The sequence below is a fragment of the Streptococcus sp. 2021WUSS126 genome (assembly GCF_044427255.1).
Lineage (GTDB): Bacteria > Bacillota > Bacilli > Lactobacillales > Streptococcaceae > Streptococcus > Streptococcus hashimotonensis.
This window is the reverse complement of the sequence record NZ_JAOTGI010000003.1, coordinates 1-57,671: the sequence shown is the minus strand read 5'-3', so window position 1 is coordinate 57,671 and position 57,671 is coordinate 1. Positions and strand designations below refer to the sequence as shown.

Sequence of the window (57,671 nt, the reverse complement as noted above, 5' to 3'; positions counted from 1 at the left end):
TTGAAATACCCTTGTGTGCTACGTGTTCAAAATCAACTGTCATCCCGAAAGCAAATTGACTGAGGATAACAGCCTTGTAAGCCGCATCAATCCCCTCAACGTCATTTGTTGGGTCAGATTCTGCATAGCCAAGTTCCTGTGCTGTTTGAAGAGCTTTTTCGTAAGTCCAGCCTTCATCAACCATCTTAGTCAACATGAAATTTGAAGTACCATTCAATACACCGAGGATACGAGTTACCTTATCAGCAGCCAAAGAGTTGACCAAGGTACGCAAGATTGGAATACCACCTGCAACTGCAGCTTCATAATAAAGCGCAAGACCTTTCTCTTCAGCCAGGGCATGCAATTCGCTACCATGAACAGCAAGTAAATCCTTATTGGCTGTTACAATATGCTTGCCTGCTTCCAAGGCATGTGTAATAAATGTTTTTGCTGGCTCAATACGTCCCATCAACTCAACTACAATGGCGATGTCTTCGTCAGCCAAAATGTCATCAATATTTGTTACAAAATGATAGTCATGACCTGCAGCCAAGAGACGGTCTTTTTCTGCTTCATCCTTGACCAAAACCTTAGCAACTTCAATACTATCATGCGCGGCTTTCTCTATTTTTTCCTGGTTTTCTTCTAATAAAAATGGCACACCACTCGCAACGGTTCCAAATCCTAATAATCCTATCTTAACTACCATGTGCTCTCCTTTAAAATGTATTTCTCCCATTATAACAAATATTCTGACTATTTGGCAAAAAATTTGATATAATTGTTTTAATATATGATTATGGAGATAAGATAATGAAACATTCAAGAAGAGCCCGTCGAGGTCGCACACAAAAGAAACAACTTGTGCCAATGCTACTTGGTATCGCATTGTTAGTAGTGACTCTACTATCTATTTTTCTAATCTTTCTAAAACAGCCATCTAAGCAGCAAAGTGATTCCAAAGCTTCAACGGTAGAGACAACAGCCAGTTCGAGTGTTATGACTTCAGAAAGTAGTGAAGTAAAAACAGAAATCACTTGGGAAGTACAGGCTGAACCTGTCAAACTACCTATCCTCATGTACCATGCCATTCATGTCATGGCGCCAGAGGAAGCTGCAAATGCAAATTTGATTGTTGACCCTGCGACCTTTGAAAGTCATTTGAAAGCCTTACAGGACGCGGGCTATTACACGCTTTCACCTGAAGAGGCCTATAAGGTGCTCACTGAAAACGTCCTACCAGTTGGGAAAAAGGTAATCTGGCTAACCTTTGATGATAGCCTCTGGGATTTCTACAGCCACGCCTACCCCCTGCTCAAGCAGTATCAGATGAAGGCCACCAACAATGTCATCACAGGTTTTACAGAATATGAACAAGCTGGTCATCTGACCATCGAGCAAATCAAGGAAATGCAGGCTGCAGGGCTCTCCTTTCAAGGTCATACTGTCAACCATCCAGACTTGGAATACAGTACCATTGAAACACAAACCGAAGAACTGACTACATCTAAGGCCTATCTAGATAGTCAGCTACAACAAGACACCATCGCCATTGCCTATCCAGGCGGTCGCTATTCAGCTGACACAGTTGCCTTGACTGAACAAGCAGGCTATAAATTGGGTGTCACAACCAACAACGGCTTGGCTTCTGCTAGTGACGGCCTGCTCACTCTCAACCGAGTTCGCATCCTCCCAACCACTACAGCTGAAAATCTACTAGCAGAAATTGCCTACTAAATGTTACAAACATGTATATGAGAAAACTCCCTGTCTTCACAGACAAGGGAGTTCGTTTTTTATTTGGATTCACTAAACTGACTTTGATACAGATTATAATAGAAACCTTTGTCTGCCAAAAGACTTTCGTGGTTACCTTGTTCGATAATCTGTCCATCTTTCAAGACCAAAATCTTATCAGCTTCCTGGATGGTAGATAAGCGATGAGCGATGACGAAACTTGTCCGCCCTTTCATCAACCGTTTCATGGCCTTTTGAATCAAGAGTTCCAAACGAGTATCAACTGAAGAAGTTGCTTCGTCAAGAATCAGAATGGCAGGATCCGCCAACAAGGCACGTGCAATGGTCAAAAGCTGTTTCTGACCTTGGGAAATATTGCTGGATTCCTGGTTCATTTCCATATTATAACCGCCAGGCAGGGTACGGATAAAGTGGTCAACGTTAGCTGCTTTGGCAGCCTCCACAATTTCCTCATCCGTCGCATCCAGACGTCCAAAACGCAGGTTTTCCTTGATGGTCCCTTCGTAGAGCCAGGCATCCTGCAAGACCATACCAAATTGACTACGGTAGGATTGACGAGAAATATTCCGAATATCCTGACCATCCACCTTGATAGCACCGGATGTGACATCATAGAAACGCATGAGAAGGTTGATGAGGGTTGTCTTACCAGCCCCTGTTGGTCCAACGATAGCCACCATTTCACCTGGCTTAACATCAAGATTAAAGTTACGGATAAGCGGCTTGTCTTCTGAATAGCCGAATTCAACCTGTTCAAAGCTGACTTGTCCGGTCAGACTAGCTGTCAACTCTAGCGCATTGGCGTCTTCTTCGTCAAGCTCATCTAAGACTGAAAAGATGCGTTCAAGGGAAGATTTAGCAGACTGCAACTGGGGTGCCAACTGTGTCAAGGTTTGGACTGGCTGAGAAATCTGCCAGACGTATTGGACGAAGGCCTGCATATTACCGACCGTCAATGTACCTGCAAGAACTTTCAGACCAGCAAGTAAGGCCACGACTACATAGGCAATGTTCGATAAGCCGTGTACCAGGGGCATGAGCAAACCAGACATAAAACTAGCCTTGAAACCAACTTCCTGCAAATCTGCGGTAATCTGGCGAAATTCTTCTGTAGAAATTTCTTCACGGCCGTAGAGTTTGAGAACGTTAAAACCTGTCAGATTTTCTTGGACAAAGCCGTTCAATCGACCTAGGGCATCAGCCTGTTGCTTGAAATAAGGCTGGGATTTGCCCATGACAAACTTGGAACCAAAATAGGTCACTGGAACCAAGGTTACGACTACGAGTGCTAGGGATACATCCAACCAGAAACACATGAAAATGGCTAGAGAGAGAGTCAGAACGGCATTGACTAGCTGGAGGAAACTTTGTTGTAGGGCGTTTGAAACAGTCTCCACATCGCTTGTAAAACGCCCGAGTAAATCACCATATTGGTGCTTGTCAAAATAAGATACTGGAATCTTGTTAATTTTGTGGCTCAGGTCCTGACGTAGTTCCTTGGTTGCTCCCTGCACTGCCTTGGTCATAAAATAGTTAGAACCATAGGCACCGATTTCATACAGGAGAGCACGAAGGGCATAGATGGCAAGCATGATGGCAATGTAGGAATAGTTAATCTGCGCTCCTTCTACTCCATTTGCCATGTCTAACAGATTCTTGGTCAATTCTGTGATGATAAGCCCCAGTACAAAGGGCTCCAAGGCATTCATAACTGCACTGATGGTCTTTAGAAAAACAGCTAAAAATACAGAAGATTTGTAACGACGCAAATAGTCCCAGACACGGGTAAATACTGATCTATTCTTCATAATTCCTCCTATTCTTCTGTTAGCGATTGACGGTTAAGTTGAGAGTTGGCAATTTCTCGGTAAATCTCATTGCTTTCCATCAATTCATTGTGGGTGCCACGACCGACAATTTCACCTTCGTTCAGCACGATAATCTGGTCAGCATCCATAATGGTTCCGACACGTTGGGCAACTATCAAGACGGTCGCATTTTCCGTCACTTCCTTCAGACGACTCCTCAAAATCGCATCCGTCTTATAATCCAAGGCTGAGAAAGAATCATCAAAGATATAAATATCAGGCTGTTTGACAATGGCACGCGCAATGGACAAACGTTGCTTTTGCCCGCCTGACAGGTTGCTTCCGCCTTCTGCTAGATGGGTGTCGAATTTTTCTTCCTTACTCTCGATAAACTCCTTAGCCTGAGCCACATCCGTCGCATCATGAAGTTCAGCAAGACTAGCATCCATCTTACCGTACTTTAAGTTTTCCGCGATAGTTCCGGTAAATAGCAGAGCTTTCTGCGGAATAAAGCCAATCTTGCTGCGGAGTGCCTTTAGATTGTAGCGTCTGACATCCACACCGTCCACCAAGATACGACCAAGTGTCACATCATAGAAGCGTGGAATCAAATGTACCAAAGATGACTTACCAGAACCTGTTGAACCAATAAAGGCAATGGTTTCCCCAGGCTTGGCCTTAAATGAAATATTGTGGAGAACAGGTGATTCCGTTTCACCAGGATAGGCAAAGGTTACATTTTCAAATTCCAAATAACCACGAGTATCTGTTTCAGTAATCCCATCTTCATTCTTAGAAATGGAAATGGGCATGTCCAAGACTTCCTGAATCCGTTGGCTCGATACGGACATACGTGGATACATGTTAAACAAGTTAGCAAAGAGCAAGAATGAGAAAAGCGCGTGGAAACTATATTCGATAAAGGCTACCAAATCACCGATTTGCAGACTGCCCGTTTTCAAGGGTTCCAAAGCAAACCAGACAATGGCCACAATCATGGCAATGATAATCTGCACAAAAAGAGGCTCTGTCAGACCAGTCAGGTTAAAAAGTTTTTTAGATGTTTCAGTATATTCTTCATTGACTGTCGCAAAACGCTCTTCTTGAAATTCTTCCCGCGTAAATGCCCGAATGACACGTAAGCCCATGAGATTTTCACGAACATACTGGTTGATGGTATCCAAACGTTTCTGTTGTTTTTCTGATAAGGGACGAGTTTTGGTTGCCACATAGAAAATAACAAAAATCAGAAAAGGCATGGCTACTGCAACTGTCCAAGCTAGACTCGGACTGGTTACCAAGGTCATAATGACAGAGGCAATCATCATCAAGGGTGTAATAATACCTAGTTTTAACACCATTTCAGAGAATTGCATAAGAACAAAAGCATCATTTGTCATACGAGCAACTAGAGAAGAAACACCAATCTGCTCATATTCATGGTGTGAATAGTCCTGAATTTTCTCATACAGATCATTTCGAATATCTTTGACAATATTGGTAGTTAATTTTCCAGCTGCATAGGCAAGTGTCACTCGGCCAACAATACCGAGCAGGACAATCAGTCCCATCATCCCCGCCCAGAAATAGAGCTGACTAACATCGTTCTTTGTAATTCCTTGGTCAATCATCCTAGCCAAAAAAGTCGGCAAGCCCAAGTTTACCACTACAAATAAGAAGGCCCCTAACAAGTCTAAGGTAATCCACTTAGGATATTTTTTTAAGTAGGTCCAAATCAGATTCATCTTATCTTCCTTTCTATATGTTAAAAAGGGGCATAACCCCTTCTGTAAAGTTAAAAGCCACCAAACGGTGACTTTCTATTCTTTCTCGTCGATCACTAAACGAACTTTTTTATCACTTGTTGGAACAGAATAGACAATCGTTCTGATTGCAGAAATTGTGCGTCCTTTTCTACCAATGATACGTCCAATATCAGATTGATCCAAATCCAAATGATATTCCAAGAATTCAGGTGTATCAACAATTTTTATTGTCAAGCTATCAGGCTGTGAAATCAAAGGTTTCACAATCGCAATAATGAGATTTTCAATCATGTCCATAAGTGTTCTCGCTTACTGTTCTTACTTAGAGAATTTTTGTTCGTGGAATTTCTTCAATACGCCAGCGTTTGAAAGAAGGCTACGAACTGTATCAGATGGTTGTGCACCTTTTGCCAACCACTCAAGTACACGCTCTTCTTTAAGAGTTACTGAGTTTTCAGCCAAAAGTGGGTTGTAAGTACCAACAGTTTCGATGAAACGACCATCACGTGGTGCACGTGAGTCTGCAACGTTGATACGGTAGAAAGGTTTCTTTTTAGAACCCATACGAGTCAAACGGATTTTTACTGCCATTTTTAAATGTTCTCTTTTCTTTGTATTTTTATTCGGTGAAATAGCAGAGCTATTTAGCACATGTTCTATTATACCACACTTTAACAGGGTGTCAAGAAAAAAACTTGACAGGTTTTAAAAAATTTTATTGCTCGAGCATATCTGCTAGTTCTCTCAGTTGACTTGCTAGATTTATACGGTCAAACAGTAAATTATAGACTCCATCTTCACTCAATACTCCGCAAGGAATACCATTGAAATCTCCCTTATTAGATAAATCAAGATCTTCCATATAAATCTGGCTCTGGTAATAATCTAATAACTGTAAATAAGTCGATTGTTCCTGATTGAGTTGGGTCACACTATCGGAAAGGGACTTGTTCAGCTCTAGATGCCTGTTAAATAGTTTTTCCATTTCCTCTACACGTTTTCTTGCTTCCATAATATTTTTCATTAGTGTGTACTACCACCACCCTTTTTTATATCCTCTTTATCCCTATATTCAACGATTGCTCCTATGGCTACTTCAACTCCTCTTACAATATCGTTCAAAGACATGGAAGCCAGTCCTGGCTTGTCGACAACCTGCTCTGGCAAGAAGGGAATATGGAGAAAACCGACCTTAGTCTTTGGAAATTGTTTCTCCGCCAAGTAAAGAGCTTGATACATGAGATGGTTGCAGACAAAGGTCCCAGCAGTATTAGAAACAGAAGCTGGAAGCCCAATCTTATGAATAGCTTCAACCATTGCTTTGATGGGTAAGGTGGAGAAATAAGCAGGCTGACCATCTTCTCGAATCGTTCTATCAATCGGCTGTTGCCCTTCATTGTCTGGAATGCGTGCATCGTCTTGGTTAATGGCTATACGCTCAGGAGTTAAATCAACTCGCCCACCAGCCTGACCAATACATAGTACCGCATCAGGTAAATGTTCTGCCATTTTCTCCTCTAAAACATCCGCAGCCTTGTCAAAAACAGTCGGAATCTCTACAAGAATAATCTCTGCACCAGCAATGGTCTTAGGTAGAGATTTTATCGTTTCCAAGGCTGGGTTAATAGGCTCGCCACCAAAGGGATCAAAGCCTGTTACGATGATTTTCATACTTCCTCCTCCAAAATAATTTCTCCGTAGTGAAATTTTTGATTAGGTCTGACATGACGTTTAAAGCCAAATTCTTCAAAGACCTGATCTCGAAAATGAGCCTTTATAATCAATTTCTTCCTAGCTACTCGTTTAGCCTCAGATACAATTTCCTCCGTTAAACGGCTTCTGTCAGCCAAAGCAGACAAGCCAGAAAGATTTTGTGATTCCTTGATTTCTTCTGAAAACATGGGATCAAAGTAAATGACATCAACAGACTTATCTATTTGCTCTTTCAAATAAGTCAAACTATCTGTCCAAATTGTCTGGATAGATTTCATGGCTCGATTGACCTCTTGCAGCCCACTATCAAAATCCTGTAGCCCCCGACTCACAATAAAGTGCACTGGCTTAGAACTTTCCAAGGCTGTCACCCGATGACCAGCACTTGCTAACACAATGCTATCAGATCCCAAGCCCATAGTACAGTCTATTATTGATTGTTTTTCTTTTCCAAGTAATTCTAAAAGCGGATCTCTTCCAGACTTAATCCGCAACATGGCAGTATCTGGGTGGAAAAAGAGTTTTCTCCCTTCTTTTTGCTCAAAAACCAATCGATCCTTATAAACCACCAAAACCGCATCCGCCTGCTTGAGTAAGACCTTCACGGCTTGCTTACGCCGCGCACAGTAAACAATCCCTAAATCTTCAGCTAGCCGTTTGGCCTTCTGAACCAAGTGCCCATCCATTCCCAAACTTGTTGTTACGATTACTTTCATATTAAATATTATAACAGAAAAAGCGTGACTTCTTAAGAAGTCACACTTAAATCTCTTTGTGAATCAAGACTTAGGATTGTAGAAATTGGCGAATGGCTTCCTGATCAGCTTCACTAACCGGACGCCATCCTTTTGCCAAGGCTTCCTTGATATAGATTCGATTGTAGAGATAGCCCCACAAAATCCCAAAGCCAGTATTAATAAAAGGAATATCAAAGCGACGATCAATTAACAAGGCAAATAAGAATGCTACCAAAATAATCGCAAACCATTTTAAATCACCTCGAATCAGCGGTACAAAAAACTTGAAGAAAAAGGTTGTCCATGAAAAACCAGCCTTCACTTCCTTTACATTCCCAAACTCATCCACTAAATGAACCTTCATTTTTTATCTCCTAAATTGCTCGCGTCGAAAAACTACGACTTTCTAGTACAGCCAACATAGCCGCAGCAGTATCTAAGGCTGTAAAAAGCGGAATCCCTGCTTCGATAGCAGATGCACGAATAACCTCTCCATCCTCGTCTGCCACACGCTTTTTGCCTACTGTATTGACAATGGCTTGCACCTTGCCTTTACGGACCAGCTGAGGAATCGACTCTCTTTGGTCTCCACTGATTTTCCCAACAGGCAGACAGTCTAAGCCCTTAGCTTGGAAGGCAGTTGCCGTACCGCTTGTAGCCGCAATAATAAAGCCAATTTCACGGTATCTTTCCGCTAGACGGAAGGCCTCCTCCTTGTCCTCATCCGCAACTGTAAAGACGATAGTGCCAAAATCTTCCAAATGCAGGTAACTTGCTTCAAAGGCCTTATAGAGAGCCTTCTCCAAGGTCATATCTGACCCCATTACCTCACCGGTTGACTTCATCTCTGGTCCTAACAAACTGTCAACTTTAGCCAATTTTGTGAATGAGAATACTGGTGCTTTAACGTGCACTTGGTTGCTCTCAGGATAAAGACCGTCTTGGTAACCCAGTTCCGAAAGGCTTTGTCCCAAAATCAATTTGGTTGCAACCTGGGCCATTGGAATGTCTGTGACTTTGGACAAGAATGGAACCGTACGACTAGCACGAGGATTGACCTCAATCACATAAACCGTCTCATCCTTGATAACAAACTGGATATTCATCATACCGATACAGTTGAGGCCGATTGCCAAGCGTTTGGTGTAGTCTGCAATAGTCGCCTGCACCTCTTTAGACAGGGTTTGTGGCGGATAAACTGCCATCGAGTCACCTGAGTGAACCCCAGCACGCTCGATATGCTCCATAATACCCGGAATCAAGACATCCTTACCATCTGAGATAGCATCCACTTCACACTCACGACCGACGATGTAAGAATCCACCAAAACTGGGTGCTCTTGCGAAGCCTTGACCGCCGTTCTCATATAAGAACGTAGGTCCTCTTCATTTTCGACAATTTCCATAGCACGACCGCCCAAGACATATGAGGGACGAACAAGTACCGGGAAACCAATTTTGCGGGCCGCTTCTAGAGCTTCCTCTTCGTTGGTTGCGGTTTGACCTGGTGGCTGTGGAATACCAAGGTCTTTCAGGGCTTTTTCAAATAAATCCCTGTCTTCAGCTCTATCCAAATCCGCTACTTGCGTACCCAAGATTGGAATACCTGCTTTTGCCAATGGCTCTGCCAAATTGATAGCAGTCTGGCCACCGAACTGAACGATAACCCCTTTTGGTTGTTCCAAATCAATGACATTCAAGACATCTTCCAAGGTCAATGGTTCGAAGTAAAGCTTGTCTGAAACCGAAAAGTCAGTTGACACTGTTTCAGGGTTCGAGTTCATAATGATAGCTTCGTAGCCAGCCGCCTGAATAGCCTTGACAGAATGCACCGTCGCATAGTCAAACTCCACACCCTGTCCGATACGAATTGGTCCAGAACCCAACACCAAAACAGATTCTTTTTCCGAGCGGTTGGACTCATTTTCCCACTCATAAGTTGAGTAGAAATAAGGTGTAGCACTTTCAAATTCGGCCGCACAAGTGTCCACCATCTTATAAACAGGGACAATTTTGTGCTCTGTCCGCAGTTGACGAATGTAAGATTCTGTCCGTCCCCAGAGTTCCGCAATCTTGCGATCTGCAAAACCGTATTTCTTGGCTTTCTTCAATAATTCGATATTATCGTGATTGATTGCCAATTCCTGCTCGATTTCTAAGATATGAAGCAGCTTATCAAGAAAGAAAAGATCAATCTTCGTCAACTGAGCCAGTTCTTCTACTGTATAGCCCCGTCGAAGAGCTTCTGAGAGATAGAATAAACGATCATCCTGTGCCTTGACAATCTTCTCAACCAGTTGGTCATCTGTCACTTGGCTGAGTTCAGGCATTTCATTGTGATAGACCCCGATTTCCAAAGAACGGCAGGCCTTGAGCAAACTTTCTTCGATATTGCGACCGATAGCCATGACCTCACCAGTTGCTTTCATCTGCGTTCCAAGGCGGCGCTCCCCTTTTTCAAACTTATCAAATGGGAAACGTGGAATTTTTGCCACAACGTAGTCAAGAGCAGGCTCAAACATGGCGTAGGTTGTTCCTGTAACAGGGTTCACCATTTCATCCAAGGTCAAGCCAACCGCAATTTTTGCTGCCAATTTGGCAATAGGATAACCTGTCGCTTTGGATGCCAAGGCAGAGGAACGGGACACACGTGGGTTCACTTCGATGACATAGTATTTGAAACTATGGGGATCCAGTGCCAACTGCACATTACAACCACCTTCGATTTTTAGGGCACGGATGATGCTGAGACTGGCATCACGCAACATCTGGTTTTCAATATCCGAAAGCGTCTGCGTTGGGGCAAATACGATAGAATCTCCTGTATGAATTCCTACAGGGTCAAAGTTTTCCATGTTACATACGACCAAGGCATTGTCAGCCGCATCGCGCATCACTTCGTATTCAATTTCCTTGAAACCAGCAATGGAACGCTCAATCAAACACTGGGTCACCGGTGACAGTTTCAAACCATTTTCTGCAATTTCACGCAATTCTTCTTCATTGGCACACATACCGCCGCCAGTACCACCTAGCGTGAAGGCAGGGCGGACGATAAGAGGATAGCCAATTTCACCAGCGAATTCCAGGGCTTCTTCAACTGTTGTCACAATGGTCGATTCAGGAATAGGCTGATTGAGTTCTTCCATGAGTTGTTTGAAGAGATCGCGGTCCTCTGCCTGATCAATTGCAGATAGTTTAGTTCCCAACAACTCAACTCCAAGCTCATCTAAAATACCAGCCTTAGACAATTCCATGGCCATGTTTAGACCGGTCTGACCACCAAGAGTTGGTAAGAGAGCATCTGGACGCTCCTTCCGTAAAATCCGTGTGACAAATTCAAGCGTAATCGGCTCAATATAGACCTTATCCGCAATTTCCTTGTCTGTCATGATGGTCGCAGGGTTTGAATTGACCAAGACAACACTATAGCCTTCTTCCTTTAAAGCCAAACAAGCCTGAGTCCCAGCATAATCAAACTCTGCAGCCTGACCGATAATAATCGGACCAGACCCAATCACCATAATTTTCTTAATATCCGTACGTTTTGGCATAATTTTAAGATATTAAGGGCGTTAAGCGGACACAGTCAAAATAGGAGTTTGACCAAGAACGCTTGCGTTCGAGGAAAAACTATCTTTTTGACCCAGTCCGTAGCCCGAATTCAATTACAAAATCCGAGCAACAGAACACCCCCTTCTCCTTTCTATTCGTCGCCTCTCTGAGCGACATTAAATAAGATAAGTCCGACGTTTAGAATCTCAATTCGATAATAATTGAGATTCTAAACTAGTGTCAGAGTTAGCAAAGGTCCCATAGGACTTTGTGTAGGAGGACACATGCGTTCGCATGAAGTCCGACTTGCTCTGACCGACGTTTGAAAACTAAAGTCGATATTACTTTAGTTTTCAAACTAGTGCAAGGGATAGCATTAAAGTATATCACCATTTCTAAGAGCAGGTGTCAACATCTCAGCGCAGTGGTTGATTGGTAAATTTGTTCGTATTCTATACTCCAAATTTAACCTAATCAACTGTGCGGAGGTGAGAGTGAATCAGTCTGGGAATAGACTGTTTCAGCTCAACAACTTAAATTAAAGACTTGTTGACGAACTCTTTTTTACTTTTCGAGTTCTTTCCCACTCCCAGGCGTAGGGAAATGAGTTGCCAGCAACCATTGACCTGTCCCTTGCCTTTCTATTTTCTATCTTTCCGGATAGAATTAAATAATAGACCGACGCAGTAAGGTTTAGCTCGATAGTGGTTAAACCTTATTGCCCTTTTTTAAACGAATCCATCAATTCCATAAATTCATCAAACAAATAGCTGGCATCATGTGGACCAGGTGCAGCATCTGGGTGGAATTGAACAGAGAAACCTGGATAGTACTTGTGGCGTACCCCTTCTACTGATTTGTCATTGATTTCTTCATGAGTAATCATTAAACATTCAGGTAAATCTTCACGAGCCACTGCATAACCATGGTTCTGACTGGTAAAGTCCACTCGACCTGTCGCAATTTCACGAACAGCATGGTTGAAACCACGATGACCAAACTTCATTTTATAAGTCGTTGCCCCATTTGCTTTAGCAAAAAGTTGGTGCCCCATACAGATACCAAAAATTGGAATTTTACCAAGAATCCCACGAATCATTTCTAGCGCTTCTGGAACATCATCTGGATTTCCTGGGCCGTTTGATAGCATGACACCATCAGGATGGAGGGCAAGAATTTCTTCAGCAGTCGTATCATAAGGGATAACTGTCACATTGCAATCACGCTTGGCTAACTCTCTAAGAATAGAATGTTTCAATCCAAAATCAACCAGAACGACACTACGTCCAACTCCAGGTGCAGGATAGGCTGTTTTAGTCGATACTTGCTGGATGTTGTTGGTTGGCAAAACAGTCGCTCTCAACTGGTCTGTCAAATGCTCAACAGAATCACCGACATTTGCAAGAGTCGCCTTCATGGTACCGTGCTGACGAATAATTTTAGTTAGGGCGCGTGTGTCAATTCCAGAAATTGCTGGAATTTTCTTAGCCTTTAAAAATTCATCCAAAGTCATCTGGTTACGCCAGTTACTTGCCCGACGAGCCCACTCACTGACAACCACTCCCTTACAAGTCGGCTTGATTGACTCGTAATCATCACGGTTAATCCCGTAATTTCCTACCAAGGGATAGGTAAAGGTTAAAATCTGACCATTATAAGACTGGTCCGTGATAGATTCCTGATAACCTGTCATCCCAGTTGAGAAAACCAACTCACCAGTCACATCAATATCAGCACCGAAGGCCTCCCCTTCAAAAATAGTACCATCTTCTAAAATCAAACGTCTTTTTGACATAATCTATGATACAAAGCCCGTTAAAAGGACAAAGTGAAAATAGGAAATTCGACGCCGACGCTACAAGCGTCAAGACGATATTTAGCTTTTTCACACAGTCCTTAAGGCGTGTTCGAATATAAAAATCAAATCTTACTCGAACCTGTATCTTCTCCTTTCTATTTTCTATCTCTCCGGATAGAATTAAATAATAGTCCGACGTTTGTACTGCCAATTCGATAATAATTGACTGTACAAACTAGTGCAAGGGATAACCTTGAAGTATATCACCATTTCTAAGAGCAGGTGTCAACATCTCAGCGCAGTGGTTGATTGGTAAATTTGTTCGCATTCTATACTCCAAATTTAACCTCTACGACTGATGCGAACTTTGTTCGCTCTATTTCCAACTTCCAACTATCTCCCAGACAGTTGGAACTATGCGGGGGTGGGAGTGAAACAGTCTGGGAATAGACTGTTTCAACTCAACAACTTAAATTAAAGACTTGTTGAAGAACTCTTTTTTACTTTTCGAGTTCTTTCCCACTCCCAGGCGTAGGTCAATGAGTTGCTTGCAACCATTGACCTGTCCCTTGCCTTTCTATTCGTCACCTCTCTGAGCGACATTAAATAAGATAAGTCTAACAAATTTCTAACTGCTTAGTTCTAAGATACCTGAACAGTTTACTTTTAAGCCTTGCCATTGACAATTGCTTCCAAAATCGCCATCCGAACAAAGACACCATTTTGCATTTGACGCACAATACGTGATTTTGGCGCCTCTACCAATTGGTCATCGATTTCTACATCACGGTTAACAGGAGCCGGATGCATAACAATTGCAGTATCTTTCAAGCGTTTGTAGCGCTCCTCTGTTAAACCATGCAAACGGTTATAAGTTTCTTTAGAAAAACCACCATCACCATCATGTCGTTCGTGTTGCACACGGAGCAACATCAGTACATCTACCGTTTCTACAATATCATCAATATTCAAATGCTGACCATAGACATCAAATTCCTCTGCGTACCATTCCTCCGGTCCAGCAAAGAAAATCTCAGCTCCCAGACGTTTCAAAATTTGCATATTGGACTTAGCAACCCGTGAGTGTGTAATATCACCTGCAATGGCAATCTTCAAGCCTTCAAAAGTTCCAAATTCTTCATAAATAGTCATCAAATCAAGTAGAGATTGGCTTGGGTGTTGACCTGAACCATCACCACCATTGACAATTGAAGTCTGGATGGTAGGACTATCAATCAATTGCTTGTAATAATCCACTTCCGAATGACGAATCACGCAAATGTCAACACCAAGTGCCGACATGGTCAAAATAGTATCATACAAGGTTTCACCCTTATTGACTGAGCTGGTACGAGCATCAAAGTCAATCATTCCCATATTCAAACGAAGCTCTGCCATTTCAAAAGACTTATGCGTCCGAGTTGAATCCTCAAAGAAAAGGTTAGAAGCATAGTACTTCCGATCCAACTCTACCTTTTCACCACGTTTAAAAGCAATACCACGTTGAATGAGTCCCAATACTTCTTCATTTGAGAGGGTCTCCATTGTAACCAAGTGTTTGAGTGAAACTTTACCATTTGTAATTGTCATGATGATACCTACCTTTATGATCTAGATGTAGAATGATAATTTGTAAACGAAGCGACTATGCACCTTCAACCAGAAGGACAGCGTCTTGACCATCGATTTCAGCCATGTGCACAATGATTTCTTCAGAACGACTAGTTGGAATATTCTTCCCAACATAATCTGCTCGAATAGGCAACTCCCTGTGTCCACGATCCACAAGTACTGCTAAACTAACACGAGCTGGACGGCCCAAGGACACTATGTTGTCAATAGCAGCACGAATAGTCCGTCCTGTATAAAGCACATCATCTACTAATATAACATCACGATCGTTGACATTGGCAGTCATATTTGTCGTATCATCTTCTACCTTCATGTCATCTCGAAACGGCTTGGTATCCAACTCTCCCAACGGAACGTCGATACCTTCTAATTGCTTAAGTCTCTCCTGAATCCTCTTTGCAATGAAAACACCCCGTGTTTTAATCCCTGCAAGGACAATATTATCCAAATTCTTATTCCGTTCGATAATTTCATAAGTGATACGGGTGATCGCCCGCTTCATAGTCATATCGTCAACGATTTCTTTTGTCTTCATAAAGACCTCCAAAAGTATAGAAAAAGTCTCCTTATACAAGGAGACTATGAAAATATAGGCTAGTTAGAACCAACCTGCTTAACATCCGACTCCTTGTCTGCCTCTCTGGACAGGTTTTAAAGGATTAATTAAGCAGAGTATAGCATAAAATCTCAGCCTTGACAATTTTTTTCTGAAAAAATATAGAAATTATCGGATTTTACTGAGAATTTTTTCCAAAAGACAATGAAGTCTTAAGTTTTATGGATTTAAGTCCCGCCAATAGAAAACCGCAGACTAGATAGGCGACAAAGATGACTCCGGCATAAGTCAAAACATAGGTCCAACCATACTTAGGGACATTGAGAAAGAAATAAGCAAAAGGACTGTCCTTAGCATCTGGGATTGGAATTTTTATGAAAAGACCATTCACTAGACCAAAAATCATGTAGAGAACAGGCAAAAGCGTCCACCAAATCGGGTCAAACCACTTGTACTGTCGTTGTCGGTCCACAAGCAAGGTATCTAGCAGGAAATAAAGGGGAACAATATAATGGCAGAGTAGATTTTCAAGTCGCCAGAAATCGTCTGCCAAAGGGGCCAACATAAAGTGATAGACTACACAAGTAATCATGATAGACATGGTTACTGCTGCCTTGAGCCGTAAAAACTTTGCCGATTGTAAGTCAACCCCCTTCTGCATGGCATAGACCATATAGACAGCAAACAGAGATACTAATAAATTAGATTGCACCGTATAATACATGAGCATCCCGATACCATATTTAATGATTTCTAAAGCGGTACCTGTGATGGCTAAAATGGCTAACAAGCATCTACTGTAAAACAAAATACTTTGATGTTTCATAATATCCTTTCAAATATGACAAAAGACTGGTTAACCAGCCCTTTCTCTTAAATTTTTTTAACAAATTCAGATTTCAGCTTCATCGCACCGAAACCATCGATTTTACAATCAATATTGTGATCGCCTTCAACGATACGAATGCCTTTAACACGTGTACCTTGTTTAAGGTCCTTAGGCGCACCTTTCACTTTCAAATCTTTGATAAGCGTCACAGTATCGCCGTCCGCCAAACGATTACCGTTAGCATCAATTGCAACAGGTCCACTTTCTTCCTCAGCTACATCTGCTGGGTTCCACTCGTAAGCACACTCAGGGCAAACCAAGAGGGCACCGTCTTCATAGACATATTCAGAATTACATTTTGGACAATTTGGTAAAGTTTCCATTCTTACTCTCCTTAACATTTTTCATGTTCTAGTATAGCATTTGTTGAAAAAATGGGCAAGATGATAAGGTTTTCATACTATTATTCAGCCTTGCGCAGTTTTTCAAGTACCTCCTGAAAAATAGCTGGCGCTTCTGCCGTAAATTCAACAACCTCGCCAGTTCTCGGATGGGTAAATCCAAGCGTTCTGGCATGAAGAAATTGGCCATGTCCTTTTAGTGTTTTCCTTGGGCCATAAGCCTCATCCCCCGCAACCGGATGACCAATATAAGCCATGTGGACACGAATTTGGTGAGTTCGTCCTGTTTCCAAGATCAATTCCACCAAAGTGTAGTCACCAAAACGCTCCAGAACCTGAAAACGTGTCACAGCTTCTTTCCCTTTGGCAGTCACCGCTTGTTTCTTGCGGTCTTTTTCAGAACGACCAATCGGCGCCTCAATTACTCCGCGATCGTTTGGTAGATTGCCGTGGACAATGGCCCAATACTTACGAAGGGATTTCTTGTCTTTCAATTCAGCAGCAAGCTTTGTATGGGCATCATCGTTTTTAGCAACCATGAGCAGGCCAGAAGTATCCTTATCAATCCGATGAACAATTCCTGGTCGCAAGACACCATTGATGCCTGACAAATCTTTTACGTGATAAAGGAGAGCATTAACTAGCGTTCCAGATGTGTGACCAGCCGACGGATGAACGACCATCCCTTGAGGTTTATTTACAACAGCAACATCCTCGTCCTGAAAGACAATCTCTAAAGGAATATCCTCAGCAACATAGTCGATTTCTTCTACTTCTGGAATTTGATAGGTTAGGACATCCCCAACCTGTACACTATATTTAGCTTTTTTAGGCTGTCCATTGACCAAAACTTGACCAGCCTTAATCTGCTCATTTGCAACCGAACGAGACAAATCCGTCAAATCCGACAATGCCTTATCCAAACGAATGCCACCAACCTCAACTCTTACTTCCATTACTCTCTTCTTTCATAATACAAATAAATAAAATACCTACACCAACTGTCAGACAAATATCTGCTACATTAAATACAGGGAAACTAATAAAATCCAAGTGAAACATGTCCACCACATATCCCAGTCTAAGACGATCAATAAAATTCCCAAGAGCACCAGCAATCATCAAAGACAGACTGAATAAAGTCCAGATATTGCCCTTGATCTGTTTGATATAGTACCACACTAGGCCTGTCACAGCAACAATTGTCATTATCGTGAAAAACCACTGCTGATTTTGTAAAATCGACCAGGCCGCACCATAATTTCTTAGATAAGCTAAGCTCATCAATCCTGGTATAAATTCCGTTACCCTATCTAATTCAACATTGGCAACTGTCCAAGCTTTTACAAGCTGGTCCAGACCAATTAATACTACCATCAAAAATGGAAATCCAATTTTACGCATTTTCATCCTTCTTCTTATCAAAATATGCCTGCATGGTTTCAATAAAGTCCTTGGCACAAGAACTAAGTTCATCATTGGCTCGTTTAACGTAGACCATGCGATTGTCTACCTTTCCTTTGAGAGGAATTACTGTAATGCCATTGACACTCTCTTCATCAAGATAGCCCGAACCAGTTGCATAGGCATCCGTACGCTCCAAAATTCCATTCAAAGTAGCACGGTCTGTCACATCAAACACAACCGAGGAATCCGACGTATCAATCAAGTTCTCGGAATAATAAAGATAAGCCTCTTTTTCTTGAGTGAACCGTACGGTAGGTAGACCTACCAAATCTGCTGGCTCAATCTCAGCTTTCTTTGTCAAAGGATGATCTTCACGAAGGTAGATATGAGTCTGAAATGCAGACAAATCTACAGCTTGCAAGTGAAGTTTATCCAATTTCTGCATGATTCCTTTTGTATTTCTCTCGTTCAAATAAATAATACCAAGCTCGCTATAACCTTGAGCAACCTCATCTAAAATCTGTACTGTAGTCGATTCAAAAATGCGAAAATGAGGGTACTGCGGGTGGCTACAAGAGAACTCCGTAATCAATGGAGGAAGAAAATCATAATGCTGACTTGAAATTGAAAAAGTCTTCTCACCTTCCTCAGGTTGCAAATAGAGATGCTCAAACTGATCAAATCCCTTAACTAAAGCCTGAGCTTTCTCATAGAATTCCATCCCTTTTTGTGTCAAAAAAGTTCCTGAACTAGTTCGGCTAAAAATTTGAAAACCTAACTCTTTTTCCAAATCACGAATGGAAATAGACAAACTAGGCTGGGAAACGTACATTTTCTCTGCTGCTTCCCGAAAAGTACCACTGTTTGCAATGGCTACAACGTAGCGTAATTGTTGAATATTCATACCTGATACCTCTTAAAACTGCTTCTACCATTATATCAAAAAAAGCAAGAATTTGCTGAACTCTTGCGTTTTCGCAAATAGACTATTCTTCTCTTATATAACTTCCAGGTTCCCAAATCCTCTTCTTCAACTGCAATTTGAAAGGCTTTGGAATTTCTATTCATCAAATCATCGATGACTAATTTTACTAAGTTGGAACCTATATCACTTCCTCTGAACATTTCATCTACTCCTGAACGTAGAACTTATAGGAAGCGCAACAGTGCAGATGGCAAAATATTTTTATCCTATAGAGAAGATATTGCCGTCTCGAATCACTTCTATCGTACACTTTTAAAAATATCAAAATCAAATTACAAAAAAAGACTCTCCGAAAATAACTCGGAAAGCCTATTGTTTGCTATCTCTAGCTCAACTCTCTCTTTTATTTCAAGGAGAGTTGCTAAAAAGGTTCCCCGAACCTTTGCCTTTCATTTAAATCAAAAAGGCAAGAAAAAATGGTCCACTGGACCATTTGCGCTACTTCTATTTCTAGAGCCCAAGAAAAAATGGTCCACTGGACCATTTTTTACTTAGCGATTGGGTAAACAGATACTTGTTTCTTATCGCGACCTTTACGTTCGAAGCGTACAACGCCTTCTACTTTAGCGTAAAGAGTATCATCTCCACCACGACCTACGTTAGCTCCTGGGTAGATTTTTGTACCACGTTGGCGGTAAAGGATTGAACCACCTGATACAGTTTGGCCGTCAGCAGCTTTCGCACCAAGGCGTTTCGCTTGTGAGTCACGACCGTTTGACGTTGAACCTCCACCTTTTTTGTGGGCCATAAATTGCAAGTTAGCAAGATTCAAGTTTAACATATGTTATTCCTCCGAATTTCTGTAATGATTGCTTCAAGCTACGCGATTAAGCGTTGATAGCGTTGATAACAACTTTTGTGTAAGGTTGACGGTGACCTTGTTTGCGGTGGCTACCTTTTTTAGGTTTGTACTTGAAGGTAACAACTTTTTTCTGTTTACCTTGTTTTTCAACAGTACCAACAACAGTAGCGCCTGCTACAAGTGGAGTACCCACAACAGTTTTCTCACCACCAACAAGAACTACTTCTTCGAAAGTAACTTCTTGACCTGCTTCAACGTTCAATTTTTCAACGTAGATAGCTTGACCGACTTCAACTTTAACTTGTTTGCCGCCAGTTTTAATGATTGCATATGTGCTCATTATGCACCTCCTATGATTTTTGGGCCTTGCCCGAATTTGATGTGAAGACTCGCCTAGTACCGTGGGACGAACCACTTACTCTACTCTCATCGAAAGAACGGCATTCGTGCGGTTGCACAGGAAATGTGCATAGTCAACTATTGTAATATACCAAAAAACACTCGCAAAAGCAAGTGTTTTGTATCACTTTTCTTACATTTCGAAAACTTCGCTCTCCTGCTTGTTTGGTAAGAATAGAGAGAGGACGATTCCGACAAGAGCTGGTAATAACCATGCTAATGATTGTCCAGCCAATGGCAGAGCTGAGATGATTTTTGAAACAGCAGTCCAGTTGAATTGTCCTGCTAACACTTCTACCAATGACAAAGCTGTCACTACTCCCACAGTTAATTGCATACCATAAGTGGAAAGCGGTACAAATTTGTTAACAATGGTAATCAAGACAATACAGATAGTAATTGGATAGAGAACCAAAAGAACTGGAACTGAGAAAGTGATGATATTGTTCAAACCGAGGTTAGCAATACCAAAACCAATCAAAGTAAAGATTGTCGCATACACTTTGTAGCTAAAACGTGGGAAACGCTCAGCGAAAAATTCACCTGAAGAAACAATCAAGCCAGCCGTCGTCGTGAAACAAGTCACGATAACCATAGCAGCCAAGAAAATCTGCGCGCTTGGACCAAAGATAGCTTGTGTTGCTTGCGAAAGAATATAAACACCCTTATTGGTATCAGAAGCCAAAACATCAGCAGGAACTGGGAAATGATTACCTAGGAAAGCCAAACCAACATATAGTGCTGAAAAAGCCAAGGCTACAACAAAACCAACAGACCAGATGGTTGAGACATACTCCTTCTTGCTGGAGAAACCAAGTTGTTTTAAGGTATTCACTGCTACAACACTAAAGGCAATAGAGGCAAGGGCATCGAGGGTATTGTATCCTTCAATAAATCCTGTACCAAAAGCCTGACCCGCAGAATAAGCCTCAGAAGCTGGTAGTGGACTGGTTGATCCGTATTTCGCAATACCAAGCACAACCAAAATCACAATCAAAATGGCAAAAACAGGGGTTAAAATACGTCCGATACTGTTTAAGATTTGAGATGGATTGAGGGCAATCAAATAAGCTGCCACAAAGTAAAGAGCTGTAAAGCCAAACAACCAGATACCCAGATTCGCATCGCCCAACAAGGGTGCAATACCAATTTCAAAGGACGTTGTTGCTGTACGCGGAATGGCAAAGAAAGGACCGATAGCCAAATACAAGGCAACAAGATAGACCGTTGCAAAGGCTGGAGAAATCTTACGAGAAATCTCATGTACATAACCTTTTGGATTTAAGGTACCGACAATCAAAGCAATGACAGCAATGCCGACACCCGATACGACAAATCCTAAAATAGCTGGCCAAAAATTCTCACCAGACAAGACACCAAGTGCAGGTGGGAAAATCAAGTTTCCTGCACCAAAAAACATACCAAACAGGAGTAAACCTGTTAGCGCTCCTTTTTTCATAATAACTCCTTTGTATTTTTTCTGAAGTCTTATTATATCATACAAATTCGATTTTTCCGAACGATTCGTATTAAAAAATCCAGCAATAACTGGATTTACATGTATGTCAAAATAATTGTATGCTACAGTAAGTCTTCAATCAAACTATCCACTTCGTCTTTCACTTCCTCTTTCGGTGTGATTTCAGTTACGATAATCCCAGCCACAGCACGTTCTACCAATCCTTCTACATCCATACGAGCTTCGTACTGCTCGACATTTTTAATTTTAGGGTTGGTTTTTGGACGGTCAGGGGCAAAGATGGTACAGCAATCTTCAAATGGCTGGATGGAAATGTCAAATGTATCAATTTCTTGAGCAATATCAATGATTTCCAACTTGTCCATGGTAACGACTGGACGGATAACAGGTGTATTTGTCACCGCATTGATAGCCTGCATTGATTCCAAGGTCTGACTTGCCACTTGTCCTAGACTTTCACCATTGATAATAACCATGGCACCACGCTCTTCACGAACTCGGTCTGTAATCCGCATCATGAAGCGACGTGTCAAGGTCATCAAATAAGCTTCAGGTGCTTTTTCCTTGATTTCTTCCTGAATTTCTGTAAACGGCACTTCGATAAAGGTGATATTACCACCAAAGGCAGTCAATTTACGAGTCAAATCATGGGCCTTTTTAAGCGCACCTGGGCTAGTATAAGGCGGACTTGCAAAGTGCAAGGCTTCGATTTCTACACCACGTTTAAGTGCCAAATAGCCCGCAACAGGCGAATCAATACCACCTGATAGCATCAGCGTACCTTTGCCAGATGTACCAACTGGAAGACCACCTGCCCCCTTGATTTCTTCATGGGAAATATAAGCAGCGTCAGGACGAATCTCCACTCGCAAGGTAATATTTGGTGACTTCATCTGTACCTGTACATTGGGAATAGCTGTAAAAACCGCATCTCCAAGGACTTGGTTGAGGTCACGGCTGTCCAATTCAAAACTGTGGTCGCTACGACGTGCAGCAATCTTGAAGGTCATCCCTTCCTTGTAAATAGACTGCATAATCTCCACAACCGCCTCTTTCAAGGCTGGAACAGACTTTTCAATCTTATAAGACGGTGCAAAATTTTGGATACCAAAAATCTTCTTCAAAGAAGCTGAGACTTCCTGATAATCTGCCCCGTTCAAATAGACATGACCACGGTCACGGTCAAAATAAACTGTCACTTCTGGGTAAACAGAAAGGACATGCTTGATATTATTGCGGAGTTTGTTAACAAACCGCATCTTGTTTTTCCCTTTGGTTGACAATTCACCATAGCGAATCATAATTTCTGAATAGTTCATGCTACCTTACTTTCTGCGTGTTCTGATAAATTTGTTTGAAAATCGTGAGGAATTGTTCAATTTGCCCCATATCGTTGTCATCATCCAAGCTGATACGGACGGCAGTTTGAGCCAACTTCTGCGGAACACCCATAGCAATCAGTGTTCCAGCTGGTTTTCCAGCCTTGGACGAGCAGGCTGAGGTTGTCGAAATGTAAATCTGGTGTTCTTCAAAGGCATGGACAATGACCTCGCCTCGGATGTTCTTAATCCCAAACGTCACAATGCTTGGCACAAAGTCCTCTAGCCCAGAAAAGACTGTCACATCGGCATATTTGCCCAATTCATCCACCAAGATTTGCTTCATAGCTGCCAGTCGCTTCTGGCTATCTGCTGCCTTGTCCAAGGTCAAGCGGAGCGCCTTAGCCGTTGCGGCAATACCAGCCACATTTTCAGTTGTTGAGCGTTTGTCGCTTTCCTGTCCTCCTCCTGTCAATAGCGGAGTGATTTTCTTACCTGCTTTGATATAGACGAACCCTACACCTCTTACAGAATGGAATTTGTGACCTGAAAAACTGGCAAAATCAACTCGGTCTGTCAGATACCGTTCCGTTCGCACCTTGCCGATAGCCTGCACAGCGTCCACATGGAAGGAGATGGTGGGTTTATCAGCTAGAAGTTGTGAAATTTCCTGAATGGGCTGAATGGCACCAATTTCATTGTTGACGGCCATGATAGAAACCAGTGTGGTATCTGGACGAATCAAGCTTTCTAAGGCTGCAACATCCACAAAACCTTGGGCATTGACCGGAGCCAAATCAACCTCAAAACCTTGTGTTTTGAGCCAAAGTGCCGACTCTTTTACCGCTGGATGCTCAATAGCTGACACGATGATGTGCTTGCCCAGGTGTGCCTTTTCAAATGCCACTCCCTTGATGACCCAGTTGTCACCTTCCGTACCACCTGAGGTGAAAAAGATTTCTTTGCTATCCTGGCCAAGCAATTCTGCGATTTGCTTACGAGACGCTTCCAAAATACGGGTTGCTTGACTGCCGAGACTATGGAGGCTAGAGGGATTTCCCCAGATTTTTGTCGCCACTTCCGTATAGGTCTTGAGAACTTCTGGACAGACCTGTGTCGTTGCTGCATTATCAAAATAGATCATTTTTTATATTCCTTTTATTGCAATAGTCCTATTTTATCATGTTTTCATGCCTTTCGGCAATCTTTAAGATAGTTTTAAACTTCCTATCTTAAACTAAAGGTGGAGGTACATCATGAATACACGTAAGAATACAAATAAAAAACCGGCTGCTTTAACTAATTTTCAAAAATATTTAACCTTTATCGGATCTATTTTAGGGATTATCACTGCCTGCATCACTATCTACACCTTTACAGCAAAACCTGCAACATCCTCAACATCTCCAAGTACTACCATTTCATCATCCAGTGCCACTAGCCCCAGCCAATCATCAAACGGCAATCCGTTAACAGAAGAACAAGATTCAACAAGTTCAAGCTCCGAAACAACATCCTCAACCCAAACCGAGACCAGCTCTTCAGTAGAGTCTACTGCCTCTTCCTCGTCTACAGAAACGTCTGCTACCCAAGCTTCGGAGACAACGACAGAAACCAGCACTAATACAGAGGTAACTAGTGGGGCATCCGAAACGACTTCTAATCAATAGCACATAAATATTTGTTTTGCTTTCTTGGATTTGATATACTAATTTCAGGAGGGTACAATATGAAATACGTCATTCTAAAAACGCCGATTTTCGTTTGGCTACTGATTTTTGCGCTTATACAAATCTTCGCCTTATCGTCATTTTTACCAGAACCATTTGATACTCGTTCATTGCTCCCCATGGGAATATTAATCGGCTGTTCACTCAGGGTTTCCAGTGAAGTTAAAGACCAGGATGGCCAGTATGCTCCATTTAAGTACTTATGGTGGGTCATACTAGGATGGACTGTAATCGGTATTCTATTTGGTATCACTATAAAAGCACCACTAGAATTGCACATTGCCCTGATTGTACATGCAATCGCAGGAGGAATAGGCTACCGCCTTATTGAACGTTATGCAGTTTATCGCTATCATTATTTACAGACTAAAAAGAAAGGCTAACCCTTTCTTTTTTGCTTGCTATAATCTATTTCTCAATTCATCAATATCCTCTTGACTAGTTGACCAGCTGGTCGCAAAGCGGATGATACTGTGGCTATCGTCGTATTTTTCCCAGAAGCCATAGGCAATTCCAGCTTCTGTCAATCTAGTCAATTCTTCATTCTTAACAATAACGAATTGCTGATTGGTCGGGGATTTGAGATAGAATTGAAAGCCTTTCTCTTCCAAAATCTGAATCAGTTGCTCTGCCATTGCGATAGCATGACGCCCCAATTCAAGATACAAGTCATCAGTAAATAAGCAATCAAACTGGACACCCGTCACTCTTCCTTTTGCTAACAAGGCACCATGGTGTTTGACGATCGATACGAAATTCTTGGGCTGGTTGTTCTTGGTGAAGACCAGAGCTTCTCCCAACAAGGCACCGAGTTTTGTCCCTCCGATATAAAAAACATCGGTCAGCTCTGCAATTGTCGGCAAATCAAGATCCGTATCACGAGCTGCAAGACCATAACCTAAGCGAGCTCCATCTAAAAAAAGCGGAATATTATGGGTGTGGCAAACTATTGACAAGGCTTCTAACTCTGACTTGCTATAAAGTGTACCATACTCCGTCGGATGCGAAATATAAACCATTCCTGGGTGAACCATATGAGCATGATTGGCATCTGCGTAAAAGTCTTTAATGTAGCTATCCACGTCATTCGCTGTAATTTTTCCATCTTTATGTGGCAAAGTCATTACTTTATGTCCCGTGAATTCTATCGCTCCTGCTTCGTGGGTAGAAATGTGACCCGTATCTGCTGCAATGACACCCTCATAAGAAGCCAACATAGAAGAGATAACAATTTGATTGGTCTGTGTACCACCTGTCAAAAAGGTGATTTGTGCATGAGGGCAGGCAGTTGCCAGTTTAATTTTTTCTATAGCAGATTCAGTATATTTATCAGTGCCATAGCCGGATAATCCCTCTTGGTTGCTTACAACTATGGCTTCTAGCAAGGCAGGATGGGCACCTTTGTTATAATCATTTTCAAAATGTAACATGATTTTCTCCTAAATGATATGAAAAAAGCCTGAATGTACAGGCTTTTTTTTAGTCCACCCTGAGGGAATCGAACCCCCATCTCAAGAACCGGAATCTTACGTGATATCCATTACACTAAGGGTGGAAATGAAAAACTTGCACAAGGCAAGTTTTTATTTGAATTACAATTCAATGTCACCGAAAAGGTCAGCCATTGAGAATCCAGATTGAGTTTCTGGCAATTCGTAATCACGTTTTTCTTCACGTTTTTGACGACGTGGACGTGGAGCACGTTTTTCTGCTTTTTCTTCGCCTTCAGCAGCGGCTGGACGCTCTTCCAAAGCTTTGATAGAAAGTGATACACGCTCATCAGCTGCGTTTACTTCAAGAACTTTTACAGTTACTTCTTGACCTACTGACAAAGCATCTTTTGGATTTTCAACACGTTTGTGTGAAATTTGTGAGATATGTACCAAACCATCGATACCTGGCAATACTTCAACGAAAGCACCGAAGTCAGTCAAGCGTTTTACTTTACCTTCGATGACATCGCCAGCTGCCAATTTTTGCTCAACGCCATCCCATGGACCAGGCTGTGTAGCTTTCAATGACAATGATACGCGACCTTCAACTTCGTCGATTGCAAGAACTTTAACTTCAACTTCTTCACCAACTGTTACAGCTGATTTAGGAGATACGTTACGCTCGTGTGACAATTCAGTCAGGTGTACCAAACCATCTACACCACCAAGGTCGATGAATGCACCAAAGCTTGTGATACGTGCAACTTTACCAGTCACAACTTCACCAACTGCCAATTTACCGAATACTTCAGCACGTGCAGCTGCAGCTTCTGCTTCAACAACGTCACGACGTGACAAGATGAAACGGTTCTCAGCAGGATCAACTTCCTTGATTTTAGCATCAAATTCTTGACCTACAAAACGCTCAGTGTTACGAGTGAAACGGCTGTCGATCATTGAAGCTGGGATGAAACCACGAAGACCTTCAAATTCAACTGCAAGACCACCTTTAACGGCGCGAGTTACTTTAACTGTAACAACTTCTTCTTCACGACCAACAAGCTTGTCCCATGCTTTACGTGCTTCCAAACGTTTTTTAGATACAAGATAAGTAACAGTGTCTGTATCTTTACCAACAACTTGGCGAAGTACTAACAATTCAAGTGTTTCACCAACTTTTACAAGGTCGTTGATATCAGCATCACGGTCGTTAGTCAACTCACGAAGAGTCAATACGCCTTCAACACCAGTACCTGAGATAGCTACGTTTGCTTGACCAGCATCAACTGTCAATACTTCTGCAGTTACCACATCACCAGGTGTAACTTCGCTTACACTGTTCAACAAATCTTCAAATTCGTTCATTATAAAAAAACCTCCGACAATCAGGTCTTTCGACCCAACATAAAATATATTTTATTTAAGGCACACGCAAGGACAACAACAATTAGACATCTTTGACGAACTAGACTATATCTAGTACCTTTACTGGGGTAGCTGGATTCGAACCAACGCATGAGGGAGTCAAAGTCCCTTGCCTTACCGCTTGGCGATACCCCAAAACATTTTCTAAGATAGTATTCTGAAATGAACTCGGGCTAAACGCTGTGTAAAAAAGATAAGTCGCCTAGCAAATCAGGATTTGCAGTCAACTTCCTATTTTTACTATGCGTTTGATGCCCTTAGTATCTTAGACATGGAGAGAGAGGGATTCGAACCCCCGAACCCGAAGGAGCGGATTTACAGTCCGCCGCGTTTAGCCTCTTCGCTATCTCTCCGTGCACTAACAGTCACTATTCTAACATAAAATAGCGACTATTACAAGCCTTTTAGTGACTTAAATTATAATTTTCAATAATATTTCCGACTGCTTTTTCTAATTTTTTGTAAAAGCTTTCGGTATTTCCATTTTTAATAACTGAAAAGTTATTTTCAGCCAATTCTGCAATTTCTCCAATTACTTTTTTACCTATAACAAGGCGGTAACCAGGGAACTCTTCTCTATTGACAAGAACTTTGCTATCTTCAATCTGAATTTCAATTTTTTTATCTTTTTTACTCATTTTCAAACCTCACTTTTACTATTCTACAAAAAAAGAGAAAAGCTTGCAAGTGCAAGCCTTCTGAAATTAATCTACTTCGACAATCCAGCCTTCTGGCGCTTCAATATCACCAAACTGGATACCTGTTAATTCGTCATATAATTTACGAGTGACAGGTCCTACTTCTGTTTCACTATGGAAAACATGGAGTTTGTCTGCAATCTGAATACCACCAATTGGTGAGATGACTGCAGCTGTTCCGCAAGCTCCTGCTTCGACAAACTGGTCTAATTCTTCGACAAGGACTTCTCGTTCCACTGCCTTCATTCCCAGACGATGCTCTGCCAAATACAAGAGAGAATACTTGGTAATGGACGGCAAGATTGATGGCGAAATCGGTGTAACAAACTCGTTATCAGCTGTAATACCAAAGAAATTAGCAGACCCTACTTCTTCAATCTTGGTGTGGGTAGCTGGGTCCAGATAGATGACGTCTGAGAAGCCCTGCTTTTTAGCATATTGGCCCGGCAAGAGCGATGCTGCATAGTTGCCACCAACCTTAGCTGCCCCTGTTCCATTTGGTGCCGCACGGTCGTACTTGTCCTGAATGAGGAAGTTGGTCGGAGCCAAACCACCCTTGAAGTAGTTGCCGACTGGCATAGCAAAAACGGTGAAAATGTACTCTTCTGCTGGTTTTACGCCGATGATGTCGCCGACACCAATCAGGAGCGGACGGAGATAAAGGGTACCACCAGTTCCATAGGGAGGAACATAGTCTGCACTGGCTTTGACCACCTCTTTACAAGCCTTGATGAAAAGGTCAGTCGGTACAGGCTCCATGAGCAAGCGGTCAGCTGTTCGTTGCAGGCGCTTAGCGTTTTGGTCTGGACGAAAGAGCTGGAGTTTTCCCTCCTTGGTGCGATAGGCCTTAAGGCCCTCAAAGGCCTGCTGGCCATAGTGAAGGGCTGGTGAGCTTTCTGAAATGTGCAGTTTCGCATCTTCGGTCAATTGCCCTTCAGACCATTGGCCGTTTTTGAAATGAGCGATGAAGCGATAAGGTAGTTTCATATAAGAAAAACCAAGGTTTTCCCAGTCAATGTTCACGGTCATATAGTTTCTCCAAATTCATTTTTTATTATTTTACTACTTTTGAAAGTGATTTTCAATTAAAAATTCAGAAAATTTTGTGAATATAAGAAAAAGCCTGGTAAACCAGACTTTTACTCTTTAAAAACAAATTCTAGTTGAATTTCAGGTGAGATAGCATTAAATAAATTTTGATAGTAGTTTTTGGCTGACTCTTTTATGTCTTCCTGATAATCTGCTAGAAACGTTTCTCGTTCTGCTGACTGAAATTCATCTGTGATGAGTTGGGCAGTATCGATTTCTTCTGTCGCAAAACTCAATATCTCACCACTCTTATCATATAAGGTATAAGGTTCTTCTGCATCCAATTCCAATCCAATGACTTCAAAGGCTGGAAGGGTAATTTTATACCGATTTTCAGAAAGATGTTCAATGGATACAGGACTTTTGATACCAAATTTTGCCTTGTACTTGATGATCAAGAGGGCTGATTTTTCTGAGAAAGGCATTTCTTGACCAAATAAGACCGTGTAGTTTTTAGCGGTCACAATTTTCTGGACAGCTGTATTTAGAAATACCAATTCATTGACTTGCTCGACAGACTCAATAGCCGTATGGACACTCACTTCCTGTTGACTGCTCTTTTCACCAGAGATGTAGCCGTATCTCCATACGCCGCACAATAACAGAAGGAAGGACAGAACAAGCCATAGATAGACTTTTATACTGAAAAATAATTTGATAATTTTCATAATATTTACCTCCCCTACAGTATAGCAAAAAGACTGCTTTGCGAGCAATCTTTTCATCTTTTTAGTCTATCCAGGTTCTGAAGACTTCTTCATCGGAAATGGTATCCGAAATGAAGCTGCCGTTGCTAGTGCGTTCAGACAGGCTAAGCTGGGTCACATCAACCTCATAGAGTTTGCCCGTTTTAGACTGCACGTGAAGCACTTGACTTGTTGTTTCATCTTCATTCGCTGTACTAAAGAGGTCAAAATCTCCCTGGTCCGTCAAGACTGGACCTGCCGCAAAGACACGGTGAGGTTTAGCCTTGAGTTCGCGAAGCACCTGCAAACCACGCTTGGCACGGCTGGTCACAGGGATTTCCTCCGTCGCCAGCCGCTTCAAACTACCACGCTGGGTCAGGAGATAAACAGAGCTGGTATTGCTGATAAAGGCCGCAGCCACCACATCCCCATCCTTGAGGTTGACCGCCTTGACACCGGCCGCCTTGGCACCGATGATTGGCACTTCTTCAATGTTAAATCGCAGAGCGTAGCCCTTTTCTGTCATGAGCATGATGTCATCCAAGACTACAGGCGATACGGTAATGACCACATCATCCGCATCTTTGAGCTTGGCATACTTGGTTGACTTAGACTTGTAAGTCCGCCAAGGAGCAAACTCCTTCCGCTCCACACGTTTGATTTGACCGTATTTAGTCACCGCGAAATAAGTCCCCTCTTCAAAATTCTCAACCAGTTCAGCAAAGATAATCTCTTCATTGGTATCAAAGTTCATCAGGGTCTGGCTCAGGTGTTCACCAATGTCCTTCCAACGAATATCTGTCAGTTCATGGACAGGTCGATAGATGACATTTCCAAGATTGGTAAAGAGCAAGAGATGCTGGGTTGTCTTGGCATTCTGCAAGAAAATCAGCTGGTCATCCTCTCGTTTGCCCATTTCTTCAAGGGTTGAGGCATTGAAAGAACGTGGACTGGTCCGTTTGATGTAACCTGCCTTGGTCACGCTGATAAAGGTTTCTTCTTCGACAATCAAGCTGGCGGTGTCAATCTCAATCGCTTCTGCCTGATCCTGCAATTCGCTCAAACGAGGATTACCAAACTGCTTCTTGACCTCACGCAGTTCCTTCTTCATAAGATTGAACATGGTCCGTTCATCGCCGATAATAGCAGCCAAGGTCTGAATCTGCTCTCGTAGGGCTGCTTCTTCATTTTCCAAGGTCACAATGTCGGTATTGGTCAAGCGGTAGAGTTGCAAGGTCACGATTGCTTCTGCCTGTTCCTCGCTAAACTCATAGCTGACTTTCAAGTTTTCCTTAGCATCCGCCTTGTTTTCAGAGGCACGAATAAGGGCAATGACTTCATCCAAAATGGAAATAACACGTATTAAGCCTTCTACGATATGGAGGCGTTTTTCAGCCTTTTCCTTGTCAAACTTAGAACGAGCAATGATAATCTCACGGCGGTGGGCGATGTAGCTGGACAGAATCTTCTGCAAGCCAACCTGACGCGGTGTGAAGTTATCAATCGCCACCATGTTGAAATTGTAATTGATTTGTAAGTCGGTGTATTTGTAAAGGTAGTTGAGAATGGTTTGCTCATCGCTGTCTTTTTTCAGCTCAATGGCAATCCGCAGACCTGTACGGTCTGACTCATCACGCACCTCGGCAATACCAGGCACCTTGTTGTTGACACGGACATCATCGATTTTCTTAACCAGAACAGCCTTGTTGACCTCGTAAGGAATCTCAGTAATGACAATCTGTTTCTTACCAGCCTTAAGTTGCTCAATGTCACAACGGCTACGGACAACAACACGCCCCTTACCAGTTTCATAGGCCTTCTTGATTTCGTCAGCCCCTTGGATAATGGCACCTGTTGGGAAGTCAGGTCCAGGTAAGAACTCCATTAGCTTTTCTAACTTAGCAGTCGGGTGATCAATCATGTAAACAACGGCATCGATGACCTCCGCCAGATTATGTGGCGGGATGTCAGTCGCGTACCCAGCTGAAATTCCTGTCGCTCCATTGACCAAGAGATTAGGGAAGGCAGCTGGTAGCACAGTGGGTTCTTTTTCCGTATCGTCAAAGTTCCAGGCAAATGGTACTGTCTTTTTCTCGATGTCAGCCAAGAGATAGCCAGCCATTTCCGACAGGCGAGCCTCGGTGTAACGCATTGCCGCAGGCGGATCGCCGTCCATGGAACCGTTGTTCCCGTGCATCTCCACCAAAATCTCACGGTTCTTCCAGTCCTGACTCATGCGGACCATGGCATCATAAATAGAGGAATCACCGTGCGGGTGGAAATTCCCCATGATATTCCCGACTGACTTGGCAGACTTGCGGTAACCCTTGTCAAAAGTGTTGCCGTCCTTATTCATGGAATAAAGAATCCGACGTTGCACGGGCTTTAGACCGTCGCGAATGTCCGGCAAAGCCCGCTCCTGAATAATGTATTTGGAGTAGCGACCAAAACGCTCTCCCATGATGTCCTCAAGGGACATGTTTTGAATGTTAGACATAAATTAAACATTTTCTTTCTGAGTTGTTTTTTGAGTTAATTTCTGTAAATTCTCTAAAGAGTCAGTTAGATCTTTAAGATGTTTTTGTTTTTCAATGTTGCTTTCAACATCAATTTTCATTATTTGACATTCTCTTGCTATGTTATACTTCTTTAAAACAATAGAAATATTTTTCTCAATATCAATTACTGAGTTTAGGTGCTCTAATGCTTTATTGCTCAGTCGCTTAAATAAAAATAATTTTGGTTTATTAACTTGATTACTTATGTGGTTTATCCTATTGACAATTGATAGTATATATTTTTCTTTTTTACCTTTGGGAATATTCTCGTTATCTATAATATCAATTATCAGACGTAAACATCGTTTATAATAGTTATGAACAATATTCCAGATAAGGAGTTTATTAGACCTGGTTGAAATATTCCTTAACGAATCTTTGACATAGTTATAATAACTTAGATTTTCTATCCGTTTTAATTCAATAACATTTTCATCTTTAAGCTTATCAAGATTACTTTCTATTTCTTGCTTTAATTCTTCTGATTTTATTTTTACAATTTCCTCATACTTTTCTCTCATTTCCTTTTTCAAACTATTTTTGTCGTAAATAAGAAATGCAATCGTACCAAGAACTATAGTAAAAATTAATGCTAAAGATGAGTAATAAGCCGTTGTCAACCGATCAACAAGATCAACAACTTGACTAACTTCAATTTGTTGCGAATCAAAGGTCATATCCACCTCCAAGAAACTATATTATAAATTCAAATTCTAAAAATAAAATTACAAAATCATCAAATTAACTTTGAAAATTCCCCCACAAACTTCCTCTTATACTTGATATGACTAGCAATATTGCCCTCTACATCATTCTCATCCCACAGTTGCAGTTCCCACGGATAGTAGAAATTGCTCTTATTTTTGAAATAGATATGAATACCGATATAGCCGTCTTTATCTCGCAGATACCAGTTTTTCAGACCATATTGTTCCTGCCAGTCATCCAGACGCTCCATGACCTCCGCAATTTCCTCAGAAGTTAAAATCATACGAGCACCGAAAATATCGTTGAGAATGGAATTTACAGGATAGCCCTCACTTCTCTCTTTAAAACGCTCAATCTTATCCAAAATCGATTCCGATGTTTTGACACGATAAAAATAAGCAATATTCTTGACATCGGCACGCATCAAGTAATCGTTAATGGACTCGTGTAAGTTGAGTCGATAAGTCAGAATAGGCTGGGTTGGAACCTTGGCAAAGGTATGCTTAAGATTGACTTTTTCAACCTTACCTGTTTCAAAATAATCCTTTGAATACTCCAGATGAATACGGTTAATTTCACTTATTAAGCGTTCAACTTTCTCTAACATCTTCTTTCTCCTTTTGAAAATAGCAGAGCTACTCATCCACTTTCCACTGGCTTGCTTGCCAGCTTCTAAAGTCCTCGACATCTGCTTTGATTAATTTCAAACAGGCATTAAGGACAAAGGCATCGTCAAGTAGACCTGCTCCAAGGATGAAATCTGGTAAGGCATCAATAGGACTGAAAAAATAAATCAAAGCACCTATAATTGCGAGGATTGTCCCTTTGGGTAACTTGCTGTAATCTCTACGGATATAGCTTCGCACCATGGAAATCAAGCCTGGAATAGCCGCAAATTTATCTCCACCAAAAGGCATACGAGACAGTTTCCGTTCCGTGCCATGTAAAAAATGTTCTAATTTTCCTTGCTCAGATAGCAAGTTTTCTGCATGTTGCCGAGTTTTGGAAGATTGCCAAATCTTCAATGCTTGGTCAAATTTCTCTTCCAACTCCTGTTTATTTTTAAATGGCTTGCGCTTTCGAGCCCATTCAGACAACCGTTTTTGAAAACGGTCAGTTAATTTTACTCTTAATGGCATAAAACACCTCACATCATTTGTTTATGCTAGATTTACAAATCCTCAATACGATAAAGGTTGTAACCCTCGTAGTAATAGGATTGATCGATGCCTTTGAAATATGTTGCTTGATCAAGATTCTCTGTTAATGCCTTAAATAATAAATATTTAAGCTCGCCTGTTGATACATGACTTCTAATCATCGCATTGAAATAGTCATCTTTATCAATACTATTCCAATCAACCACCTTGCCCAAACTATCTCGTAGCATACAATCCAACCAGATACGCATACTACGACCATTTCCCTCACGGAAAGGGTGAGCAATGTTCATATCCGCATATTTTTCAACAATTTCATCAAAAGTTTCGTGAGGTAGCTTGTCGATATAGGTTAAAGACTGCTCAAGAAAGATTCGAGGAGCAAATTGAAAATTATCTTTGGCAATGTTGACATCACGAATTTTCCCTGCAAAGTCGTAAATATCCTCAAATAAAGCCTGATGAATGTGTGCCAAACCTGCAAAAGTCCCAACTTCTATCTGGAATAACTGACCAGTTTCAAACAGTTGAGCTGCTTTTTTCTTGCTGATTTGTTCTTCAAGACGGGCTAATTCAGCAGAATTTTCAATCCCCAATTTATTTTCTAAAACCATACTGCACCTCAACTTCCCTGAGATTATTTGGTAAAAGCTGTCGCTTCCTCCAAGGTAAACTTAACATTGTCCTCAATCCACTTGCGGCGTGGTTCGACCTTGTCGCCCATGAGGACGGATACACGGCGTTCAGCACGCGCCAAATCTTCAATGGTGACACGGATAAGGGTACGGGTTTCAGGGTTCATGGTTGTTTCCCAGAGCTGATCGGCATTCATCTCACCAAGACCCTTGTAGCGTTGGAGGATGAAGCCCTTGCCAAAATCCTTGCGGAGATCTTCTAATTCTCCGTCAGACCAAGCATAAGCAATCTTTTCTGTCTTGCCCTTGCCTTTAGACATCTTATAAAGTGGCGGAAGGGCGATGTAAACCCGACCTGCTTCTACTAACGGTCGCATATAGCGATAGAAGAAGGTCAGCAAGAGGGTCTGAATGTGGGCACCATCCGTATCCGCATCGGTCATGATAATAATCTTGTCATAGTTGACATCTTCCAGCGTAAAGTCTGAGCCAACACCTGCACCGATGGTGTAAATCATGGTGTTGATTTCTTCATTTTTGAGGATGTCCGCCATTTTAGCCTTGGCGGTATTGATAACCTTACCTCGCAAGGGTAGAATGGCTTGGAACTTGCGGTCACGGCCCTGTTTGGCAGAGCCTCCGGCTGAATCTCCCTCGACCAGATAGAGTTCGTTTTTGGCTGGATTTTTGGACTGGGCTGGAGTTAATTTTCCTGATAGGAGGCCCTTATCCTTCTTGTTTTTCTTGCCATTTCGGGATTCGTCACGCGCCTTACGCGCAGCCTCGCGAGCGTCACGGGCCTTAATGGCCTTGCGAACTAGATTAGATGCTAGCTCGCCATTTTCCAAAAGGAAGAAGGTTAATTTATCCGATACAATGCCGTCCACCACAGGACGAGCAAGTGGGCTTCCCAACTTGTCCTTGGTCTGTCCTTCGAACTGCAAATGCTCTTCTGGTACAAGGATAGAAAGGACCGCAGACAGACCTTCACGGTAGTCAGAGCCTTCCAAATTCTTGTCCTTTTCCTTGAGCAAGTTGGTCTTACGAGCATAGTCGTTCATGGCCTTGGTAATAGCTAGTTTGAGACCTGTTTCATGGGTACCGCCATCCTTAGTCCGAACGTTGTTAACGAAAGACAGGATGTTGTCTGAATAGCCGTCGTTGTACTGCATGGCCACTTGGACCTGGAATCCTGCATCTTCTCCTTCAAAATAGAGGACAGGTGTCAGAGTTTCCTTGTCTTCGTTGAGGTAGGATACAAAGTCCTGGACACCATTTTCGTAGTGGTACTCCTCCTGCTCACCCGTCCGCTCATCTGTCAAGGTCATGGTGACTTGCTTGAGCAAGAAGGCTGATTCTTTCAGGCGTTCGGCAATGGTGTTGAACTTGAAATCAGTCGTTGAGAAGATGGTATCGTCAGGCATAAAGGTAACTTTTGTACCTGTTTTTGATTTTGGAGCGGTACCAATCTTCTCTAAAGTCGTAACTGGTTTTCCGCCCTGCTCAAACCGTTGCTTGTAAACAGCTCCGTCACGGGTAATCTCAACTTCCAACCAGCTGGACAGGGCATTGACCACCGAGGAACCAACCCCGTGGAGACCACCTGAAGTCTTGTAGCCACCTTGACCAAACTTACCACCTGCGTGGAGAACGGTGAAGATGACTTCAACCGTTGGCTTGCCTGTTGCATGCATACCGACAGGCATTCCGCGTCCACGGTCGGAAACAGACAGGCTACCGTCCTTGTTAATAGTCACATCGATCCGATCACCGAAACCAGACAAGGCCTCATCGACAGCGTTATCGACAATCTCCCAAACCATATGGTGCAAGCCATTTCCGTCTGTGGATCCGATGTACATACCAGGGCGTTTGCGAACAGCATCTAGGCCTTCCAATACCTGAATGGCATCATCATTGTAATTATTTATATCAATCTCTTTCTTAGCCAAAATTGACCTCCATACTTATCATCCTTTCTATATTACAAGTTTTTTAGCATTTTTGCAAAATATTTCTGCTACCTATCGGCTGAGACAGCTCATAAAATAAGATTTTGGACTAAATTAGATGAAAATATGCTATAATGAAAACATGTTAGTCAATCTTATTTTACTATTTATTGCATATTTATTGGGATCTATCCCGTCAGGACTTTGGATAGGTCAAACTTTTTTCAATATCAACATTCGTGAACATGGTTCGGGAAATACTGGAACAACCAACACATTCCGTATTTTAGGTCCGAAGGCAGGAACGATTGTATTTGTAATTGATTTTCTCAAGGGAACGTTGGCAGCCTTGCTTCCGCTAATCTTTCATGCCCAAGGAATTTCTCCGATTGTATTTGGGCTAATGGCTGTACTGGGACACACTTTCCCTATCTTTGCCCAATTCAAAGGTGGAAAGGCGGTTGCAACATCTGCTGGTATGCTTCTAGGCGTCGCACCTGCTTTTTGCCTCTATCTAGTCATCATTTTTGTGACTTCTCTTTACCTCACTTCGATGGTTTCCTTCTCCAGCGTATTGGCTGCTGCTTTAGCAATCTTAGGAGCTCTGCTATTTCCAGCAATAGGAATCATCCTGCCAAGCTACGACTGGCTCTTTACCATTATCATCGTCTTTTTGGGCCTATTTGTCATTATCCGCCACAAGGAAAATATCCAGCGGATTTTGAAAAAAGAAGAGAACCTTGTCCCATTCGGACTCAATCTAACCAAACAGAAAAAGCGAGTTTAACCACTCGCTTTTAATTTATGTTGACTTCAACCACTTCAATCCTCTCCCCACCAAGCAAAATCAAATGACAGTCTACACGATTTATCTTGTAGGCTTTTTTCAATGCCTCGGCATAGAGTTGCATTTGAGCTTGGTAACGTTGGCTGAGTTGGCTTGGTTGGTCATATTTGTCTGTCTTGTAATCAAAGAGGACAATATGATCATCATATAGTAGGTAGCCATCGATAATCCCACGAAGGACAAATTGTTCCTGCGATACAGAATCAGTCTGTAAACTTGCAAATGGAGCTTCTCGGTGGAGTTTGTCCGTATTGGCTAGAATTTCTCTTCCTAAGTCTGTATCAAAGAAATCTAAAATCATCTGAATATTGATTTTGTCTTTAACCGCTTGCTCAGCATGAACAGCTTCTAGGGCTTCTCTTACCGTATCTTCTGTCACCAACCAAGACAGATCTAAGCGTTGCATGAGTTCATGGACTGTTGAACCGACTTGGGCTCCAGTAATTTTTGGCTTCTTGGAGAAATCTGGTAAGTTGAAGGTTCGTTTTGGCTGGTATTTTTCCATAACTTCCATGCCTTCCTGTTCCAAGACAGGCTCATAGAGTTTCTTGATTTGACTTGGAGTACGTAAACTTGGTAATTCGATGGCAGCCTTATAGCGGGCATTCAATTCTTGGACAGAAGATAATTGGTCCAAGGCCTGGGCAATATCTTCTGATTGACGAATATCTTTAAGGCTGGCGTCTTCTAGCTTATTCTTCAATGTAAGTTTTCCAATCTTCTCCTCTGTCAAATCCTCGTCCGTTACAAAGACTTTCTTGAAGTGCAAGTCTTCTCCTGAGAAGGCCTCATCAATGGCTAGAATCCAGTCTTGGAAAGTCGCCATGCTTTCACGAGTTGATTGGGCAAGTACGCCATCTTCCTTTTTACCATCGTATTTTTCAGCTAACTTGTCAGCATTGCCCTTTCCAACCAGATACAGCTTCTTCTCTGCACGCGTTAGTGCAACATAAAGCAACCGCATTTGTTCTGAAAGATTGGCAATTTTTAGCTCTTGGAGATTATTTTGATAAGGCAGGGTGTTCATTAAGACTCGCACCTGAGGCAATGGGCTCTTTACCTTATCTTTCATATCCGCTAAATATTGGATACCCAGACCATTTTTCCGGCTGATGATGACTGACTGGTAATGGTCTTCCAAGTTGAATCGCTTATCGATGTTCATGAGGAAGACATACTTGAACTCCAGACCTTTTGACTTGTGGATGGTCATAAGTTGTACAGCATTTTGCGGTAGAAACTCTTGTACATCTGCCAAATCCTTGTCATTTGCTAAGGCACGGTCAATCATGGCGATGAAGCGAGACAAGCCCTTGTAGCTTGTTTTTTCAAACTGGTTGGCACGCAGACCTAGTGCATATAGATTGGCCTGACGCTTGCTGCCATTTGGAAGAGCACCGACATAGTCATAGTAGAATTTTTCATTGAAAATCTTCCAGATCAAGTCATAAATAGAGTGCAGTTTGGCAAAGGCACGCCAGTTTTCCAAAATAGACAAGAAATCCGTAATTTTCTTCTTCAACTCTCCTGACATAAGTTCAGGATGTTGTCCACTTACTTGTTGGGCTAATTCCATTTTCTGGTAAAAGAAACCTGTCCCAGCCTGCAAGGAAATCCGTGTCAGCTCATCCTCATCAAAACGAAACATAGGCGATTTGAGAAGGGCAACCAAGGCATAGTCGTTTAGTGGATTATTGATAACCCGCAAGGTATCCAGCATGATCATGACTTCTAAAGATTGCAGATAGGAGGCTGCTCCGCCATCTGCCACAATAGGAATCCCATGTTTTTCAAAAATGGACATAATGAGGTCATTGTGCGTCCGTTTTTGTACTAAGAGAGTGATGTCCTTGAAGTCTGCTCCTTCTTCATTGTGAAGACGAATAATCTCTTTTGCAACGACCTCAATTTCACCAGCAGTCAGAGGAGTTTCCTCCTCAGCATCCGTTGAAGAATGTGCGCTCTCCTGCTGGTCGTAAATCAAGTATTCCATTTCATGCTTGAGCTGGGCAATTTTTTGACCAGGACTACCAGCCACCAGACTGTGGGTGTCGTCATACTTGATTTCCCCTACTTGACGGTCCATCAAGCGCGTGAAAATAGCATTTGTTGCATCCAAGACCTCAATCTGACTACGGAAATTTTCCTTGAGCAAAATCAATTTCCCAGCCTGAGGATTTGCCTGGTACAGTTCAAATTTCTCTTGGAAAATCATTGGATCTGCCTGACGGAATCGATAGATGGACTGCTTAATGTCGCCCACCATAAAGCGGTTGTGACCGTTAGACAGCAGGTCCAGCATTCGCTCTTGGCTATGGTTGTTATCCTGGTACTCGTCCACCATGACTTCATGGTATTTTTCTTGGAAAAACTGGCGGATGTCCGCATTTTCTTCTAAAATGCGAATAGCGAAATGCCCAATATCGCCAAATTCAAAAGCTGCTTCCTTGATTTTGACATCCAGATAGGCCTGCGAAAAATCCAAGACAAAGTCACGTAATAATACAAGCAGTGGCAAAGCTTGAGCCTGATAATCTTTCAGCAGGGTTAATTCATAAACTTCCTGACCCAAATCTCGTAGTCCTGAGATAATCTGGCTCTTGCCAGCATTGTATTCTTCTTTAAAGGCTATCAAATGCTCATCTTTTGGTCGATTGGCATTGGTCAGGCCTTTTCCTCTGGACTGGTCATTGATGAGAAGGACTTTTTCAACCCGTTCCATCAAGTCCTTCTGGTCCAGACTATCTAAACCTGTCAGCAAATCCAAGACTTCTTCCACATTGGCAAAATACTTGGCGGAACCAAAGTCATTTCTGCCACATTCCACATGGTAGCGGAAGAAATCTGCAGCTTGATAGAGCTTGTCTAACACTTTTTCCTTAAAACCTTGCTCTAAGATCTGCTCTATACGCTCCTGACTGTACAAATCAGCTTGAACAGCCTGCTCTTTCAGCCATTTAGTTGGACTGCTCGTCGATTGGCTAAAATCATGCACCTGATAAACAACCTGACGGAAACCACTATTATCCTTACGGTTGCCTGAAAAATTGCGAACCAGTTTGCGGAATGCACCATTTTCATCCTGTTCAAGATAATCTGCAAAGAGCTGGTCAAAGACCTCTTTTTTCAGACTCGCTTTTTCTGTCTCATCCTGTAAAATCCGAAACTGCGGAGAAATACCAAGGCTATAACCGTAGGTTGTGACCAATTTCTGCGTAAAGGAGTCCATGGTCCCAATATCCGCCTTGGTCAAATCCGCCAACTGAGCCGACAAATGCCGACGCAATTCCATATCGGTCGTCTCAGCAATGGTTTCGTTGAGATTTTTCTCAATCCGCTCCTTCAATTCACCAGCCGCTTTGACTGTAAAGGTCGAGATAAAGAGCTGATCGATTCCCACACCACGCTTCAACTTATCCAAAATCCGTTGAACCATAACGAAGGTCTTTCCTGACCCAGCCGATGCAGAGACCAGAACATTCTGACCGTGCGTGTAGATGGCTTCAATCTGCTCAGGTGTGCGTTTTTGTTGCTTATCAGAATTGGCTTCCGCCAGCTGCACAGCCTTGATTTCTTCCGCGCTTAAAAATTCTTCAAAAGCCATTAGTCCTGACCTCCTTTCATTCGTTCCATCCAATCTTGACGCTTAGCCTCTTTGACCAACCGCCGTGCCATGCCCATGTGCCGATCCGCCTCAAAACCAGTGATTGCCTTCAGCTGCTCACCAGCCACCGAACGCCCATCTTTGGTATAAGGGTTAATAGCAAAGCGACCATCTAGAATGTCCTTGGCAGCTTGTTTGTAGAGTTCTTGGTTGTGGTTCAATAAAACCGCAAACTCATCTTCCGTGTAGAGTTGGTTACGAGTCTGATAAAAATGATTGAGCCCCAGACTTTCCTCCTTCAAGAAAAGCCCCTTGTAAACCAAGCTCGTATTGGCAGCTCCTTCTAGCTGTTCTAAATTCTTCGTGTCTTTTAACTTGATAATCGGATCCTGCAAATGCAAGTACATAGCCCCAAAAACAGGTTTATCCTTGGTTTCATCCAGCTCTTGTAAGGCTGCCAGGTAGGTCACCAACTGAGGTTTTAGACCATTGTAAAAATCCCCAACTGAAAAAGATTGGTCGCTGGACTTGTAATCCACAACACCGACAGCCTGATTGATTTGCAAGGTATCCAAGCGGTCAATTGTACCATTTACATGCACACTCTTGCCATTTTGAAGGTCAAAAACCAGCGCCTTATCCTGACGGAAACTCTTTTCCTGACCATCAATTTCAACCAAATCATTATCCCGCAAAATGGTTGCACTGGAACGAGCAATCTTATCCAGCACCTCCTCCGTATAACGAGCATCCGCATCCTGGTTATAGAACATAGCAAATTCTGCCTCGTCACGCGTATGCAGGATGGCCTTGTCCACTTTTTGATCAAAATCTAGCTCAGATTGGTCCATGACCACTCGTTCAAAAATCCGATGCAAGAACAAACCATGCTGAAAGGCCGTCGGATGGATGGATTCCTGTTCCCGCAAGCGAAGAACATTGCGGACAAAGTAAAGATATTGGTTATTGTAGAAATTGGTCAAGCTGGATGCAGAAAGATTGAGCGGCTTATCCTCTGGATATAAAGCAGCCAAGGTATCAGCCGCAAGCTGTTTAGAAGTAATTTCGCCAGTAATGGTCGGAATTTCAATGCCTTGCGACTCCAATTTCTTCTTCAAATGGCGAACCAATACTGTCCAGAAGGCCGTCTGCCCTTCCCATTCTTCATTATCAAGAGATGGCCTTTCCGACTCAATCAAACGGGATAAGAGACTCTTGTAGTGACCGATGTCTTGCGGACTAAGTGTTTTAATCCGACCACGTTCTTCGGATTTCAGCCCCATTTTTTGGAGAATTTTAATATAAGGTGAGAGACTATCTTCACCTTCATTATAAATCTGAGGAGTAGAAATAACTAACTGTTCCGTCGCAGAATTAAGCAGAGACATCATAGCAGCATGGTTCTTCTTGATATTCTCTCGGCTGACCAAATCAAAACGTGAAGAACTAGCCGAGACAAGATTGACTTTTTCCATCTCTTCTTCTGTCAATAGACTGGTATTCTTAGCAACTTTTGGAAAATTAGACTGGCCCATCCCGATAGCATAAACATACTTTGCAGTGTGTGGCTCGATCAAATCATAGGATTTGACATTGACCACATCAACCGTTGCAGGAACGGTACGATAGTGACTGGCCTGCATACCAGCCTGTAAAATAGCCAGAAAGTCATCCATCTTCAATTTTTCTTTTCCGAAAATCTGATGAAAATTCTCTAGAATATGGGTAAAACTTTTCCAGACCTGTTCTTCTTTTTCTTGCTCTACTTCACTCAAATTTCGAGACATATTTTCCATATTTTTAGGAAGCTCAATTGCCTCCAAAAATGCCATAAATTTCTCAAGCAAGGCAGTTCCAGATTGTGGTCCAGCCTTAAACAGCTGGTTCAAAGGCTCCATAATCTTAGCACGTAGGGGTTCCAAGACATTCAAATCATAGACAAGTCGCATCTCCTTGACAGTCTCAACATCGTAGTCCGCTCTGCCATTGACCGAAAAAGCCCTCGAAAAAGCAGCCTGCCCCTTCATATCCGCAAAGAGGATGTAAGACTCAAATAGGTCCAGCTCCTTTTGGGAAATGCTGGCGTACAAACCAGATTTGAGGAGATTGAGCAGGTCTTCCGCACGGAAACGATAGCGACGCAAGCGTTCCAAGGACTCCACAAAATGGACCAGGGGATGATGACTCATCTCCTCTGCCTTGCCGAAATAGTAAGGAATCTCATACTTGTCAAAAATCTTGCCAATCTGCAACTTGTAGCTATCCACATCACCCAAGAGCAACAAGATGTCTTTATAGCGAGCCCCTTGATGCACATGCTGACGAATCGCAGTCGCAACCTGCTCCACCTCTTCTTTTTGGTTAACGACTTCCCATAGTTGGATTTTTTCTTGGTCAGCTGGAGTCAAGTCTATCATGGTCCCGCTGTAGTCATAATAGGCTTCCATATTCTTTGAAAATTTACCAATACTGTCCAAGACTGGCTCTTGACCAATATAAGTAGTCTTAGTCTGGAACTGCGCTGATAACTGACGTAAAAAGTCAACGTTAGCTTGATAAACGTTCCCTTCCGCATAGGTCGCTTGCACAGCTTTCTTGCTGGCATATACACCAATCAGGATTTCCGACACCCGTTCATTTAAAGCACTTACTAAAGCTTCTTCTTCTGCCGAAAAACGAGAAAATCCGTCTACCACCAGCACAATGTTCTTCAACTGCTCATCCAACTGACCAGTTTCTACCAAGCTAGTCAGCTGTGCTAACTTAGACTGATGCTCAAAGCCTTCTTTGGACAAAATGTCTGTTACAGCCAGAAAAATCTTTACCAAATCAGCCTGCTTATCTGGTGACTCCATGGCTTCCAAGTCCAAAATAGACATATTTGCCCGTTGCAATTCTTTGTATAAAGCAACTAGCTGGTTAATGAACCCAAAATCTGTCTGTAAACGACCATAGACTTTCAAGTCGCCATCTTCAAATTGCGATAGAACACGAAAGAAAATCATGGCCAGACCAACATCATCCAGTGGTTGACCTGTTTCTTTCTTATCAATCATCAAATAGCGTACCAATTGCCCAAAACGGGTCACGATAATATCAAAAGTTGCCTGTTCAGGCAGGTATTCCAAGACCTTGCGCTCCATCTCAAAGGATAGAGAGTTTGGAGCAATGTAAAAAACTCGCTTAGCTTCCTTAGCAAATTCTGCTGCGGTGTCCGTTAAATACTGCGTCAGAGGATTGCGAATATCTGTATAGACTAATTTCATATCAAATTCTCATGCTTTCGTTGAATATACTATATCTAGTATATCAAAATAAGACAAAAAAATGGGAGTGAGAAAGAACTCGACCGAACAAAAAAAGAGCTCGTCTCCCACCCCCACACAGCTCCAACAGTCAGAGTAGTGACTGTTGGAGGTTGGAAATGGAGCGAACTCTAAGATGTAGCTCTGGACTTTTTGCCCAGCCTCATTTTTTCGGAAAGGCAATCCTGCCTGTTACGTACAATTCTTATACTTTCTATATGGGGGAATAAAGTCTGTATAAAGAATTTTGACTAATCTTCGTTACGACGACGTTTTCTTGCAAACGCAAGTGTTGCGACAAGCATTGCTGTACCAAGCGCACCTGCCACAGATGAAGCCTCACCAGTATTTGGCAATTGAGCTTTACCTGAAGCGGTTTTACCTGCTTGAGGTTTTGCAGGAGTTTCCTTCTCAGGTGTTGTTGGTTTATTAGAAAGTTTGCGATAAATATGTGTCGTATTACCTTCTTCATCAACTACAGTACGCACATACTCGTAACCTGAAATTTGACGTTTTGGTGTTGACCCATCCTCTTTTGGCGCAATAGGGTTACCTTCTTCATCAACGTGGTTAGTCACGACTTTCTTAGCAGGAGTTTTCTTGTAGATATGAGTTGTATTGCCATCTTCGTCAGTAACAGTTTTACCTGTGAACTCGTAACCTGGGATTGATTTGTTTGGTTTTGTTCCCTCTTCTTGTGGCGCAACAGGGTTACCCTCTTCATCAACGTGGTTGGTTACAACTTTCTTAGCAGGTGTTTTCTTATAGATGTGAGTTGTATTACCATCTTCGTCAGTAACAGTTTTACCTGTGAACTCATAACCTGGGATTGATTTGTTTGGTTTTGTTCCCTCTTCTTGTGGCGCAACAGGGTTACCCTCTTCATCAACGTGGTTAGTCACAACTTTCTTAGCAGGTGTTTTCTTGTAGATGTGAGTTGTGTTGCCATCTTCGTCAGTAACAGTTTTACCTGTGAACTCGTAACCTGGGATTGATTTGTTTGGTTTTGTTCCCTCTTCTTGCGGTGCAATAGGGTTACCTTCTTCATCAACGTGGTTAGTCACGACTTTCTTAACTGGAACATAAGGAATTGGTGTATCAACACCTGGATTTTCTGGTGTTGGTGGTACATATCCCTTACCTGGATCGTTTGGATCAACTGGTTCCAACGGTGTGTTGTCCTTAGGATCAACCGGTGTGTATCCTGGAACGTAAGGAATATTTGGAATCTCACCATTTGTTCCTGGTATCGTTGGATCGATTGGCTCATCTGGCTCTGTTGGGTCAAATGGGTAAGGTACTTTTGGACGCTCTGACTCTGGTACATTTGGAATCTCTGGAATCCAGTTTGCAACTTTCTGGTAAACATAAGTTACTGTGATTGTTCCTTCGATAACTTTACCATTTTCCTCACCATCTGTCTTAGATGGAACAAGGACATAGCGTGACCCATCTTTTGTGACGATTTCGTTTGGTTTCTTGTCAGTTGTAGTATAAGCATCTCCAACCGGTGCATCAGACACATCCGTTTCTGGATCTTTGATCACATTACCTTCTGTATCTTTGTAGTTTACAACTACAGAACCTGTCACTGCTTTATAGACATAGGTAACTTCTTTATTAACACCAGCTTCAATCTTACCTGTTGTTGGGTCAATACCTTTCGCAGTATTATTGCCAACTGCAATCAAGTTATTTCCCTTGCCAACTTTACCAACCGGATAATCACCAGCAGGAACAAGTTTGTACACCTTGCCTTCAAAAGTGATGGAAGCTAATTTCTGATCCAAGTCGGTATCATAATTATAACCAGGTTTCGCATCTTTTTCATCTGAAACAGGAGCTTTGATTACTTTACCATTGACATCAACAAAGTTAACATTAACGTTACCAGCTTTTTCGTAAACATACTTAACAGTTGTTGTACCTTCAACCACCGCACCGGTTGTCTTAGCTGAATCAGATTTAACTTCTTTGTAGAAGTAGACTGTCCCGTCAGCAGCAACCAATCTATCCGGTCTATGGTCAGCATCTGTATTATACTGGGTACCAAGTTCTGACTTAGGAGTATCCACAACTGAATTTACAATTTGTTTTCCGTCAGTATCGTAGTACTCAACAATGACATCACCGTATTTAGGACTCACTTTATAGACATGAGTTGTCTCTACAGCTGTAGCCACTGCAGCGTTTCGGAGATATTGTTGGATACCAAATGGTTTATACCCCTTATCAACGTGAGTTTCACCTTTAGCCGTACCAATCCATTTAAATTCTGTGCTACCTGTATTTGCAGTCGTCCAAACTTGGGTACCGATATAAATTCGACCATATTTACCACCAGTTGTATCATCCCCAGACCATTGGGCAACTACACGATACTTACTACCTTGGTCATTTGTAGCACTTTCCTTGAATACCATAAAACCATCCTCAACTGTATAAGGAGATAGAATAGTTGTGTTGGTATTATAATCGTATACCTTCGAATCAGCAGTGTAGACAGTTGGGGAGGTTTCAAGCAACGGAATAAAGCCAGTAGTATCCGTTCCAGTCCAGTCCACAGTACCCGTATAAGTTGGATCCAAAAGATAGATTTTGATAACAGATTGGTTGTCTGCTACAACCTCGCGAATAGCCTTATATTGTACAGTCCCTTCTCTAACGGCACCTGCAAGCATGACCGTACCTTTTGGATAGGCACCTTGAACAGCTCGTTGTTCTGTTTTTACATAGTCATAACCAGTAAAAGTACGGACTTTAGATGAAGTAACCTTTTGACCTGCAATGGTTTGTAAACTGTAAGTCGCCAAAACTGTTCCATCTTCAGTAACATAACGAGTTGTATTGACTTGATATGCAGGTACTATGATTGTGGAATAAAGTCGATCTGCATCATCAAAAAATTTCAATGCCCCTGGAGTACTTGTTGTAGCTATTGAAGCATCATAGGTTAAGATAATTTTACTATTCTTCTCGTTGACTGTTTTAGGATAGCTAAAAGTGGCAGTACTACCAGCTTCAAGTTTGTAACTCTCTAATACTTCTCCGTCCTTCGTACTAACCAACTCTGCTAATACAGTTGAGGTTGATGGATCCGAGTCCAAAGAATAACGGATATAAGCATTAACAACAGCCCCTCCAATAATCGATCCTTCTTGGTTTTGATTATAAGCATTTAAATCAAATGACTCAAAAGTATACCAACCAGATTCTTTTGTAGCCTCAATTTTATCTCGAAGCGTATGAGGAGCAATTTCTGCACCATTTGGATCAGACATTGAAGGTGTTGCTGTTGTCGTTCTATCTAGAAGGGTACCTTCGCCATCGCCAACTTTCAATGTTGATGCAGTTGTATCAAGAGCTGCTGTATCAAGAGCCGCTGTCAAGAGACCATCTACAGTGTATTTTTGCAATGCATTCCCCAACGCCTCATTGGCTGCTTTAACCGCTGCGACTTGCGCTTCAACTTGCTCAACAGTTGCTGCTGGGTCCGCCCAAATTGCCTTAGCTGCTGCAAGTTTTGCTTGAACATCCGCTACAGCTCCCGCAAGGGTTGCATCTTCAGTTTTAGCCAACTCTTTTTGACCAAGATCAACCAACAGTGGTGATTCTGATGTTACCTGTTCAAGAACAGCTTTCGCTTTTTCAACTTCTGTCGAAGTCGTAGCTACCGCACTCGTATTTTCAGCCGGTGCTGGCGTAGCTTCAGCATTTGTTTTTCCAACTTCTTCTGCAACCGCTTCTGTTGAAGCAGGCGCTACACTACTGGCAATAGTTGGTTCTGACGAAGCACCAGCTTCTTCAGCTTTAACAACCTGTGTACCGGCACCTAAAACTAACGACACACCAAGCAAAACACTTGCTGCACCAAAATGATACTTACGAATCGAAAATTGTTGTTTCGTGCCGTACCAGTCAAATGATTTTTTATTTGCTTTACGCATAAAAAATCCCCCATATAAATATTAATTTAATTACACAAATTTTCTACTCTTTGTATCAAAGCCTTGAAAACTCCTGCAATCATCTGAGGTATTATACTACAAATAACTTTAAATGCCAAGTAATATTATAAAATTCCTCAAAAAACATTATGAATTCGCTTCAATTCGAGAAGAAACCAGTATATTCATAGTTTTTTCATATTTTTTAAGAAATTTCACTTTTGAGAATTTCTATAAAATTACCGACACCGCAAAAATATTCGCGCCATATCTTGTATTCTTATACATATAGCCAATAATAAATAGTCAATAAATTTTTAAAAAAATCTGCCTGTTTTCTGATACAACAAGCAGATTTTGACTTTATTCCTTTTCTTGCTCTCTTGCCAAACGCTCACGTTCCAAACGGAATTTGCGATTGGGATTGAGCCTGTTAAAGAGTTCTTCTAATTTTTCAGCATTCCAAACATCGGCTGCTGAAACAAAATTCCCATCTTTATCCTTGAAGGATATTGGCTTATCACCCATACAGACCTCCAACTATTTTTTTTAGATTGCTCACAAACGACTGTCACCAACTGAATGAAATTTGTAAAGCTATAGTCTGCTCTCGAATTTCTAAGTTCGTACTAGACTAACTTACCGGACAGGTCAAATCCTTTAGGACTTAAATGTGATTCCAACGTTACGACATGGAGCCCAAATGGTCGATACTACCATTTGGGTGAAGTTAGTAAGGTAGCTAGCCAAGGTCTCCTAGGACTTGGCGTAGTTTGACTAGAGGCTGGGCAAAAAGCCCAGCGGCTACTACTCAGAGTTAGTGTCAACATCTCAGCGCAGTGGTTGATTGGCAGATTTGTTCGTGTTTTACACTCCAAATCTGATCTAATCAACTGTGCGGGGGTGGGAAGACGAACTCTTTTTTAACTAGTCGAGTTCTTTCCCACTCCCAGTCAAACTGCTTACCTCGCTTGCGAGTTTTCAGGCTCGGGCTGAAAAAGTCCCCCAGACATGGTCGCTTTTGTATTTCAAGGCGACCAGCTGATACAGTTCCCCAAACTACCTCGCTTTCGAATTTTTAGGCTCGGGTTAAAACTGTCCCCCAGACAGTTTTAATCCACAAACTCAAATTCGAACTTGCCAATACGGACGATGTCGCCGTCTTTGGCACCACGCGCACGGAGGGCTTCATCAACACCCATACCACGTAACTGGCGAGCAAATTTCATGACAGATTCGTCACGATCAAAGTTGGTCATGGTGAAGAGTTTTTCCAGCTTGTCACCAGATAGAATCCAACTTGCATCGTCTGCACGACTGATTGCAAATTCTGGTTCATCTGGATTAAAGCCATAGTAAGCCTCTTCTTCTTGGAAATCTGATTCGTCGTAGAGCAAAAATTCTGGCGTTTTCTCAAGCAACTCGGCTGTGGCTTCTAGTAGATTTTCCAGACCTTGGTGAGCAATACCAGAAATTGGGAAAATCTGTGGCAATTCTTCAAACTCATCATAGTTGGCTGCCAATTTTTTCTTGAACTCTTCCAGATGTTCTTCTGCCTCTGGCATGTCCATCTTGTTGGCAACGATAATCTGAGGACGCTCCATCAAACGAAGATTGTAAGTTTCCAATTCATTGTTGATGGCTACATAGTCCTCATAAGGATCACGACCTTCACTTGCTGACATGTCCAAAACATGCAAGATAACACGTGTCCGCTCGATGTGACGGAGGAATTGAGTTCCAAGTCCCACGCCTTGACTAGCACCTTCAATCAAACCAGGCAAATCAGCCACTGCAAATGACTCGCCAGACTTGGTCCGCACCATTCCCAAGTTAGGAACAATGGTTGTAAAGTGATAGGCCCCAATCTTTGGTTTAGCAGCTGTAATCACGCTAAGAAGCGTTGACTTACCAACTGACGGAAAACCAACAAGACCAACGTCAGCTAGTACTTTTAATTCCAATTCAAGGTTGCGCTCCTCACCTGGTTCACCATTTTCAGAAATCTCTGGCGCAGGATTCTTAGGGGTCGCAAAACGAATGTTGCCTCGACCACCACGACCACCGTGAGCAATAACAAATTCCTGCCCATTCTCAACCAAGTCCGTAATGATTTTACCTGTATCAGCGTCACGCACAGTTGTTCCCTGCGGTACACGAACAATTAAATCTTCCGCTCCTCGACCGTGCATACCTTTGGTCATCCCTTTTTCACCATCATCAGCCTTAAAGCGACGGTTGTAACGGAAGTCCATCAAGGTCCGCAAGCCTTCATCTACAACGAAGACAACATTTCCACCATGACCACCATCACCGCCCCAAGGACCGCCGTTTGGTACATACTTTTCACGACGGAAGGCAACCATCCCATCGCCTCCCTTACCTGCCTTGACCTTAATCTTGGCGGTATCTAAAAACATACTCATAATTTACCTATTCTTTCCTAGAAAAAAACGCTTAAAAGCGTTTTAGACCTCTATTCACAAGCGAAGTGCTTATATATAAGCGAAGGTTTTTAGCTAATCAAGGTCGTTCTTTGAGAGAATACTGACTGTATTTTGAAAAAACTAACGATGAACAGCTTAAAAACCAACCTTAGATAAAAGTGCCGAACTGTCAATACAGGTTCTTAATTCATCAATGCATTAATAGCTGGTAAAATCAAGCCAGCCAATGTCGCGACAACCATCACGACAACGATTATTAAAGTCACTTTCTCAAATGTTGTTTTTTTGTGTTTTTCTTCACCAAAAGCCATTGCTTTCTCCTTATTTAGTCATTGATAGTTTATTCTAACACATTATGGGAATGTTTTCAAATCTCATCCTTTGAAGAAAGGCTTTCCTTGACCAACTCCGCCACCTTATACGGCACTCCTGCTTCTGCGATTTCCTGCAAACTTGCTGACTGGATATTGCCAATAGACTTGAAATGCTTCATTAGAGCCTGTTTGCGTTTTGGTCCCAAGCCTTCTATGCCATCCAATTTGGATGAGAAGGAATTTTTTGAGCGTACTTGACGATGAAACTCAATAGCAAAGCGGTGAACCTCATCCTGAATCCGATGCAGGAGGAAAAATTCCTGTGAATTACGAGGCAACTCAACTACTTCCAGCGGATTGCCAAAGAGCAATTCGTGGGTCTGGTGCTTGTCATTCTTCTGCAAACCTGCAATGGGAATGGACAGCCCCAACTCCTGCTCGATAACCTGCTTGGCAACATTGACCTGCCCCTGACCACCATCGATGATAATCAAATCAGGCGGTGTCAAACCGTCACGAAGCACCCGACTATACCGCCGTTGCAACACTTCTCGCATGGAAGCATAATCGTCTGGTCCCTCCACCGTCTTAATCTTGTATTTGCGGTATTCCTTTTTATTAGGCACCCCATTTTCAAAGACCACCATAGCCGACACAGGACTGGTCCCCATGATGTTGGAGTTATCGAAAGCCTCAATCCGCACAGGCGTCGGAATCCCCAAAAGCTGACCGATATTCTCCACAGCACCGTAGGTCTTCTCCAGATTTTTCTCCAAGAGATTAAACTTCTGCTCCAGACTAACACGCGCATTCTTGGTCGCCAGATTGATGAGCTGCTTCTTCTCGCCACGCTGGGGCTTAAGCACCTTGGTATCTACCAGAGCTTCTACGGCTTCTTGGTCAATATCCTGCGGTATCAAGACCTCCGACGGAATCAAATGTTGCTGGTCCCTGTAAAACTGACCGATGTAGGTCAAAAAATCTTCGTCCGCATCATTATAGTATGGAAAAAGATTGACATTCCGCTCAATCAATTTCCCCTGCCGAACAAAGAAAACCTGCACACACATCCAGCCCTTGTCCACATAGTAGCCAAAGACATCCCGATTCTGCAAGTCATGAGCCATCACACGTTGCTTGGTCCGCAGGGTGGAAATGGATTGCAGGACATCGCGATATTCCGCAGCCTTTTCAAACTCCAGATTGCCAGCAGCTACCTTCATCTTTTCTTGCACTTCCTTGACAATCTTATCATCATGTCCTGTCAAGAACTGGGCCACTTCCTTAGCCATCTTATCATAGTCAGACAGGCTGGGCAGGTTTTCTCCATGGGCCAAACATTGCCCCAAATGATAATAAAGACAATACTTGTTCTCAGGCAATTTACATTTGCGGAAAGGATACAGACGCTCCAATAGCTTGAGAGTCTGGTTGGCCGCCCCCACATCTGGATAGGGACCGAAATACTGACCGCCATCCTTTTTTATCTGCCGTGTAATCATCAGCCGTGGGTGGCGTTCCTTGGTAATCTTAATAAAAGGATAGGACTTGTCATCCTTGAGCATAATGTTATAGCGAGGCTTGTTTTCCTGAATCAGATTGATTTCCAGTAAGAGGGCCTCGATATTGGAATCCGTCACGATAAATTCAAAGTCGGCAATTTCAGATACTAATGCCTCTGTCTTGGTATCATGGGCACCACGAAAATAAGACCGCACCCGATTGCGCAGGTTTTTGGCCTTGCCCACATAGATAATTTTTCCGTACTTGTTTTTATGGAGGTAGCAACCCGGACTGTCCGGCAGCAATTCCAACTTATGCTTGATCAAATCGTTCATAGGTCTATTATAGCAAATTTTCGGATAATCGAGCTTATTCCACTCCATTGTATATAGTCTTTTAGTTTACTTTTAGTACTCGCTTCAAAGGTTTGGGGAACCTTTGAAGGCTGGAAATAGCGCGAACCAAGTTCGCTTCAAAAGCCGCAGGCATAACTGAAGTTAGGCAAGGCGAGTTCAAATACTCCTGTGGAGTGTTTGAAGTTGGAAATAGGGAAACGAAGTTTCCTCGTACGCCGAAGTAATAAAAGAAAAACTAAATGACGATACTCGACTTCTTGGAATATATCCGCATCTATACTACAAAAATATTGATAGAAACTATTGCTTTTGTACTAATTCAGCAGTATAATAAATGTAATTAATTGTATATATTATTCGAAGAACATTGGAGTACGGCTTGGAATACCTAGCAAGCTCCTACTTTTAGTTCACGAATAACAAGGAGGTTACTATGATACAATTTGACCATATCACAAAAACATACGGCGAAACAATCGCACTTGATGACCTAAATTTGACAATTGAAAGCGGCGAGATTTTCGGTTTAATCGGTCACAATGGGGCAGGAAAAACAACGACAATCAGTCTATTGACTTCGATAATCGAAGCCAGTTATGGAACTATCTCTGTTGATGGTTTAAACCTAGAGGAGAACCACGATGAAGTCAAGAAACGGATAGCCTATGTTCCAGATTCGCCAGATATTTTCCTACACTTAACAGCTTTTGAATACTGGCACTTTATGGGCAAGGTCTATGGTGTAGAAAAGGATACAGTTGATGACCGTATCGCTAAACTATCTAGTCTATTTGATATGACCGCGCGCCAGCATGAGCCTATTGATAGTTTTTCACACGGTATGCGTCAGAAAACCATTATTATTGGTGCATTGATCCCTAACCCTGATATTTGGATTTTGGATGAACCCCTAACTGGACTGGATCCTCAGGCCTCTTTCGACCTCAAGCAAATGATGAAAGAACATGCTCAGTCTGGTCACACCGTTCTATTTTCTACACACGTCCTTTCAGTAGCTGAACAACTCTGTGACCGCATTGCTATTCTTCGAAAAGGGCAACTCATTTTCGTAGGAAGTCTAGATGAACTCAAATCACAGTATCCAGATAAAGATTTGGAGACCATCTATTTGGAATTAGCTGGACGCCAACAAGTGAAGGCAGGTGAGGAAGTATGAGTAAATCCATCATTTGGGAACTAGTAAAGATTAATATTCTTTATTCCAATCCTCAACTTCTAGCTTCCGTCAAGAAGAAACAAAGCAAGCGCAAAGACGCCTCCTTTTCAGCCTATAAAAGTGTCCTCTTGCAACAAGTATTTATGGTTTTGAGTTTCGGACTTCTCTATTCTGTCTTTTTCATGGGAGTAGATTATAGTCAGTCCATCGGTTTCTTTTCTCTGCAACTAGCGCTCTTTACCATTATTGCCATTGTCTACGGTTTTACAGGTTTCTTCTCCGTTTTCTACGATAGTAAGGATACAAAGTTGTATTTAGCACTTCCCCTGAAGCCACAAGAAGTCTTCCTCGCTAAAATCCTCTCTGCACAAGGGATGGTCTTACCCTTCCTCATGCCGTGTCTGTCTTTACTTCTAATCACTTACTGGCAAATTGGCGGTCCGCTCCTCGCCTTAGCTTCCATTCCTTCTTTTTTGATTCTCTGGATTTTAGCTAATTTAGTCAATCTGATTATCATGCACTTTGTTGGGGAAGTTCTGACAAAAAGCCCTCGTAAAACATTGATTTCTACAATCCTGATGACAGGTTCTTCCTTGCTGGCTTTTGCTGCACTCATGTTCCTGCAATCTCAGCAGACCGTTTCACTCGAATCTGGTGGCTTTGTTGATTTTCCTATCATACCTATATTTGCTGGATTCCATTACTTGGTCAGCCATACTATCTCACTAGAAACACTCCTTCATTTTGGACTTCCTCTCATTTTGATGATTGGACTTATTGTGTTTGCGTTTAAAACTGTCATTCCCAACTACTTTAATCAAGTTTTGGCGATTGAAAATGCTTCGACAAAACGAACCAATAATGCTAAATCTGCCAAGATTCCTAGCAATCTCAATCAGGCTTTAGTGAAACACCACCTATCTACTCTTAAAGATAGCAACCTCATGGTCCAAACCATGATACAACCAATCATTATGGGAGTAGCGCTTTTTCCAAGTTTTAGCCGTTTCACAGAGAATGGTGGTCTGAGTTCAGTTGAATGGGATTTCTTTGGTATTGCTCTATTAGCTGGATTCTTGCTTGGCAGTCTATTTGCTGGTTCTACAACCTTCATCGGAGTGGCCATGTCATTGGAGAAGGAAAATTATCATTTCATTCGAACACTTCCTATAAGTTTCAAAAAATTTATCATCCAAAAATTCTGGGTATTGGCTGCCGTGCAATTTGCACTACCGACTCTACTTTACTTTGCTTTGGCTCTAGGTTTCATGAAAGTCAAATTCATTCTAGCATTCTTCTTTACAGTCGGCATCATCATTTCAGCCCTGCTAACTGGTCAGATTTATTACTGGCGTGACCAACGACTCCTCATGCTCAACTGGCAAAATAGTAACCAGTTATTTGGTCGCGGAGCGGGTCAATGGTTGATTGCTGGATCAATCATAGGAACAATGTTTCTCGGAGCCATTATTCTAGTTTTCAGCATCATATTAGCTGGCACTATTGGTGCAGCTTATGTAAGCTCAGCCTTGATGACCTTACTGCTTATCCTATCAGCTACTCTTCAACTGTATATTTACAAAGCTTATTGGCAAAAACTAAAATAGATTGGACATTGTCCAATCTATTTTAGTTTTCTGCGTAATATTCCTGACCGTAGCCTTCTACTTCAGCATTAATTTGCCAAGAGATACCAAACTTGTCTGTTACATTACCATAGGCAGGAGACCAAGGAACTGCTTGAAGTTCCATATTGATAGCAGTTGCATCTACGGATAACTTGCTGTATAGTTCCTGCGCTGTCTCAGCATCATCTGTGATAAGCGCAACTGTAATATTGTAACCTACTGTATAAGGCATTTCTGGGTTGTTGTCTGACAACATAAACCGTTGACCATTCAAACGAAACTGTGCATTCATCACGTAATTTTCTAGTTCAGCAGGGCAGTCTGGTAAGAAATCTTTAAATAGATTTACTTGCTCAACTGTTGCCCCAAGAGCATTTTTATAAAACTCGATGGCTTCCAAACCATTACCATTAGTAACCAAGTATACTTCCATTGCTTTAAGCATGATGGACCTCCAAAATTATGATGGTTTATTATATCACGAGTTAGTTATACGGACAAATTTTTCGACTTATTTCTGACTAAATGTAAAATTAGTAGTCTCCACCTGGTACACCAAAATATTCTTCCAAGGTCAAGCCTGAATTGTAAATATCTGTCGCTTCTTGACCAATATATCGCACATGCCAGGATTCTGCCATATAGCCTGTGCTAGATTCTTTTCCTGGAAGATAGCGGACAATAAAGCCATATAGGTGTGCATTCGTAGCCAACCACTGAGAAGCATTGGGTTCTTCTAATAAATTACCACTTGTATCCAATAAATCAAAGGCTAATCCTGTCTGGTGTTCACTATATCCAGCTCTTGCAGAATACCTATCTGCCGCTGCTTGTCCTTCTTGATTTACATAGGACTGATAGAGACTTGCCTGAGTTTCATAGGAACGAAATCCACTGTAGTTGTTGGAGATACCAAATCCTAGCGCCTGCATATCTGCTTTTAAACGTTGAAAAGCTGCTAAGGCTTCAGGATTTTCGCCTGGTGCATAATCAGCTGCAAGCGGATGCTTTTTATTGGCGATAATCACTTCGCCATATTTTCCTTGTACACTATAATAGGAACCGTTAAAATTTACCTGAGTCTTTGTGTTTGTTACTTCTTGATTCGTTTCCACTGATGTAGAGCTGCTTGTTGACTGCTCCGAAGATGTTGAAACAGACTGACTTGAAGTAGTCGAAACAACCGTTGACGAATTTTTTGTAGTATTGGTCTGTTCCGTCTTTTGATGACATGCTGCTAGTAAAAACATAGCCGGCAAGCATAACAGAATAGTACGTTTCATTATTATCACTCCGTTCTCTTATAATTATGTCTATTGTAGCACAATCATAAGACCCCGTCTAATGATGGCTTATGATTTTAACCATTAATATTTTAATGCACGTTGAACTTCTCTAGATTTGTTTTCTTTACACGGGAGTTTGACAGTTTGAATGACACAAAAGTGCTCTAATCGTTGATATAGCGCTATTTTTTTGTCAAATTTTTGTATATATTTCTTGCGTACTTTCTCGTACTGTGGTATAATAGAGTGAGGTGCG

General features: G+C 42.1%; 50 protein-coding genes, 3 tRNA genes and 1 other annotated feature (1 of these 54 running past the window's edge). Of the genes, 6 read left to right on the top strand and 47 right to left on the bottom strand.

Annotation, left to right across the window (positions count from 1 at the left end):
• Positions 1 to 691, bottom strand: the 5' portion of a protein-coding gene (locus tag ODU39_RS02445; RefSeq protein ID WP_398579770.1) for a homoserine dehydrogenase. Its footprint begins 596 nt before the window's first position; 691 of the gene's 1,287 nt are visible here — the first part of the coding sequence; it begins with the start codon at positions 689 to 691; the stop codon falls past the left edge of the window.
• A 104-nt stretch (positions 692 to 795) separates the two neighbouring features.
• On the opposite strand from ODU39_RS02445, the gene ODU39_RS02440 reads away from it, so the two are divergent.
• Entirely contained in the window at positions 796 to 1,719 is a 924-nt protein-coding gene (locus ODU39_RS02440; RefSeq protein WP_398579769.1) for a polysaccharide deacetylase family protein, read from the top strand.
• A 59-nt stretch (positions 1,720 to 1,778) separates the two neighbouring features.
• Here the strand turns inward: ODU39_RS02440 and ODU39_RS02435 are convergent, their stop codons facing one another.
• The 23 genes from ODU39_RS02435 to ODU39_RS02325 all read right to left on the bottom strand — a co-directional run bounded on the left by ODU39_RS02435 (position 1,779) and on the right by ODU39_RS02325 (position 24,071).
• Positions 1,779 to 3,548, bottom strand: coding sequence for an ABC transporter ATP-binding protein (locus ODU39_RS02435; protein ID WP_398579768.1), 1,770 nt, complete (start codon positions 3,546 to 3,548; stop codon positions 1,779 to 1,781).
• An 8-nt stretch (positions 3,549 to 3,556) separates the two neighbouring features.
• A complete protein-coding gene (locus ODU39_RS02430) occupies positions 3,557 to 5,293 on the bottom strand; it encodes an ABC transporter ATP-binding protein (protein ID WP_398579767.1) in 1,737 nt (578 codons plus the stop codon).
• 75 nt (positions 5,294 to 5,368) lie between these two features.
• A complete protein-coding gene (locus ODU39_RS02425) occupies positions 5,369 to 5,611 on the bottom strand; it encodes a KH domain-containing protein (protein WP_012028079.1) in 243 nt (80 codons plus the stop codon).
• Positions 5,612 to 5,632: 21 nt separating this feature from the next.
• Entirely contained in the window at positions 5,633 to 5,905 is a 273-nt protein-coding gene (gene rpsP / locus ODU39_RS02420; RefSeq protein WP_002940682.1) for a 30S ribosomal protein S16, read from the bottom strand.
• Positions 5,906 to 6,029: 124 nt separating this feature from the next.
• Positions 6,030 to 6,338 (bottom strand): DUF4298 domain-containing protein, encoded by a 309-nt coding sequence (locus ODU39_RS02415; protein WP_024406303.1) that lies wholly within the window; start codon positions 6,336 to 6,338, stop codon positions 6,030 to 6,032.
• Positions 6,338 to 6,985 carry a pyroglutamyl-peptidase I gene (pcp, locus tag ODU39_RS02410; RefSeq protein WP_024377828.1) on the bottom strand — a complete coding sequence of 216 codons (648 nt, stop codon included), beginning with the start codon at positions 6,983 to 6,985 and terminating at the stop codon, positions 6,338 to 6,340. The genes ODU39_RS02415 and pcp overlap by 1 nt, the downstream gene beginning before the upstream one ends.
• Positions 6,982 to 7,743, bottom strand: coding sequence for a class I SAM-dependent methyltransferase (locus tag ODU39_RS02405; RefSeq protein WP_105202354.1), 762 nt, complete (start codon positions 7,741 to 7,743; stop codon positions 6,982 to 6,984). The genes pcp and ODU39_RS02405 overlap by 4 nt, the downstream gene beginning before the upstream one ends.
• Positions 7,744 to 7,813: 70 nt before the next feature.
• Positions 7,814 to 8,128 carry a hypothetical protein gene (locus ODU39_RS02400; RefSeq protein ID WP_044667780.1) on the bottom strand — a complete coding sequence of 105 codons (315 nt, stop codon included), beginning with the start codon at positions 8,126 to 8,128 and terminating at the stop codon, positions 7,814 to 7,816.
• Between the two features lie 10 nt (positions 8,129 to 8,138).
• A complete protein-coding gene (carB, locus tag ODU39_RS02395; protein ID WP_398579766.1) occupies positions 8,139 to 11,318 on the bottom strand; it encodes a carbamoyl-phosphate synthase large subunit in 3,180 nt (1,059 codons plus the stop codon).
• A gap of 716 nt (positions 11,319 to 12,034) precedes the next feature.
• A complete protein-coding gene (locus tag ODU39_RS02390; protein ID WP_398579765.1) occupies positions 12,035 to 13,114 on the bottom strand; it encodes a carbamoyl phosphate synthase small subunit in 1,080 nt (359 codons plus the stop codon).
• A 669-nt stretch (positions 13,115 to 13,783) separates the two neighbouring features.
• Positions 13,784 to 14,707, bottom strand: a complete 924-nt coding sequence (locus tag ODU39_RS02385) for an aspartate carbamoyltransferase catalytic subunit (protein WP_336372370.1) — start codon at positions 14,705 to 14,707, stop codon at positions 13,784 to 13,786.
• Between the two features lie 55 nt (positions 14,708 to 14,762).
• Positions 14,763 to 15,284, bottom strand: a complete 522-nt coding sequence (pyrR, locus tag ODU39_RS02380) for a bifunctional pyr operon transcriptional regulator/uracil phosphoribosyltransferase PyrR (RefSeq protein WP_011922318.1) — start codon at positions 15,282 to 15,284, stop codon at positions 14,763 to 14,765.
• Between the two features lie 199 nt (positions 15,285 to 15,483).
• Entirely contained in the window at positions 15,484 to 16,131 is a 648-nt protein-coding gene (locus ODU39_RS02375) for a Pr6Pr family membrane protein (RefSeq protein WP_398579764.1), read from the bottom strand.
• A gap of 47 nt (positions 16,132 to 16,178) precedes the next feature.
• Entirely contained in the window at positions 16,179 to 16,517 is a 339-nt protein-coding gene (locus ODU39_RS02370; RefSeq protein WP_012775074.1) for a zinc ribbon domain-containing protein YjdM, read from the bottom strand.
• Between the two features lie 80 nt (positions 16,518 to 16,597).
• Positions 16,598 to 17,491, bottom strand: a complete 894-nt coding sequence (locus ODU39_RS02365) for an RluA family pseudouridine synthase (RefSeq protein WP_398579763.1) — start codon at positions 17,489 to 17,491, stop codon at positions 16,598 to 16,600.
• Positions 17,475 to 17,939, bottom strand: a complete 465-nt coding sequence (gene lspA / locus ODU39_RS02360) for a signal peptidase II (RefSeq protein WP_029180166.1) — start codon at positions 17,937 to 17,939, stop codon at positions 17,475 to 17,477. Before lspA ends, ODU39_RS02365 begins: the two co-directional genes overlap by 17 nt.
• Positions 17,932 to 18,846 (bottom strand): LysR family transcriptional regulator, encoded by a 915-nt coding sequence (locus ODU39_RS02355; protein WP_398579762.1) that lies wholly within the window; start codon positions 18,844 to 18,846, stop codon positions 17,932 to 17,934. The genes lspA and ODU39_RS02355 overlap by 8 nt, the downstream gene beginning before the upstream one ends.
• 35 nt (positions 18,847 to 18,881) lie before the next feature.
• Positions 18,882 to 19,067: a transcriptional regulator gene (locus ODU39_RS02350; protein ID WP_398579761.1), complete on the bottom strand. Its 186-nt coding sequence runs from the start codon at positions 19,065 to 19,067 to the stop codon at positions 18,882 to 18,884.
• A gap of 347 nt (positions 19,068 to 19,414) precedes the next feature.
• The gene (gene rpmA / locus ODU39_RS02345; protein ID WP_009909754.1) at positions 19,415 to 19,708 is read right to left on the bottom strand and encodes a 50S ribosomal protein L27; all 294 of its coding nucleotides are present in this window, start codon (positions 19,706 to 19,708) and stop codon (positions 19,415 to 19,417) included.
• Between the two features lie 46 nt (positions 19,709 to 19,754).
• Positions 19,755 to 20,069, bottom strand: a complete 315-nt coding sequence (rplU, locus tag ODU39_RS02340; protein WP_002941330.1) for a 50S ribosomal protein L21 — start codon at positions 20,067 to 20,069, stop codon at positions 19,755 to 19,757.
• 35 nt (positions 20,070 to 20,104) lie between these two features.
• Positions 20,105 to 20,193, bottom strand: a sequence feature (ribosomal protein L21 leader region).
• A gap of 68 nt (positions 20,194 to 20,261) precedes the next feature.
• Positions 20,262 to 21,590 (bottom strand): branched-chain amino acid transport system II carrier protein, encoded by a 1,329-nt coding sequence (gene brnQ / locus ODU39_RS02335; RefSeq protein WP_398579799.1) that lies wholly within the window; start codon positions 21,588 to 21,590, stop codon positions 20,262 to 20,264.
• A 119-nt stretch (positions 21,591 to 21,709) separates the two neighbouring features.
• The gene (gene thiI / locus ODU39_RS02330; protein ID WP_398579760.1) at positions 21,710 to 22,927 is read right to left on the bottom strand and encodes a tRNA uracil 4-sulfurtransferase ThiI; all 1,218 of its coding nucleotides are present in this window, start codon (positions 22,925 to 22,927) and stop codon (positions 21,710 to 21,712) included.
• A 1-nt stretch (position 22,928) separates the two neighbouring features.
• Entirely contained in the window at positions 22,929 to 24,071 is a 1,143-nt protein-coding gene (locus tag ODU39_RS02325; protein ID WP_398579759.1) for a cysteine desulfurase family protein, read from the bottom strand.
• Positions 24,072 to 24,183: 112 nt separating this feature from the next.
• Between ODU39_RS02325 and ODU39_RS02320 the strand changes: the two genes are divergently transcribed.
• The gene (locus ODU39_RS02320) at positions 24,184 to 24,597 is read left to right on the top strand and encodes a DUF6556 family protein (RefSeq protein ID WP_398579758.1); all 414 of its coding nucleotides are present in this window, start codon (positions 24,184 to 24,186) and stop codon (positions 24,595 to 24,597) included.
• 59 nt (positions 24,598 to 24,656) lie between these two features.
• Positions 24,657 to 25,040, top strand: a complete 384-nt coding sequence (locus ODU39_RS02315) for a hypothetical protein (RefSeq protein ID WP_398579757.1) — start codon at positions 24,657 to 24,659, stop codon at positions 25,038 to 25,040.
• 18 nt (positions 25,041 to 25,058) lie between these two features.
• On the opposite strand, the gene ODU39_RS02310 is transcribed toward ODU39_RS02315, so the two are convergent.
• From ODU39_RS02310 to parE, 14 genes are all read right to left on the bottom strand, one after another.
• Positions 25,059 to 26,087, bottom strand: a complete 1,029-nt coding sequence (locus ODU39_RS02310) for a threonine aldolase family protein (protein WP_398579756.1) — start codon at positions 26,085 to 26,087, stop codon at positions 25,059 to 25,061.
• 53 nt (positions 26,088 to 26,140) lie between these two features.
• Positions 26,141 to 26,212 (bottom strand) — tRNA-Arg (locus tag ODU39_RS02305).
• Positions 26,213 to 26,249: 37 nt separating this feature from the next.
• Entirely contained in the window at positions 26,250 to 27,455 is a 1,206-nt protein-coding gene (gene rpsA, locus ODU39_RS02300) for a 30S ribosomal protein S1 (RefSeq protein WP_024377837.1), read from the bottom strand.
• Positions 27,456 to 27,578: 123 nt separating this feature from the next.
• A tRNA-Gln gene (locus tag ODU39_RS02295) sits at positions 27,579 to 27,650 on the bottom strand.
• 137 nt (positions 27,651 to 27,787) lie between these two features.
• Positions 27,788 to 27,868 (bottom strand) — tRNA-Tyr (locus ODU39_RS02290).
• Between the two features lie 51 nt (positions 27,869 to 27,919).
• Entirely contained in the window at positions 27,920 to 28,153 is a 234-nt protein-coding gene (locus ODU39_RS02285; protein WP_398579755.1) for a DUF2969 domain-containing protein, read from the bottom strand.
• 66 nt (positions 28,154 to 28,219) lie between these two features.
• Positions 28,220 to 29,242: a branched-chain amino acid aminotransferase gene (locus tag ODU39_RS02280; RefSeq protein WP_105148339.1), complete on the bottom strand. Its 1,023-nt coding sequence runs from the start codon at positions 29,240 to 29,242 to the stop codon at positions 28,220 to 28,222.
• Between the two features lie 110 nt (positions 29,243 to 29,352).
• Positions 29,353 to 29,970, bottom strand: coding sequence for a DUF4230 domain-containing protein (locus ODU39_RS02275; protein WP_398579754.1), 618 nt, complete (start codon positions 29,968 to 29,970; stop codon positions 29,353 to 29,355).
• Positions 29,971 to 30,031: 61 nt separating this feature from the next.
• Positions 30,032 to 32,485: a DNA topoisomerase IV subunit A gene (parC, locus tag ODU39_RS02270; RefSeq protein WP_398579753.1), complete on the bottom strand. Its 2,454-nt coding sequence runs from the start codon at positions 32,483 to 32,485 to the stop codon at positions 30,032 to 30,034.
• A 3-nt stretch (positions 32,486 to 32,488) separates the two neighbouring features.
• Positions 32,489 to 33,223 carry a hypothetical protein gene (locus tag ODU39_RS02265; RefSeq protein WP_172029969.1) on the bottom strand — a complete coding sequence of 245 codons (735 nt, stop codon included), beginning with the start codon at positions 33,221 to 33,223 and terminating at the stop codon, positions 32,489 to 32,491.
• Positions 33,224 to 33,282: 59 nt separating this feature from the next.
• Positions 33,283 to 33,861, bottom strand: coding sequence for a GTP pyrophosphokinase (locus tag ODU39_RS02260; RefSeq protein WP_172029970.1), 579 nt, complete (start codon positions 33,859 to 33,861; stop codon positions 33,283 to 33,285).
• Positions 33,862 to 33,889: 28 nt separating this feature from the next.
• On the bottom strand, positions 33,890 to 34,393 hold the full coding sequence (locus ODU39_RS02255) for a YkvA family protein (protein WP_398579752.1): 504 nt from the start codon (positions 34,391 to 34,393) through the stop codon (positions 33,890 to 33,892).
• Positions 34,394 to 34,425: 32 nt separating this feature from the next.
• Entirely contained in the window at positions 34,426 to 35,028 is a 603-nt protein-coding gene (gene fic, locus ODU39_RS02250; protein WP_024401696.1) for a protein adenylyltransferase Fic, read from the bottom strand.
• Positions 35,029 to 35,051: 23 nt separating this feature from the next.
• A complete protein-coding gene (parE, locus tag ODU39_RS02245; RefSeq protein ID WP_002935482.1) occupies positions 35,052 to 37,001 on the bottom strand; it encodes a DNA topoisomerase IV subunit B in 1,950 nt (649 codons plus the stop codon).
• A 142-nt stretch (positions 37,002 to 37,143) separates the two neighbouring features.
• Here parE and plsY point away from each other — a divergent pair, with 142 nt between their 5' ends.
• A complete protein-coding gene (plsY, locus tag ODU39_RS02240; RefSeq protein WP_136671625.1) occupies positions 37,144 to 37,788 on the top strand; it encodes a glycerol-3-phosphate 1-O-acyltransferase PlsY in 645 nt (214 codons plus the stop codon).
• 10 nt (positions 37,789 to 37,798) lie between these two features.
• Here the strand turns inward: plsY and addA are convergent, their stop codons facing one another.
• The 7 genes from addA to uvrC form a co-directional block, all read right to left on the bottom strand.
• Positions 37,799 to 41,452 carry a helicase-exonuclease AddAB subunit AddA gene (gene addA, locus ODU39_RS02235; protein ID WP_398579751.1) on the bottom strand — a complete coding sequence of 1,218 codons (3,654 nt, stop codon included), beginning with the start codon at positions 41,450 to 41,452 and terminating at the stop codon, positions 37,799 to 37,801.
• Positions 41,452 to 44,718, bottom strand: coding sequence for an ATP-dependent nuclease subunit B (gene rexB, locus ODU39_RS02230; protein WP_398579750.1), 3,267 nt, complete (start codon positions 44,716 to 44,718; stop codon positions 41,452 to 41,454). The genes addA and rexB overlap by 1 nt, the downstream gene beginning before the upstream one ends.
• Before the next feature lie 290 nt (positions 44,719 to 45,008).
• The gene (locus ODU39_RS02225) at positions 45,009 to 48,704 is read right to left on the bottom strand and encodes a MucBP domain-containing protein (protein WP_398579749.1); all 3,696 of its coding nucleotides are present in this window, start codon (positions 48,702 to 48,704) and stop codon (positions 45,009 to 45,011) included.
• Between the two features lie 363 nt (positions 48,705 to 49,067).
• Positions 49,068 to 49,232 (bottom strand): hypothetical protein, encoded by a 165-nt coding sequence (locus tag ODU39_RS02220; RefSeq protein ID WP_024393955.1) that lies wholly within the window; start codon positions 49,230 to 49,232, stop codon positions 49,068 to 49,070.
• 584 nt (positions 49,233 to 49,816) lie between these two features.
• Positions 49,817 to 51,130: a GTPase ObgE gene (gene obgE / locus ODU39_RS02215; RefSeq protein WP_105179441.1), complete on the bottom strand. Its 1,314-nt coding sequence runs from the start codon at positions 51,128 to 51,130 to the stop codon at positions 49,817 to 49,819.
• A 203-nt stretch (positions 51,131 to 51,333) separates the two neighbouring features.
• Positions 51,334 to 51,462 (bottom strand): DUF4044 domain-containing protein, encoded by a 129-nt coding sequence (locus ODU39_RS02210; protein ID WP_024412289.1) that lies wholly within the window; start codon positions 51,460 to 51,462, stop codon positions 51,334 to 51,336.
• Positions 51,463 to 51,518: 56 nt separating this feature from the next.
• The gene (gene uvrC, locus ODU39_RS02205; protein ID WP_398579748.1) at positions 51,519 to 53,303 is read right to left on the bottom strand and encodes an excinuclease ABC subunit UvrC; all 1,785 of its coding nucleotides are present in this window, start codon (positions 53,301 to 53,303) and stop codon (positions 51,519 to 51,521) included.
• A gap of 454 nt (positions 53,304 to 53,757) precedes the next feature.
• Between uvrC and ODU39_RS02200 the strand changes: the two genes are divergently transcribed.
• Positions 53,758 to 54,501 carry an ABC transporter ATP-binding protein gene (locus ODU39_RS02200; protein WP_105148507.1) on the top strand — a complete coding sequence of 248 codons (744 nt, stop codon included), beginning with the start codon at positions 53,758 to 53,760 and terminating at the stop codon, positions 54,499 to 54,501.
• Entirely contained in the window at positions 54,498 to 56,108 is a 1,611-nt protein-coding gene (locus tag ODU39_RS02195) for a permease (RefSeq protein ID WP_398579747.1), read from the top strand. Before ODU39_RS02200 ends, ODU39_RS02195 begins: the two co-directional genes overlap by 4 nt.
• A 22-nt stretch (positions 56,109 to 56,130) precedes the next feature.
• On the opposite strand, the gene ODU39_RS02190 is transcribed toward ODU39_RS02195, so the two are convergent.
• Positions 56,131 to 56,574, bottom strand: coding sequence for a VOC family protein (locus tag ODU39_RS02190; RefSeq protein WP_398579746.1), 444 nt, complete (start codon positions 56,572 to 56,574; stop codon positions 56,131 to 56,133).
• An 88-nt stretch (positions 56,575 to 56,662) separates the two neighbouring features.
• Positions 56,663 to 57,412: an LD-carboxypeptidase LdcB/DacB gene (ldcB, locus tag ODU39_RS02185; RefSeq protein WP_398579745.1), complete on the bottom strand. Its 750-nt coding sequence runs from the start codon at positions 57,410 to 57,412 to the stop codon at positions 56,663 to 56,665.
• Between the last annotated feature and the right edge of the window lie 259 nt (positions 57,413 to 57,671).

Excerpts from the sequence above, each read along its gene's own strand:
- ODU39_RS02310 (WP_398579756.1), bottom strand. The coding sequence starts at position 26,087 with ATGTTACATTTTGAAAATGATTATAACAAAGGTGCCCATCCTGCCTTG.
- ODU39_RS02220 (WP_024393955.1), bottom strand. The coding sequence starts at position 49,232 with ATGGGTGATAAGCCAATATCCTTCAAGGATAAAGATGGGAATTTTGTT.
- ldcB (WP_398579745.1), bottom strand. The coding sequence starts at position 57,412 with ATGAAACGTACTATTCTGTTATGCTTGCCGGCTATGTTTTTACTAGCA.
- ODU39_RS02385 (WP_336372370.1), bottom strand. The coding sequence starts at position 14,707 with ATGACAATTACAAATGGTAAAGTTTCACTCAAACACTTGGTTACAATG.
- ODU39_RS02400 (WP_044667780.1), bottom strand. The coding sequence starts at position 8,128 with ATGAAGGTTCATTTAGTGGATGAGTTTGGGAATGTAAAGGAAGTGAAG.
- ODU39_RS02440 (WP_398579769.1), top strand. The coding sequence starts at position 796 with ATGAAACATTCAAGAAGAGCCCGTCGAGGTCGCACACAAAAGAAACAA.
- pcp (WP_024377828.1), bottom strand. The coding sequence starts at position 6,985 with ATGAAAATCATCGTAACAGGCTTTGATCCCTTTGGTGGCGAGCCTATT.
- lspA (WP_029180166.1), bottom strand. The coding sequence starts at position 17,939 with ATGCGTAAAATTGGATTTCCATTTTTGATGGTAGTATTAATTGGTCTG.
- ODU39_RS02405 (WP_105202354.1), bottom strand. The coding sequence starts at position 7,743 with ATGAAAGTAATCGTAACAACAAGTTTGGGAATGGATGGGCACTTGGTT.
- ODU39_RS02260 (WP_172029970.1), bottom strand. The coding sequence starts at position 33,861 with ATGTTAGAGAAAGTTGAACGCTTAATAAGTGAAATTAACCGTATTCAT.
- parC (WP_398579753.1), bottom strand. The coding sequence starts at position 32,485 with ATGTCTAACATTCAAAACATGTCCCTTGAGGACATCATGGGAGAGCGT.
- ODU39_RS02355 (WP_398579762.1), bottom strand. The coding sequence starts at position 18,846 with ATGAATATTCAACAATTACGCTACGTTGTAGCCATTGCAAACAGTGGT.
- rexB (WP_398579750.1), bottom strand. The coding sequence starts at position 44,718 with ATGAAATTAGTCTATACAGATATTCGCAATCCTCTGACGCAGTATTTA.
- ODU39_RS02190 (WP_398579746.1), bottom strand. The coding sequence starts at position 56,574 with ATGCTTAAAGCAATGGAAGTATACTTGGTTACTAATGGTAATGGTTTG.
- ODU39_RS02195 (WP_398579747.1), top strand. The coding sequence starts at position 54,498 with ATGAGTAAATCCATCATTTGGGAACTAGTAAAGATTAATATTCTTTAT.
- ODU39_RS02225 (WP_398579749.1), bottom strand. The coding sequence starts at position 48,704 with ATGCGTAAAGCAAATAAAAAATCATTTGACTGGTACGGCACGAAACAA.
- thiI (WP_398579760.1), bottom strand. The coding sequence starts at position 22,927 with ATGAACTATTCAGAAATTATGATTCGCTATGGTGAATTGTCAACCAAA.
- addA (WP_398579751.1), bottom strand. The coding sequence starts at position 41,452 with ATGGCTTTTGAAGAATTTTTAAGCGCGGAAGAAATCAAGGCTGTGCAG.
- rpsP (WP_002940682.1), bottom strand. The coding sequence starts at position 5,905 with ATGGCAGTAAAAATCCGTTTGACTCGTATGGGTTCTAAAAAGAAACCT.
- obgE (WP_105179441.1), bottom strand. The coding sequence starts at position 51,130 with ATGAGTATGTTTTTAGATACCGCCAAGATTAAGGTCAAGGCAGGTAAG.
- ODU39_RS02365 (WP_398579763.1), bottom strand. The coding sequence starts at position 17,491 with ATGGAAGTAAGAGTTGAGGTTGGTGGCATTCGTTTGGATAAGGCATTG.
- ODU39_RS02370 (WP_012775074.1), bottom strand. The coding sequence starts at position 16,517 with ATGGAAACTTTACCAAATTGTCCAAAATGTAATTCTGAATATGTCTAT.
- ODU39_RS02390 (WP_398579765.1), bottom strand. The coding sequence starts at position 13,114 with ATGTCAAAAAGACGTTTGATTTTAGAAGATGGTACTATTTTTGAAGGG.
- carB (WP_398579766.1), bottom strand. The coding sequence starts at position 11,318 with ATGCCAAAACGTACGGATATTAAGAAAATTATGGTGATTGGGTCTGGT.
- ODU39_RS02320 (WP_398579758.1), top strand. The coding sequence starts at position 24,184 with ATGAATACACGTAAGAATACAAATAAAAAACCGGCTGCTTTAACTAAT.
- ODU39_RS02430 (WP_398579767.1), bottom strand. The coding sequence starts at position 5,293 with ATGAATCTGATTTGGACCTACTTAAAAAAATATCCTAAGTGGATTACC.
- ODU39_RS02350 (WP_398579761.1), bottom strand. The coding sequence starts at position 19,067 with ATGTTCAGAGGAAGTGATATAGGTTCCAACTTAGTAAAATTAGTCATC.
- ODU39_RS02285 (WP_398579755.1), bottom strand. The coding sequence starts at position 28,153 with ATGAGTAAAAAAGATAAAAAAATTGAAATTCAGATTGAAGATAGCAAA.
- ODU39_RS02325 (WP_398579759.1), bottom strand. The coding sequence starts at position 24,071 with ATGATCTATTTTGATAATGCAGCAACGACACAGGTCTGTCCAGAAGTT.
- ODU39_RS02255 (WP_398579752.1), bottom strand. The coding sequence starts at position 34,393 with ATGCCATTAAGAGTAAAATTAACTGACCGTTTTCAAAAACGGTTGTCT.
- ODU39_RS02210 (WP_024412289.1), bottom strand. The coding sequence starts at position 51,462 with ATGGCTTTTGGTGAAGAAAAACACAAAAAAACAACATTTGAGAAAGTG.
- plsY (WP_136671625.1), top strand. The coding sequence starts at position 37,144 with ATGTTAGTCAATCTTATTTTACTATTTATTGCATATTTATTGGGATCT.
- ODU39_RS02425 (WP_012028079.1), bottom strand. The coding sequence starts at position 5,611 with ATGGACATGATTGAAAATCTCATTATTGCGATTGTGAAACCTTTGATT.
- ODU39_RS02315 (WP_398579757.1), top strand. The coding sequence starts at position 24,657 with ATGAAATACGTCATTCTAAAAACGCCGATTTTCGTTTGGCTACTGATT.
- ODU39_RS02265 (WP_172029969.1), bottom strand. The coding sequence starts at position 33,223 with ATGACCTTTGATTCGCAACAAATTGAAGTTAGTCAAGTTGTTGATCTT.
- ODU39_RS02435 (WP_398579768.1), bottom strand. The coding sequence starts at position 3,548 with ATGAAGAATAGATCAGTATTTACCCGTGTCTGGGACTATTTGCGTCGT.
- rpsA (WP_024377837.1), bottom strand. The coding sequence starts at position 27,455 with ATGAACGAATTTGAAGATTTGTTGAACAGTGTAAGCGAAGTTACACCT.
- rplU (WP_002941330.1), bottom strand. The coding sequence starts at position 20,069 with ATGAGCACATATGCAATCATTAAAACTGGCGGCAAACAAGTTAAAGTT.
- ODU39_RS02415 (WP_024406303.1), bottom strand. The coding sequence starts at position 6,338 with ATGAAAAATATTATGGAAGCAAGAAAACGTGTAGAGGAAATGGAAAAA.
- fic (WP_024401696.1), bottom strand. The coding sequence starts at position 35,028 with ATGGTTTTAGAAAATAAATTGGGGATTGAAAATTCTGCTGAATTAGCC.
- rpmA (WP_009909754.1), bottom strand. The coding sequence starts at position 19,708 with ATGTTAAACTTGAATCTTGCTAACTTGCAATTTATGGCCCACAAAAAA.
- ODU39_RS02275 (WP_398579754.1), bottom strand. The coding sequence starts at position 29,970 with ATGAAAATTATCAAATTATTTTTCAGTATAAAAGTCTATCTATGGCTT.
- ODU39_RS02375 (WP_398579764.1), bottom strand. The coding sequence starts at position 16,131 with ATGAAACATCAAAGTATTTTGTTTTACAGTAGATGCTTGTTAGCCATT.
- pyrR (WP_011922318.1), bottom strand. The coding sequence starts at position 15,284 with ATGAAGACAAAAGAAATCGTTGACGATATGACTATGAAGCGGGCGATC.
- ODU39_RS02200 (WP_105148507.1), top strand. The coding sequence starts at position 53,758 with ATGATACAATTTGACCATATCACAAAAACATACGGCGAAACAATCGCA.
- ODU39_RS02280 (WP_105148339.1), bottom strand. The coding sequence starts at position 29,242 with ATGACCGTGAACATTGACTGGGAAAACCTTGGTTTTTCTTATATGAAA.
- uvrC (WP_398579748.1), bottom strand. The coding sequence starts at position 53,303 with ATGAACGATTTGATCAAGCATAAGTTGGAATTGCTGCCGGACAGTCCG.